The organism is Marinobacter excellens LAMA 842, assembly GCF_001574445.1.
GTDB classification, from domain to species: domain Bacteria; phylum Pseudomonadota; class Gammaproteobacteria; order Pseudomonadales; family Oleiphilaceae; genus Marinobacter; species Marinobacter shengliensis.
In genome coordinates this window covers 115,343-168,814 of the sequence record NZ_LOCO01000008.1, presented here as the reverse complement: position 1 = coordinate 168,814, position 53,472 = coordinate 115,343, and the positions used below count along the sequence as shown (strand labels likewise).

Sequence of the window (53,472 nt, the reverse complement as noted above, 5' to 3'; positions counted from 1 at the left end):
AAACACCCTCAGCAGGCGTACCGCTCCTGTCTGGGCATTCTCCGGTTGGGGCAGAGCTACGGCGAGTCGCGGCTGGAGGCCGCCTGCCAGCGAGCCCTGATGCTGGGAAGCTGCCGCTACAAGAGCATTGAATCCATCCTCAAACACCGTCTGGATCAGCAGCCTCTGGAAGAGCAACAGGAACTGGCCTTGCCCGATACCCACGACAACATCCGTGGCCCCGCCTACTACCACTGAAGGATCTCTGACATGCTGAAACATCCCACACTGGACAAGCTCCACGCCCTCAAACTGACCGGCATGGCCGCCGCCCTGGCGGATCAGTCGGCCACCCCCGACATCACCGATCTGAGCTTCGAGGAACGCCTCGGGCTGCTGGTCGACCGGGAAATGACCGAGCGAGATAACCGGCGCATGACCAGCCGGTTGCGCCGGGCTAAGCTGCGGCACAATGCCATCCTCGAAGACCTGGATTACCGCTATTCACGCGGCCTAGATAAAGGACTGGTCCAGTCGCTGGCCGGTTGCCAATGGGTGAAGGAACACCTGAATGTGCTCATCACCGGTCCCACCGGGGTCGGGAAAACCTGGCTGGCCTGTGCTCTGGCACATAAGGCCTGCCGGGAGGGTTACACCGCCCAGTACGTCCGCCTGACCCGACTGCTACGGGAGCTGACCATTGCCAAAGGCGATGGCCAATACTCAAAACTCCTGACGAATCTGGCCAAGGTCGACGTGCTGATCCTGGATGACTGGGGGCTGATGAAACTGAGCGCCGAGAATCGGCGAGACTTGCTGGAGGTGCTGGAAGACCGGCATGGCAGGCGCTCCACCATTGCCACTAGCCAATTACCCATCGAGGAATGGCATGGCGTAATCGGTGACGCCACTCTGGCAGACGCCATTCTGGATCGGCTCGTACACAACGCCTACAAGATCAACCTGCGGGGCGAATCCATGCGAAAACAACAGGCAAAGTTGACGGCCACCGAGACTTCGGAGTAAGAAGAGAAACCCCGCGTCGCTACGCTCCGATGGGTGGCAGCCTTGCTCCGGTCCGGGTGGCAGGCTTCACATGGAATGGGTGGCAACCTTCAGCGGTTTACGCACGTAGCTTGATGAGCAGGCGTCGGGAGCGCGGTCATCGTTGTGTTTGATGGCTCTTCGATCCCTTGCGGTTAAGAAACTACGATCAACTTAGGGATTAGAGCGATGAATAACAAACTCATGACCGTATCGGTTTTATCCGCCGCTGTGGCGCTGGCGGGTTGTAACAGCAGCTCCGGTGGCGGTGCTGCAAACACGCCATTCCAGTGCAACGCCGAAGCGGATTTATCTGCGCTGACAGCCAACGATGTGCTGGCAGTGACGGCAGACAACGCCTGCCTGGTGCGTTTCTCACTGTCTGATCCATCCACGGTTGTGGCCGTGGGCTCCCTGGATGTGGCGGGCTCGGTTGTGGGGCTGGATTTCCGGCCGGCCTCCGGTGAACTCTATGCGCTGACCGATATGGGGCAGTTGGTGCTGGTTGACCCCATGACGGCAGAAACCACCCTTGTCACTGCCAGTATTGGTGAACTGGCGGGTGCCCGCTACGACATTGATTTCAATCCCGCCGCCAATGCCCTGCGCCTGATCAGTGATGCCCGGCAGAATTTCCGCATGGGGTCTCCGGCCCTGGTTGAGAACGCCCAGCAGCAAGCCCTGGTAGACGGTACTTTCGGCTACCTCCAGGGTGTGGTGGCTACGGCCTACACCAATGTGAATCCCGGGCAGGAAGGCACGCAGATGTTTGTGATTAGCGCAGACTCCCGCACCTTCTTTCAGCAGAACCCGAATGTTGGCCTGCTAACGCGCATTGGCGCCCTGTTCCCGAACGCCGAATCGGTGGATGTTAAAGGCTATAACGTGTTTACCACCGAAGGCGGTATGAACGAGCACTACGCCGTGTTCGAGGTGGACGGTAATGTTGGCCTGTACGGTATTAACCTGGAGACCGCAGCCACCACCCTGATCAAGCCATTGCCGGCCCCTGAGGCTGGTGGTAACTACATGGATCTGGTGGTGAATGATGTTACCGATGAGCCTGCCTTGCGTGAGTTCATTGTGTTCGAACAGTCCGCAGTTGATGAATTTGTGCTTCGGATAGTTGAGCTGAATCCGGCTGACTCGATGCCGGGCATGGCGCTGGCGGAATATGATGAAACCTTGCCAGTCACCGGTTTGGTTGAGGGCGACGTGATTGTTGGCTTCGATCTTCGCACCACCAGTCCTGAGGGCGCAGAGGATGGTCTGTATGCTGTTGCTCAAAGTGGCCGAATCTACCTCCTGGAAGAAAGCGATCCGCTCATTGTGCCGCCAGAGGCACAGGCAACGGAGATCGCGACGCTTGCCACTGCTCTGTCCGGTACCCGCTTCGACATAGACTTCAACCCCCGTGCAGATTTGCTGCGAATCATCGGCGATGCCGGCCAGAACCTCCGGGTGAACCTGGATGAAGGCCGTGTGCTGGCGGATGAAGCGCGCGCCGCCGGTTTTGCCTTTGCCGATGGCACCGTTCGCCTGGGTGACACCATGGTGCCGGTACCCGTGGCGGTGGCTTACCGTGCAGCGCCCCTGCAGCTTGAGGGTGCAACCCCCAGCCTGGATTTCCAGTACGTGATTGATGCCAGAAACAGTGGCCTGGCGCGGGTTGCGGTGCCTAACGATGGCGCCCTGGTGGCGGTGGGCGACGGCTTGCTGGAAGGTTTGGCATTGCCGATGGATGGCACCATTCAGCAAGCCATGGACATTGCCCAGAGCGGCACCGCCTACGCGGCCCTTAGAACGGAAACCGGCGCAGGCTCCACGCTGTATACCCTCAACCTTCTGGCTGGAACCGCTGAGCAGGTTGGTCCGATTGGTGGAACCGCCAACCCCGTGGCGGTTAACGCCATGTCGGTTGTGATTCCCGAGCCGGTGGTTATGGAAGCCGGGCGCTGATCATACCTGTATAATCTCGCCCCGGCCTTGTGCCGGGGTTATTTTATAACGAGATCTATACCTGCATTTCGAAGACACATCATCGGAAAAGCGCCGTTTTCCAGTATGATCGAGAGGTAGATAGTCAGCCCGGGAGCAGATGATGTGGTGTTTATGATCATCAATCTTGATCGTCTGGAACGGGAAGTAGCGTGGCTGATGAGTGAGATTGGGTTGGTGACCACCATCGCCGACCAGCTGGATGACACAGAGAATGCCCTGTAGATAGAGGTATTGATGCGACAGCGCTGCTCAGGGCATGAAATTGACGCAGCGAGAGCGTTCGGTCAACTTGAGCAATAGCCTATGCGGAGCCTGACAATCGACCGTAAGAATCCGCCTGATTCAACATTGGGGGCTCTGGCCACCAGAGCGCTGGCGCGCCCGGGTGCGCCGATTCCCCCATCTTTGTCCATTCGCTTTGCGGACTATGTTGATACTAAAACCCGCCCGTATATTCATGCGGTCATTGTTATTGGCGCTATCGGGTACTTCCTGTTTGCGCTCGGTGATCTTGTGGTCGCCCGGGATGTTTTCTGGAGCTCGCTGCTGTTGCGAGCTGTGTTTTTGGCAGCCGTGCTGGGTCTGACCCAGTGGATGGTTGTGAAGGCGCAGAATATCTATTTGCTGGAAGCCGTTGGTGCTTTGTACGTGCATGTGGCGGCCGTTATCTGGTATTCGGTGCTGTTTCGGAGCTCAGGCCCAGAGGTGGGCGTTTATGCCTTTGCCAGTGTCATTTTTGTGCTTTGGCTCAACATTGGTTCGAGTGCGCGCTTCAGTACGGCGGTTATAAGCTCCTGCACACTTACTGCGCTGGTTCTGGGAGGCGTGTGGTGGCTTAACCAGGGCGAATGGATGCGGGTGTTCATCTATGCGAGTTTGCACGCGTCTGTTCTTGTATTTGGTTTGGTGATCAGCTGGTACAACAGTTTCAATCAGCGCCGTCTGTTTCTGTATGGCGTTATCGATGAAGTGAAGAATTTGGAGCTGAAGGAAGCCAACCGCCTGCTCTGGTCTCAGGCCCATACTGACCCGCTGACCGGCCTGCCTAATCGCTCGCTGTTGTTTGACAGGCTGACGCAGGCACTGGCCTCAGCGCACCGGGAGCAAAAAAGGGTAGGGTTGCTGTATGTGGATCTGGATCAGTTCAAACCAGTAAATGATACCTATGGCCACGCGGCAGGTGATCAGGTGTTGCAGGCGGCGGCCAGTCGCATGAGTGCCATTGTGCGGGCCTCTGACACCGTTGCCCGGGTGGGCGGGGATGAGTTTGTGGTGGTGCTTCCTGGCCTTCGAGACGATTCCAATGCCATGAGCAAAGCCGCTGAAATCATCAAGACTCTCGCCGAACCTTTTCGGGTTGATTCTGCCGATATCACCATTGGGTGCAGTGTTGGCATTGCTATGTTCCCAGAGCATGGCGAGGACGCGGACCAATTGCAGCAGGTGGCTGATAGGGCGGTGTATGAAGCCAAGGCTGCTGGCCGTAATTGCGCTCGAATGGGAATAGGTAGTAGCGATCTGCCCTGATGCCTTGCTAGTATTAAGTGCATAAAACAACAAAAAGGCGTGTAGCCACTTTCGGGGAGTTTGCTGTTGGTGATCCCTTGCAAGGCATGGCGGATACTGGGTTTGGTGCTGTTCCTGATCGTTTGGCCGATCAGCACTGCAGCTATGGAGCCGGTAACCATCATGCCCGGCGCCGCCATCGGCCATCAGTTTCAATACTGGGAAGACACCAGCACATGCGCCACGCTGGATGAAATCCGGGCGCTGCCAGATGCCGCATGGCAGGTTCAGGCCAACGGCCGGGCAACCCTCGGCATTACCGACTCGGCCTACTGGTTGCGGGTTCCGGTTGTTAACCATACCCCGGACAGCCTCAGCCTCATTGCCGAACTCGCATACTCTCAACTCGATGACGTAACCTTCCATGTAATCGCTGAAGGTGAGTTGGTTCGAACATTCCAGACCGGGGATCGCCGGCCGTTTTACCCCCGTGACGTCGACCACCCCAACAGCCTGCTGCGTTTCCAGCTTGCCCCGCAAGAGGCAAAGACCCTCTACATTCGGGTGGTCACCGAAGGCACCATGGTGTTGCCGTTCAGTCTCTGGCGTGAGAATCAGTTCTACGAATCCGCCGGGGCCGAGCAAAAGCTGCAGTTTTTCTACTTTGGCAGCCTTACCGTGATCATTCTGATCAACCTCGCGGTGTTTCTTACTCTGAGGGAAAAGCTCTACCTGTATTACTGCCTCGCGATCTTCGGTTACCTGGTGTTTTTCGCGTCGATCCGAGGTTTCAGCTTACAGCATATCTACCCGGCGTTTCCGGCTGTTCATGCCCAGGTGCTGATGCTGTCCATCCCGTTCCTGGCGATGTTCTCAATCTTGTTCTGTATGGAATTTTTGCGGGTGCGTTCCCACAGCCCTCGGCTCCGGGCGGCTTTGATCGGGATGTTGATTTTCGAGGTTCTGTACTTTCTGGCGGTACCGTTTCTGGACTACAAAACGGGGATACTGCTGGCGGCTGTCTCGGCGTTTGTGTTCTTTTCTCTGTTGATGATTGCCGGGCCCGTGAGCTGGGCCGCCGGGGTTCGGGCCGGGATCTTTTTTACCGTGGCGTGGTCTCCACTGACCGTGGGTGTCATGGCCACGGCAGGTCGGGCTTTGGGGGTGTTTCCCGAGAACTTCTTTACCAATTACGCCATGCAGATTGGTTCGGGGCTGGAGGCGTTTATTCTTACCCTGGCCCTGGCGGACCGCTTGTACCGGGAAAGGGAGCAGAAGATTCAGGCCCAGGCCGATATTCTGCGCCAGGAAAAGGCGCGCCGTGATGCCCAGGATCGCCTGACTTACGCCATGACCCATGACCCGGCCACCGGCCTGCCGAACCGAAATCGCTTTGAATGGATGGTAGACGAACAGCTGAAACTGAACCCGGGTGGTTCCTATATGGTGGGAGTGGCTCGGGTAACCGGCCTGGAGGAGATTAACCGGACCCTGGGCCTTGAGCGCAGTGAGCGGCTGCTTAAGCGGCTGGCAGAACAGATGACCATGCTGGCGGGGCAGTTGCCGATGGTGCATGCCACTCAGGATAGCCTGGGCAGGACTGAGCGCGTGTATCAGATTTCCGGAGACAGCTTTGGCCTGCTTGTGGATGCCCGCAAGGCGGGTGATGATTTCGGGGCATTGGACAGTGCCCTCAAGCAACTGGCGCAACCGATAGCACTGGATCATCTGGCGATTGATCCGCACTTGAAATACGGCGCTGCCAGCTTCCCCGATCATGGTAAAAAGGCCAGTGTGCTGATTCGCAATGCCCACGTGGCGATGGAGATGACTCCCCGGGGCTCATTCGAGACGGGGTTCTATTCCGGCAAATACGACATCTATGATGAAAGCCGGCTGACCTTGATCTCGCACCTGCGAGAGGCGATACAGAACCGGCAAACCGAACTGTACTACCAGCCGAAGATCCGTCTTTCCACGGGTGAGGTGGTCGGCGTCGAGGCATTGATGCGCTGGTTTCACCCTGAGCGTGGCTGGGTGCCGCCGGATGAGTTTATACCGCTGGCGGAGAAAACCGGGGTCATCAAACACCTCACCCGGTGGGTTGTTGACCAGGCCCTGGCAGACCTCAAATCTCTTCAGAGCGTGTCTCCCGGGCTGACCATGTCGGTCAATATTTCGGCCCGGGATCTTCTGTCTCCTGGCCTGGATGAACTGTTTGCGACGGCCCTGGAGACCTATGGCTTGCAGGCCGGCGATGTCATTGTGGAGCTTACGGAAACGGCAGCGATGGACGACCCCGACAAAGGTTTGCAGGCGCTGGAGCGGCTCGCCAGCTCCGGCCTGAAGGTGTCCATTGATGATTTCGGGGCCGGCTATTCGTCGTTATCGTACCTCAAGCGTCTGCCTGCTGATGAAATCAAGCTGGACCGGTCGCTACTGCAGGATATCTGTTCCAGTGACAGCTCAAGAACCATCGCTGAAACCGCCATCACCATGGGCCGCAGCCTGGGCTTTCTGGTGGTGGCGGAAGGCGTGGAGGATGAGGCATCTGCCAGGCTGCTGGCAACCATGGGGGCCGATATGTTGCAGGGCTTCTGGTTATGCCGGCCAGCCCCACTGGAGTCGATAAAAGACTGGCTGCTTACATCCAGTTCCGTCGTTTGAAGAACCAGATCAGGCCGGCGGTAACGGCAATGATCAGCCCCCACACCATCGGGTAGCCGTAATACCAGCCCAGCTCCGGCATGGCCCAGGGGCTGTCCGGGTGCTCAAAGTTCATCCCGTACACGCCCACAATAAACGTCAGCGGGATGAAAATGGTGGCGATGATGGTTAATACCCGCATGGTGTCGTTGGTTTTCTGGCTGATGCTGGAGAGGTAGATATCCAGCATGCTGGTGGCCATGTCCCGGAAGCTTTCCAGCAGTTCGATAATCTGGATGCTGTGATCCTGGCAATCCCGGAAGTAAATCAGGGTGTCCTGGTGTATCAATGAATTTTCCATGCGCATCAGGGTGGTGAGCGCTTCCCGTTGGGGCCAGAGAACCCGCCTGAGCATCAGCAGCTCCCGCTTCAGGTGGTGCAGGGCCGTGAGGGTTTGCTTGCGGGGGTGCTCCAGCAGTTCGATTTCCATTTCCTCCAGCTTATCGCCAAAGGTTTCCAGCACCGGGAACGCGGAGTCGGTAATCAGGTCCAGCATGGCGTAAAGCAGGTAGTCGATGCCCCGAGAGGTAAACCGGCGGTTGTTGGGCTGGCGAATGCGCTTGCGGACTGGCTCGAACGGGTCCTCTTCCAGCGGGCACAGGCAGATCAGGTAATCGGCACCGGCGAACAGGCTGACCTGAACCACTTCCAGGCGCTCGCCATCGAACATGGGCATGGCGGCGATGAGAAACACCTGGTCGTCATACAGTTCCATTTTGGGGCGTTGGCCACTATTAAGAACGTCTTCCAGTGCCAGGTCGTGCAGGTCGAACATATCGCCCAGGGCGCGCAGGGTGTTGGCGTCGACGGGGCCGTTGATCTGAATCCAGGTTTTGGAGTCTCGCTCCAGGTAGTCCTGGCACTCCTCCGCCGTGGCCAGCCGTTGTTCTTCGACATGGTCACCCGAGTAGTCGATCAGGTGAATGGACATCTTATGGTCGGAGTCAGAGGATACCAGGGTGCCAGGGGCGGTGCCGGGCGCATGGTAGTGCTTGCTGAAATAGGCCATTCAAACAGTGTCCTGCGGTAACGATTCAAATTCAAACGTAGCACAAAACCCGGAAAAACAACGTAAAAACCGTTGGTTACTCAATGTTAATGCATTAATGGTGAATTTTTTCGGAATACATTGGCTGCCCACCCGTCTTCCTGATGAAAGCAACCCGAAAGGGCAAAACACAGGAGGATGTTTCCATGAAAAAGCATGTACTGACACTCGCAATCTGTTCTTTGGTTTCCACCGGCGTGTTCGCCCAGCAAGGTGCCGCCAATGCGAACGTGGAGGCTGAGGCCAACATGAGCGCCCAGGCCAGTGCCCGCGATGGTGCGTCGGCTCAGGGCAGCGGCTCAGCCAATGCGCAGGCGCAGGTTGATGGCGATGCGGCCCGTGACGAAGCCGCCGACCACGGTGAGACGGTGAGCGCGGAGGCTCGTGAAAGTGCCAGCCAGGCGGCCACCATGGGCGTTGAAGTTGGTGAACGGGTCAGCGGCACGGCCCGGGCTCAGGGCGAAGCCGCCGTAGACAGCGCGGCCCAGCGCCGTGAGCAGGCCCGCGAACGGGTGAATGAGGCCCGAAATGCCGAGATTCGCGCTGAAACCAACAAGCAGATTGGAACGTCTGTTTCTGACACGGTCCGTGGCGAGGTACAGAGCACTGTGCGTGGTGCTGTGCAAGGCTCTGTCCGCAACGGTGGTCAGTAATCACTCAACCGACCATGGCCGGGCCCTGCGCCCGGCCTTTGTTTGTGAGCGAACAAGGAGCAGACATGCGTAACATTCAACGAATGTCGATCTGGTTTGTAACGCTGGGGCTTGTGGTGCCGGCAGTACAAGCGGATTCCGAAGTGAACGGCTACTTGGCCGGCGGCCTGGAACACGACAGCAACGTGACGGTAGATGAGCTTAACGCCTCGTCGGATCAGAGCGACGAAGCCTGGGTGTTTGAGGCCGGGCTGGAAGGCATTCTGAAACCCACCGAAGCGCTGAACCTGACGCTGGGATACGACCTGTCCGGGCGCCGGTATCATAATCTGGACCGGTTTGATCAGGACATTCACCTGCTTTCTGCGGACCTGAGCTATGATTTTGATCCGGTTACGGTGGGCGCCAGCTATCACTATTCCTACGCCACCCTGGATTCTGACCGGTTCCTGGATTTCCGGCGCACCAGCCTGTATCTGGGCAGTCTGATTGGCGAGAACGTGTACCTGCTGGCCAGTGTTCAGGACAAATCGAAGGATTTTAACGAGGGCACGGCCCGGGATTCCGATATCCGGGGTGGCAGTTTTGATGCGTTCTTCTTTTTCAATCAGGCCCGCAGCAACCTGGTGTTCGGGGTTGACCTGGACGACGAAGACGCCCGCTCGGATGCCTACGATAACCAGTTGCTCCGGTTGCGGGTGGCGTTGGTGCACCGGTTTACCGTCGGTGGCCAGGACAGCCGCTTCCGGTTGGGCTGGCGTTATGAAGATCAGGAATACGATGAGGTGGTGATCACGGAAGAGGATAACCGCCCGCTGAACGATTTTCTCACCCGGGATCTGGCCGAGCGAACCAGCCAGCGGGTGGACAAGGCGCGCGTGGTGGAAGCCAGCTGGCGGCTGGGCCTGAACGAAGTGTTCAGTCTGGAACCGACGCTGTCTTACGGCCACTACACCTCCACCATCGATTCCGCGGATTACGACCGGTTTGTGGCAGGTGTGTCGCTGCGAGCGGGTTTCTAGTAATCCAGCAAACCATGGCCGAACCGGGTATCGCGGCCCGGTTCGCCGAGGTCTTTGGCATTGCTCGTCAATGCTTCTATGGCACCGGGCAAATCAAACTGGCTGAGCTCGCAGGCCAGTGCAGAGGCCACCACCGGGGCCGCCAGAGAGGTGCCGCTGTCCAGAGCCATGCCACCCTCGGGTATGGCTACCGGCACCGCAACACCGGGGGCGGCGAATTGCACCTGCTCGCCCTGGTTGGCCCAGCGGTACAGTTCACCAGAGCCATTCACGGCCGTGACACCGATCACCGGCCCATAGGCGGCCGGGTAAAGTGGGGCGGCTGCTGGCCCCTCGTTGCCGACAGCGGCGATCAAACCGATTCCCCGTTCATCCAGCCGTTCGATGGCTGTTTTCAACAGCCGGTTGTCTGGCCCGGTCAGGCTGATATTGATCACTGCAACTTCCTGGGTTGCCAGCCAGCTCAGGCCATCCAGCAAGTGCCCCAGCGTCGCCCCGGACAGCGCCTGATCCCGCCCATAGAACACCGAGGCATTAAACAGCGTGGCCCCCGGTAAGCGGGCCGGCCACTGCGGCGCCTGGCGGCCGATCATCAGGCTGGCGACTGCCGTACCGTGGGCAGTGGGAGCGGCAAGTTCGCCTTTTGCCTCTGCCAGTTCCAGAAAGCTTTCCTGAACAATCTGTGCGCCTCCAAACACCGGGTGATCCAGCGCAATGGCGGTATCCACCATGCCTACCCGCACTGGCGCGGAGCACAGGCTTTGCCACTGGGGCCGGGCCACGTCGCTGCTTTCGGGGGCGTTGTCACTTTGTGGCGCATAAATGTGGTTCCGGTCCAGTTGATCTGCCAGCCCCGGCAGTTCCGCTTGCAGGGCGTCCAGCGAATCCAGTGCCGGGGCTACCCGAAACCGTACCAGAATCATGCCCAGGCCGGTCAGTTCACGGCGCTCCAGAATGGTGATGCCAGGGCGGTCCAGTTCGGCGACTTCAGCGGCGGTGCCGGTGGCCAGCCACTGGCGCTCCACGGCCCGGAAGCCGTCATCCAGCATCACATCATTGAACGCTTTGCCGCCTTGCTGCGTGTGAATAGGGAGAGAGCGCGGTAACCGGGGCAACTGGCCCCTGGCCTGTTCAACGCGGGCTTCAATGCGCTGTTCCACGGCGTCCAGCCGGCGGTCCACGGAGCGTTCGATGGCTCGCTCGGTTTTCTGCTCAACCTGGCGGGACACAGAGTCCAGTTGCCTGTCCAGTGCCTGGCTGCCAATGGCCAGCGCCATGGTAGACACGGAACACAGGGTAAGCACGCTGATCAGGCCACGGGTGGTATCGAATTTCATAAAACGCCTTCCGGTTGAGCCAAGGGTGTAGGGCTTTCTTGTTATTTAACGGCCGGGGGCGAAAAAAATTCCCTTTGGCCGGGAATAACGTTCGGCCTGAGCCGTTCTACTGATAACACTCACGAAAAGACAATGCCATGCAACAGGAATTGACTGAACTGTTACCTGGGCTGCGGCGATTTGCCTATTCGCTGACCGGCTCAATGCCGGATGCCGACGACCTGCTTCAGAGCACGGTGGAGCGGTTGCTGGCACGGGACCGGCCGGATGACGCAGACCTGACCAAATGGGCGTTCCGGGTGTGCCGTAATGTGTGGATAGACGAATGCCGGGCCAGAAAGGTTCGCCGGGAAGCGGCCGAAAAGCCGGAGTTGTCGGATGGCCAGGTCATCAACGGCGAGCACCACACCACCCAGCAGATCGAATGGAGCAGGGTGGATGCGGCCATGGCGGAGCTGCCCCAGGACCAGCGCCAGATTATCTCACTGGTGGCCATTCAGGGCCTGCCCTACAAAGTAGTGGCCGATATTCTGGAAGTCCCCACGGGCACCGTAATGAGCCGCCTGGCTCGAGCAAGAGCCGCGTTAAGTGAGGCATTGGCGCCGGCGGCGGGTATGAGGACTGAATCATGAACATCACAGACGAAGTACTGTCCGCGTTTCTCGATAATGAACTGAGCGAGCCGGAAATGAACGCGGTGCGCGATCAGATCGCCCTGGACCCGGCCCTGGCGGACCGGCTGGCGGAACTGGCCTCGGTGGATGCCGAGTTGCAGCGGCATTACGGGGCCATTGATCAACAGCCCATGCCGGATGGGGTAACGCAATTGCTGGCGCAGGCCGCCCCCGAGAACCGCCCGGACAACGTGGTGGCCTTTCCCTGGTGGCGCCGGCTGAAGGAACATTCCGGTAAAGCGGTGGCTGCCGCCGTGGTGGCCGGCTTCGCCATGACCCAGTGGCTGGGTTCACCGGCGGTGGACGATCCCGCTTGGCCGTCCATCGCCCAGGCCCTGGAACAGAAGCCCAGCGGCCAGGCCTATGAGGTTGGTTCCGATGCTACCGTCATGCCGCGACTGACCTTCCGAAGCCAGGCTGGCGACTGGTGCCGTCAGTTCCGAGTTGATCAACCGGCGTCCTCTTCTGAAAACGTTGCTTGCCGGGATGCCAGCGGCACGTGGCAGGCCGTGGCCCACGCCGAGGTTGAACCGCACCAGCCCGGCCAAACCTACCAGACAGCCAGTGGTGGTCAGGCCATGGACGATACCCTGGATCAACTGATGGCTGGGCCTGCACTGAGCCCGCAAGACGAGCAACAGCTGCTGCAAGATGGGTGGGACAGCCCCTGAGTCCTGGCAATGGGCCAAGTGTTGGGTCGACCCGGACTACCGCCTGAAACGGTAGCCGGGTTCGGAATATTTGAATCCTTCCTCACATTTCTGTAACCTTTTTATTAATTGAACGTTCAATTAACGAAAAAATACGGAAAAGCGCTCGCCTGCCATGCCAAAAGTCGGAATCAAAGACACCCGTCGCCAACAGTTGATCGACGCCACCATGGAGTCCATCGCCGAGCTGGGGATGCAGAACACCACCATTGTCAGTATCAGCAAGCGGGCAGGCATGTCGTCCGGGATTATCAGCCATTACTTCGGGGGCAAGCAGGGGCTGATCGAAGCGGCCTTGCGGTATTTGCTGGACCAGCTCGGCAAGGAGCTGCGGGAGCGCATGGCGAAAACCGATCGCTCCCCGGCCCAGCGGCTGGATTGCATCATTGAGTCCAACTTTTCCGAGTTCCAGCGCTCGGCGCTGGCGGCGAAAACCTGGCTCAGCTTCTGGGCCCGTTCCATGCACGAGCCGGGGCTGAAGCGGCTGCAGCAGATCAACAACGCCCGGCTGTATAGCAACCTGCGCTACTCGTTTGCCCAGGTGTTGCCACCAGAGCAGGCCACGGAAGCGGCCCGACAAACCGCAGCGATGATTGACGGCTTCTGGTTGCGCAGCGCCCTGAGCCTGGACCCGGCCGAAAGCTTTGAAGCCGGTGAGCGGCTTTGCAAGCAGTTTGTTCACGAGACACTGGCCCGGGCAAGCGCCTGAGCCAACACGAATGCCATGGCCCACAAGGCCTGAAGACACCGAATCGAGGTTACCAACCGCTTATGTCTGCATCTGTTCCTGTTGTTCAGAACTTTGTCCACGGCCGGTTTCTGGCCAACCGTTCCGGTGAGACCTTCCCGGTGGTGAATCCGGCCACCGGCCAGGTGATCTACCAGGTGGAAGTAGCGGATGAGGCGGTGCAGCAGGCCGCCCTTGAAAGTGCCCGCGCCGGCTTTGCCCAGTGGGCGGTCACCCCGGCTATCGAGCGCAGTCGGATTCTGCTGAAAGCGGTAGCGCTGCTGCGCGAGCGCAATGACGAACTGGCAGCGGTGGAAGTACGCGACACCGGCAAACCCTGGCAGGAAGCGGAAGCGGTGGATGTGGTGACCGGTGCCGATGCCATCGAGTTCTTTGCCGGCCTGGCGCCGTCCATCGAGGGCAATCAGCAAGACCTGGGCGGTGATTTTTACTACACCCGTCGGGAGCCGCTGGGGATCTGTGCCGGTATTGGCGCCTGGAACTACCCGATCCAGATTGCCTGCTGGAAGTCCGCGCCGGCCCTGGCCTGTGGCAACGCCATGATCTTCAAGCCGTCGGAAGAAACACCCATGGGCGCAGTGAAGCTGGCGGAAATCTTCATCGAGGCCGGCGTGCCAGCGGGCGTGTTCAACGTGGTGCAGGGCGCGGCCGAGGTGGGCCAGTGGCTGACCCATCATCCGGAGATCGCCAAGGTATCGTTCACCGGCGAAGTGGCCACCGGCAAGAAGGTGATGGCGGCGTCTGCTTCGTCCCTGAAAGACGTGACCATGGAGCTGGGTGGCAAATCCCCGCTGATCATCTTTGACGATGCGGATCTGGAGAACGCCATCTCTGCAGCCATGGTGGGCAACTTCTACACCCAGGGCGAAATCTGCACCAACGGCACCCGGGTGTTTGTGCACGAAGACATCTACCCGCGCTTTATTGAGCGGCTGTTGGAACGCACCCGCAAGAACATCAAAGCCGGTGACCCGATGAACCCGGCCACCAACTTCGGTGCCCTGATCTCCAAAAAGCATCAGGATCTGGTTATGGGCTACATCGGTAAAGGCATCGCAGAAGGTGCCACACTCAGCCACGGGGGCCGGGCGTTCGAGCCGGAAGACTCGAAAGGGGGTTATTTTGTCGAGCCCACCATTTTCACCGACTGCACCGACGACATGACCATCGTGAAGGAGGAGATTTTCGGGCCGGTGATGTCCGTGCTCACCTTCCGCGATGAGGACGAGGTGATTGCCCGGGCCAACGGTACCGATACCGGTCTGGCCGCTGGGGTGTTCACCAATGACATCCGCCGCGCGCACCGGGTGATTCACCAGATCCAGGCGGGCATCTGCTGGATCAACAGCTACGGCGCGTCACCGGCGGAAATGCCGGTGGGCGGTTACAAACTCTCCGGTATTGGCCGGGAAAACGGGCGCGAGACCATTGCGCACTATACCCAGATCAAATCCGTTTATATCGGAATGCAGGATCTGGACGCCCCGTTTTAATCCCGCCGGCCACAGAGGAGAACGCGTATGACAGAAAACCGATACGACTACATCATTGTGGGCGCGGGCTCGGCCGGCTGTGTGCTGGCCAACCGCCTCACCGAAGACGCCCGCCACAAGGTGCTGCTGCTGGAAACCGGCGGCAGCGACAAAAGCATCTTCATCCAGATGCCCACAGCCCTGTCCATTCCTATGAACACCAGGAAGTACGCCTGGCAGTTCGAGACCGAGCCGGAGCTGTATCTGGATAACCGCCGCATGCACTGCCCCCGGGGCAAGGTGCTCGGTGGCTCCTCGTCCATCAACGGCATGGTCTATGTTCGTGGCCACGCCCGGGATTTCGACGAGTGGGATTCCGAGGGCGCCACGGGCTGGCATTACCAGAACGTACTGCCGTATTTCAAAAAGGCGGAGACCTGGGCCTTTGGTGGTGATGACTACCGGGGCGACACCGGCCCGCTGGGCGTCAACAACGGCAACAACATGCGTAACCCGCTGTACAAGGCGTTCATCAAGGCGGGTGTGGATGCCGGCTACCTGGAAACGGCCGATTACAACGGCGCCCAGCAGGAAGGCTTCGGTGCCATGCACATGACCGTGAAGAACGGTCGTCGCTGGTCCACGGCCAACGCCTACCTGCGCCCGGCCATGGCGCGAACGAACCTGACGGTGGTGACCCACGCCCTTGTGCACAAGGTGCTGCTTGGTGGCGCGGATGGCAAAACCGCCACCGGTGTGCGTTATGAGCAGGGCGGCAAGATGCACGAGGCCAATGCCGCCGAGGAAGTGATTCTGTCTGCCGGTTCCATTGGCTCACCCCATTTGCTGCAGTTGTCCGGCATCGGCCAACGAGAGGTGCTGGAACAGGCCGGTATTGAGGTCAAGCACGAGCTGCCCGGCGTGGGTGAGAACCTGCAGGACCACCTGGAATTCTACTTCCAGTTCCGCTGCAAACAGCCGGTGTCGCTCAACGGCAAGCTGGACTGGTGGAACAAGCTCAAGATCGGCGTGCGCTGGATTCTGCGCAAAGACGGGCTGGGCGCCACCAACCACTTCGAGTCCTGCGGTTTTATCCGCTCCAAGGCGGGTGTTGAGTGGCCAGACCTGCAATACCACTTCCTGCCGGCGGCCATGCGCTATGACGGCAAAGAAGCCTTTGACGGCGACGGCTTCCAGCTGCACATCGGCCACAACAAGCCGAAAAGCCGGGGCTATGTGCGGGTTCAATCCGCCGATCCAAGACAGGCACCGACCATTCGCTTTAATTATCTGGAGCACGAAGCCGACCGGGAAGGTTTCCGGGATTGCGTGCGCCTGACCCGCGAGATCATCAACCAGCCCGCCATGGACCAGTACCGCGGTGCGGAAATTCAGCCCGGCGTGGCTGTGCAGAGTGATGACGAAATCGATGCCTTTGTGCGCCAGGCGGTGGAGAGTGCCTACCATCCGTCCTGTTCCTGCAAGATGGGTACCGACGCAATGGCGGTAGTCGGGCCAGACACCCGGGTACACGGCATCAAGAACCTGCGGGTGGTGGATTCGTCCATCTTCCCGACCATACCCAACGGCAACCTGAACGCCCCCACCATCATGGTGGCCGAGCGGGCAGCCGACCTGATCCGGGGCAGGGAGCCCCTGCAACCTGAGGATGTGCCGGTCCAAATGGATGACCAGTGGCAGGCACACCAACGACCGGGGCAAGCAAAACGGGTGCTGATTTAGCGCCCGAAGCCCCGGCCCCGGGGGCGCAAGGCCTCCGGGGTTAGCAAACCATCAGGATTTCCCTATCAACGCGACGGCTGTGCTGGCCGTTTCCTGGGCGTCAGATAGGCAAGTCCTGGCCCGTAACGAGAAGAAAACGCGGGGGTTTGTGTCCGATTCGAATTAAGCAGCGCTTAAAAAGTAGAGGAGGAACACCCATGCTGTGCATTAAACTGAAAACAACCAACCGGAGGCTCTGCGCATGACACTCTGGTTATCCACAGGCCTGATCTTCACCTTCGCCACCATTGCCCTGATTCTGTACAAATGGTGGGACGTACAGTGCATCGGTGTCACACCGGTTCGCACCCTGACGTTCATTGCCATTCTGTTCACCTCGGGCCTGGATGTGGGGCTGATCATGTTCCCGTTGACCGAGTTCGGCAGCTATGCCGATCTTTCTGCCAGCCCGGAATACGGGTTCGCCAACCCCCTGGCCATTGAATTTGGCTTCTGGGCCTTTCTGATCTGGGGGTTCTACTTCCTGACGTGTTTTTACTTTGCCATCATCGAGCCGAGGGTGAAGTTTTTTGAAATCCCGGTGGTGAAAATCATCAATAACGTGGTGATCATCGGTACCTGCGCCTTCACGGCGTACCTGTTGCTGGTGAACCTGCCCTGGTATCTGCCCCAGTTGGGCGACGGTGAAACCGTGATGCCGGCGTTCTATGTGATCGTGTTTGCGGCCATTGCTCTGGCGGTGTACTCCAGCTCCAAGATCAAATACGTGCGTATCCTGAGCATCGGCTCCAGCGTGTTGTTTATTGCCCTGATTGCCGGTATGTGGCTGCGGGCCTTTGCCCTGGGCAAGGGCTCACCGGCGGATTTCTTCGGTACCGCAGGCATGCTTGGGGAATACTTTACCAACATTCACCGATTTGCCCTGCCGATCAACGACTACCATGAGTTCTACCTGTTCTGGTGGTTCTCCTGGAGCATCATGATCGGCCAGTTCACCGCCCGTTTTGTCAGTGGCATCAAAACCTGGCAGTTGCTGATCGCCATGCTGGTGGTGCCGTCCATCGCCATCGGTGTGTGGTTCTCGGTGCTGTTCCATTACCACGCTGAGGGTCTGAAGATTGCGGCGATGACCAACCTGGCCATGATTTCGGTGGGGGTTCTGATGGTGGTGAACTCACTGGATTCGCTGATTCGACTGTACACCGATAACCTGAACCTGACTGCCCGGCGTATGGGCCGAATGAACTACGTGATCGTGAATTTTGGCGCCATGGTGATGCTGACCATGCTGTTCCAGCTCGATTTTCTGCGTATTCAGTGGGTTGGAGCGTTGGTGATTGGCCTGTATTTCGCCTGTTTCGCCTACATTCTGGCAAACAAGCGGGCCGAGGTGGCGGCCATCAAATCGTCACCAAAAGAAAATATTCTGGATTTCCGAAAGATTGAACTTGCGGGATAAGGCCCCATACATAGGTTGAGCCTATCCTGGGTGTGGAAATAATCAATTTTCACTCAATAGGCCAAAGCCGTATCTTACGCACCGTTTTCAAGCCTAAACCCAAATGAACCAACAGGAGTTATTCTGAGATGGGTATCATTAACAGCGAAATCAAACCGTTCAACGCCACCGCATTCAAGCAGGGCGAGTTTGTTGAAATCTCTGAAGCAGACGTGAAAGGCAAGTGGGCCATTTTCTTCTTCTACCCGGCCGACTTCACCTTCGTTTGCCCGACCGAACTGGGCGATGTCGCTGACAAGTACGAAGAGCTGCAGAAGCTGGGCGTTGAAGTGTTCTCTGTGTCTACCGACACCCACTTTACCCACAAAGCGTGGCACGACACTTCCGAGACCATCGGCAAGATCAACTACTACATGGTAGGCGACCAGACTGGCACCATCACCAACAACTTTGGTGTTATGCGTGAAGGCCAGGGCCTGGCAGATCGTGCTACTTTCCTGATCGATCCGGATGGCGTTATCCAGGCGATGGAAATCACTGCTGAAGGCATCGGCCGTGACGCAGACGACCTGCTGCGCAAGGTTAAAGCTGCCCAGTACGTTCGCAACCATCCTGGCGAAGTATGCCCGGCCAAGTGGAAAGAAGGCGAAGAAACCCTGGCTCCGTCTCTGGACCTGGTTGGCAAGATCTAAGTTTCCCTGCACGGGTGAAACTTGCAAGAAGGCCCGCACAGCGGGCCTTTTTTGTATCTATCAATCGACTTTATGGAATCGTATAGATCTGAGCTATCAGATGGGTTGGGTCAATCAATTTGAGAAGGCCCCGGCTTGCCCTTATCTTACCTGCAACTTCAGACAACGATTCATTTTTGAATTCAGACAGTTAGTTTCACGACATAAAGGGGAATACCGAACATGTTGGACGCCAATATCAAAGGACAGTTGAAGGCCTACATGGAAAAGCTGCAACAGCCGATCGAGCTGGTAGCAGCCTACGACGACAGCAAGAAATCCCAGGAGCTTAAGCAGCTGCTGGAAGAAATCGAGCCGATGTCCGAGAAAATCAGCCTGCGGACTGAAGATTCGGCCGATGTGCGTCGTCCATCGTTTGCCATCAACCGTGTGGGCACCGACATTGGCGTGCGTTTCGCTGGTATTCCCATGGGCCACGAGTTTACCTCCCTGGTACTGGCGCTGCTGCAGGTGGGCGGTCACCCGTCCAAGGCTTCTCAGGAAGTGATTCAGCAAATCCAGGAACTGGACGGTGAGTTCGAGTTTGAAACCTATTTCTCCCTGTCCTGCCAGAACTGCCCGGACGTGGTGCAGGCTTTTAACCTGATGAGTGTGCTGAACCCGAACATCAAGCACACCTCCATCGACGGCGCCCTGTTCCAGGACGAAGTCGAGCAGCGTGAGGTAATGGCGGTGCCGAGCGTGTACCTGAATGGCCAGCCCTGGGGCCAGGGCCGGATGACGCTGGAAGAAGTTGTGGCCAAGCTGGACACCAACTCGGCGGAGAAAGAAGCCAAGAAGATCAACCAGAAAGACGCCTTTGAGGTGCTGGTGATCGGCGGTGGCCCGGCGGGTTCTGCAGCGGCCATCTACGCCGCCCGTAAGGGGATTTCAACCGGTATTGCGGCCGAGCGCTTTGGTGGCCAGGTAGCAGACACCATGGGTATCGAAAACCTGATCTCCGTGCCTTACACCGAAGGCCCGAAGCTGGTGGCGGCCATGGAACAGCACGTTAACGAATACGAAGTCGACATCATGAACATGCAGCGCGCGGAGAAGCTGATTCCCGCGGCGCAAACCGGTGGCCTGCATGAAGTGAAGCTGGCGAACGGCGGTTCCCTGAAAGCCCGCACGGTGATTCTGTCTACCGGTGCCCGCTGGCGCCAGATGGGTGTGCCGGGTGAGGAAGAGTACCGCAACAAGGGCGTGGCCTACTGCCCGCACTGCGACGGCCCGCTGTTCAAAGGCAAGCGCGTGGCGGTGATTGGTGGTGGTAACTCCGGCGTGGAAGCGGCGATCGACCTGGCCGGTATCGTTGGCCACGTAACCCTGATTGAGTTCGGTGAGCAAATGCGTGCCGACGAAGTGCTGCAGAAGAAACTGCGTAGCTTGAACAACGTGAAGATCATTACCTCCGGCCAGACCACCGAGGTGGTTGGCAAAGACGGTAAGGTCAGTGGCCTGAACTACACCGACCGTACCACCGGTGAAGCGCACCACGTTGAGCTGGAAGGCGTGTTTGTTCAGATCGGCCTGGTGCCGAACACCGAGTGGCTGAAAGGTGATATTGAGCTGAGCCAGCACGGTGAGATCATCGTAAATGATCGTAACGAGACGTCGATTCCGGGTGTGTTCGCCGCCGGCGATGCCACCACGGTTCCGTACAAGCAGATCGTGATTTCGATGGGCGAAGGTTCCAAAGCCGCCTTGAGTGCCTTCGATTTCCTGATCCGGAATTCGGCAGAGTAAGTTGTTCACGCAAGCCTGATCTATTCGGGCTGACCCCTGAAACCGATACTTGTAGGACGCAGGTATCGGTTTTTTTATGGCTGTTGGTCGGCTAGATAAGTTGCGTGTATTAGGCCAGACTGATCGTGAGTTGTTCGCCACATTCACCATCAGGGCATCGGCATGGCCAGTGTTATACAAAGAAACCGGGTGACGGTTCGGGGGGCGGGGGACCATACCCTGGTGTTTGCCCATGGCTTCGGATGTGACCAGATGGTGTGGGAAGATGTCACGCCCGCGTTCGAGAAGGATTTTCGCGTTGTCACGTTTGATCATGTGGGTTGTGGCCGATCGGACCGTCGATCCTACCGGTCCGAGCGCCACGGTTCGCTGCGGGGTTACGCCCTTGATCTGCTCGATGTGGTGGATGCGGTGGCAGACCAGCCGGTTACCCTTGTCGGGCATTCGGTCAGCGGCATGATTGGCTTGCTGGCAACCATCATGTTGCCGGACAGGTTTCGGCACATCGTCGCCATCAACCCCTCACCTCGCTATACCAACGATGATGATTATGTGGGCGGGTTCCAGCGACCGGATGTTTTGGCGATGCTGGACATGATCGAGCGGGATCAGGAAGGTTGGGCCCATTCACTGGCGCCGCTGGTAATGGAAAACAGCCACCGCCCGCAACTGACGGAACGCCTGATCCGCAGTTTTATGTCGACCGACCCGGTGCTGCTCCGGAAATTTGCCGAGGTCACCTTTCTGTGCGATTTCCGTGACGAGTTGCCGAAGGTTCCCGTGCCGGTCGACATTTTGTACGGGCTCTCCGACATTGTTGTACCGGTGTCGGTGGTCAGTTACATGGCCAAGCGTATCCCCGATGCCCGTTGCACGTCGCTGGATGCGGAGGGGCATTACCCCCAGCTCAGCGCGCCAGAGGAGCTGTCCCGCAAGATTCGCCAGGTCATGACGCATCGCGTTGAGGGCTGAGGTCTAGCGGCCAGACAGATCCTGTTCCAGGCTGCTCTTTACCTGAGCCGGTTGTCCTTCCCCGGTAAACAGATGGCCATAGGCAGCGCGCACGCCATCAACGATAAAATCAAAGGGCACGTCGTCAAATACGCCGTGGTCGTTGATGTATTCCATGTGGGCCTGGCCGTCTTCTGTGAATTCCTGGAACACCGAATCGGTCACGCCATCAAACTCCAGGGGCTCGACCTTCATCATGTCACACAGCTGCCGGTTGAAGGCGGGGGTGGCTTTCACCCATCGACCATTCAGGTACAGCTCAATAAAACCATGCATGCGGAAGATGTCGGATTGCAGCCATTCAATCAGCTTGGGGCTGGACAGGTGATTGCGCACGTCTGCCAGGCCCAGACGGCTGGGAATGCCGATGGCACGAGCGGCGGCGCCTAACAATACGGCTTTCGGGATGCAGTAGCTTTCACGACTCTCCAGCGCATAGCTGGCGGACAGGGTGCGCGGATCGGTCTGGAACACGTAGGGGTTGTAATGCACGCTGTCTCTGACTGCCAGATAGAGCGCCTTGGCCTGTTCCACCGGATCGTTCTGCACACCTTCCAACTGCTGGTTAATCCAGTCTTTGACTTCGGGCTTGTCATAGTCAAAGAACGCAGTGGCTTTAAGATAGTTGTCCATTTTAGTGGTCCGGCATTGGCGCATGGTGACTGGATGATCTCTCGGTTAGCAAGCTATGGGCAATGACTTTTTCCACCAATTCCAATGGCCGCTGTTATCGGCGGTTACCAATTGCTGCTTGTCTGGGTGTGGTACCACCGGTAATTTAGTGACACTGACGACCAACCGCGGCCAACGTCGCCCAGGGTGAGATAATAGATGATGTTCCGTACAGCCCTGTTGGCACTACTTGTTTTATGCGCCCTGCTGAGAGTGGCAGAGGCGGGCACTCGGCCCAACGTGGTTTTCCTGTCGCCAGACGATTCCCGGTTCTGGCACATGGTGGCGGATTTTATGGGGGAAGTGGCGAGCGATCTGAACCTGGAGCTTGAGGTTCAGTTTGATCAGGATCGCCACAGATTCAGTTACCTCCAGATGGCGGAACAGGTGCTCAGCCGCGACGACCGCCCGGATTATCTGGTGATCATGTGTAAAGAACACGTTACGACTCAGATCCTGATGCACGCCAACGAGCTGGATGTGAAGGTGTTTACCTTCAATACCGACGTACCGGAGGCAACCCGCGCTGCCGTGGGCATGCCCCGGGAGACACTGCCTAACTGGATTGGCCACATGGCCCCTGACAACGTTGAGGGCGGCGCCAACCTGATCGCGATTCTTGAGCAACACGCCCAAAGCCTGACCTTAACCGAGCCGAGCCAGCCGCTGCCCGTGGTGGCGTTGACCGGCACTCGGGATTCTTCGGCGGGTACTGATCGCGACCGGGGCTTGAAGGCCGCTACAGACGCCGAGAACAGTGAGCTTCTACAACTGGTCCACGCGGATTGGAGCCAACAGCAGGCCAAGGACAAGATGCTGGTGCTGTTAAGACGCTACCCGCAGGCCGTCGCTATCTGGAGTGCCAGTGACGGCATGGCGCTAGGGGCTATTGAGGCGGTAAAAAGGACTGGCAGGCAGCCGGGTAAAGACTTGGTGATCGGCGGTTTCGACTGGGAGCCCCATGCCCTTGAGGCGATCCGTGAGGGCGAGCTGGTGGTCAGTCTTGGCCGCCATTTCATGGGGGGTGGCTTGGCCCTGCTGCTTCTGCACGACTATCACCAGGGCGTGGACTTTGCTGATGGACCGTCGTCTGCGGCGTTGAGTTACCGGTTTGAACCGGCAACTCGGGACAATGTGGATACGGTGGAGCGCATTCTGACACCCGCAAGCTGGCAGGCTGTGAACTTCCAGCAATTCAGCCGGGCGTTGAATGCCGGGCTGCAGGATAAACCCTTTAGCGCCGATCACTTGATGGATCAATTTTCAGAGGCTCTTGCACAACACAGAGAGTCAGGTGAGGTGGCAGGCCATCGGTGAATCATGACGGAACTTATGTCGGAACTCACCATCGCTGAAATTCTTGGTCAGGTCTTTGGCCTGGTTGCGTTGGCGTTTTGCATCGTCGGTTTTGCCAACAAAAACGACGACCGGCTGATGGTGCTGCTCATCTCCGCCAACATTGCTTTTGCGTTGATGTTTGCGTTTTTCCAGAGCTGGACGGCGGCGGCCTTGACCGTGCTGGTAATCGTGCGTATTGCCCTGGCCCGCCGGTTCAAAGGCAGCTGGTCGATCATGGCCGGGCTGTTAGCGATCAATCTATTGGTGGCCTGGCTCACCTGGGCCACGGCGACAGATATCTTCCCGCTTATGGCCGCGGTGCTTGGCACCGTCGGTATGTTCCTGCTTAAGGGCATTGCCTTGCGAATTGTGCTTGGCCTTGCTGCGCTGTCCTGGATGCTCAACAACATTGTGATCGGCTCGGTGGGCGGCATTCTGGCAGAAGCCATGGTGTTGGTCACCAATGTGATTACCATTTACCGGCTGCACCGGGCGCGGTTGAAATATCCCGGTGTGGACCTGTAGGCCGCTGGCGGTCAAACAAGCACAAAAAAGCCCCGTTGCCGGGGCTTTGTCACATCTGAAGGGCCAGGATTACTTGTTCCGGTCCTCGTAGCGCTGGTGCTTGAAGAACACGCCGGAGTCACCGAACTGTGAGGCAATCATCGGTGAGGTCAGGGTTACTTCACCCACTTTAACTGCGCTGTTGCGACGCTCATTGGCGTAACGACGGTTCAGCGACGGGAAGATCGAGGTACGGATGCTCCGGTCGGTGGCGTACACGTCATACACCTTGGTGCCTTCTGGCAGGGTCATCAGGCTGTCCCGGAAGTCGTGCGCTTCTGTCGGGAAGTCCTGGGTCAACTGCGGATTGGGCACAAAGTACACCTGGGTTGGCACCTTCGGATTGCTGACCCTGTCGCCGTTCTGGCTTACTTTTGCCATCGCATCCGCCATCACCAGTGTGGGTTTGGTGGAGACTGTCGAGAACAGGATAGTGCTGCCCAGGGAGTCGTTCAGCTCTGGTGACACATAGTTGGACAGTTCGTTGGCAAAGAAGTTGTAGTTATCATCCTGGCCAGACAGGGTGTACAGCGCCGAGATGTTCTCTGACGGCTGACCGTCCACGAACAGCTTCAGTGCCAGTCCAGGGGCAAAGCCGCGGGCTTCCGGGTCACCGGTGATCGACAGGCGCATCAGGCCGTGGTCTGCGCCCTGAAACAGGCCGGTATAGCCGTGGTTGCCAGTGGCGTTGAATTCGACTCGTCCCATGACGGCTTGAGGATGAATGGGCTTCTCATAACCTGGGGGCGCCACATCGGAATCCCTGCGCACCTTGTCCCACAGGATGGAGCCAATCAGCCCGCCAATGTTCACATCCTGTTGTGCTGGCAGTTCTCCGTCTTTGTATTCGGTTCGAGTTGCGCCGTTCACCCACAGGTGCATCTGCTTCTGCTCTGCGGTCCAGCTCTCATACTCGGCAGGCATGTTCAGGCCCCAGGGCTTGAACGCGTTGTCCATACCGGCCAACGAGGTGCTCAGTGCCGGGTGGTGGCGCTTGAGCACATCCACCATGGTGTTGTTCTCGACCCAGTCGATACCTTCCTGGGTGTACACCTCGGCGGTGTAATCGGTGGTAAAGAAGCGGTCGGTCATGAGCCGGCGGGAAGCGTTCAGGATGAAGATCTGGAACGAGGTTTCACCGAAGCCGAAGCCGTCCGGACGGGTTTCTTCCGCCAGCGAGCCCACCAGGGTGTCGATCATCTCGATGTCGTTGTTATACAGGCGCTTGAGTTCAGACAGAATCTCCGGATCAGAGGTCAGATCTTCAAACCTGGTGATCGGCTTGAGGCCAATGGCCCGGCGGAATTCGTTGTAGCGGGGCACACCACGCTCACGGTCACGCACGATGTCGATGGTGGCCAGGTCAATATCACCCACAATGGGCAGCGACAGGTTACGCAGGAAGTCCGGGTAGTTTTTCAGAACCAGAGCGCCCGGATGGGTGATACCGAAGGAGTACCACAGGCGATCCGCACCAACGCTGTCCAGCACGTTCTCAGCATCGCCATCCCGGGTGTCTGGAATGGGGATGCGCTGGCTGATTACGTTACTGCCAAGGTCATAGACTTCGATGTCATCCCGCATCAGGGGGTGCATACGGTAAACTGACACGAATTCTTCGGTCAGGGTGTAGGGCACGTCGTAGTTGTTCGGTGCGCGGGAGCCTACCAGGCCGCCGAGGGCATGATCAATTACGCCGGGTTCCATGTTGGCCAGGTCGCTGTCGATGCCCAGCAGGCGGAACAGATTGGCAATACCCTGAACGTTGTTGCTCAGGTCATCCAGCGCTTTCTGGAAGAACTCGCGGTTTTCCCGGTCACCGCCAATGCCCCACCAGTTGGCGTACATGGCGCGCTCAAGAATGGGGTTGTCGAGGATGGCGGGGGTCCACTCCACGGTGTGAATCTTGGCCATCAAGGCGGCGTTGACCAGTCGTGCCCGATCGTACAACCACTGATCGCTGGCGTTCGGGTATTGTTGTTTCAGGCGCTCAGCGATGGCGTTGTGTTCAAGGGTAAACAGCCGGTGCAGCATGCTCAGGCCTACCCACCAGTTTTCGCTGAAGCCGGTAACCGGCTTGCCACTGAAGAATTCGGTCGGCAGCGAGCCATCCGCATTCACTTTCAGTTTGCCGTCGACAAAGGCGCGGATCTCGTCGTTGGTGGCTTTGTCGCTGCCGTAAATCTGGGAGCCGTCCCACCAGTGGGTGTTGATGTTCTGGTAGGTTTGTGGCGTGCCGGCGTCCGCAGCGGTGCGGCTGGCATCCGGCTGGGTGCGTTGCACGCTCATGGTGCCAGAGCCAAGCGGATCGCCCGAGGGCAGCGGGAACAGAATCGGATTGTCAGTGGCACGGGGGCCGTGGTCAAACCAGTCGTGCACCATGAACTGAATCCACGACGCCGCGATGAAGTTGACGATGGTGGCGGGTTGCATGTCGCCGTCACGGGCCATCAGCGAGTTACTGACATCCCGCGGGTTGGGTGTGAGCAGCGTGTCGTTCTCGGTTTCGGCGTAGGTCAGTGCAAGATCGACGTTGCGACCAAACCGGGTGTGGGCCGAGCCTTCGGCGGGGTTGGACAGAATGTTACAGGTGCCGTCTTCGGTACGGGCGGTGAGGCTGCGTTCGTCACAGGTGATCTCGGCGTTGTAACGGTCCCAGTCTTCGACATCAAACATGTTGTTGTTGAGCAGCTCGGTACGTTCAATACCCAGCGTTAGCAGTCCGGCAACTATGCCGAGGCTGCCGAATTTGGTCAGTGCGGGCCAGGTGACCCACGGAGTGATGGCCATGATCGCTCTCCTTGTTTCAGATTATTGTGGTTGTTGGAGCAGGCCTAGGTTTACTGACTCCGGGTGACATTACCCCCTACTCAGGTAGGGGGAGGGGGGAGTTAAAAGCAGAGCTTTGGAAAAATGTGAACAGATGGTCGTTTTTGCTGTCGTGTCAGGCGTCAGTGTTTGCGGGGTCGTGGCTGGCGGCGAGCAGGACCGCCTCAGTGCGGTTACGAACACCCAGTTTGCTGTAGATATTCTTCAGGTGCCATTTGATGGTCGATACCGTGGTGCCCGTTTGCTGGCTGATGGCGCTGTTGCTGAGCCCGCCCAGCAGGCATCGGTAGATGTCTTGTTCTCTGTGGGTCAGCAGGGTTAAGGGGTCTGGTCTGACTGCCGCAGCGGAGCGGGCCGATTCCGGGACCAGATTGCCATACAGCGCGAGGTAGTTGTCGGGCAAAACCAGGCCGTGGTCACTGGCTCCGGCCAGTAACTTGCCGAAGCCGGGCGCTTCATCAAACAGGTTTCGGGTCATGTTGTGTAGCCCGTAGTGCTGGATCAGTGCGTCCAGGGCCTCTTTACTGTTGCGGGAGCTGTCGTCCCGGCTTAACCATTCGTTGGCACTGACCACCAAGGCTCGACTGACAAGACCGGTATCGGCAAGTTCCCGGGCCAGCAAGCGCAGGATTCGGCCGGCCTGGGCTTTGCGTCCGGTAGCGCGCAGCCAGTACACGGTGGCAAGCCCCAGGCGCTCGCGGTATTCACTGTACGTGCCGGGCGTATCCCAGTCCCCCTTTTGGAGCATGGTGGGCAAGCCGGCGCGAACGGCGGCTTGTTCTACCCGTTCCCGGGCGCCGTTAAGCCAGCATTGGCGAATGCGCTCAGCGATCAGGTGGCTGATAAAACGTCGGTTTTTTTCCGGCTCGAGAATGTGTTCCAGTTTACCCAGGATGTAGGTCGCTTTGTCTCGGTCGCCCAGGGCGAACAGGCATCGCGCGTGGGTAAGGTAGACCGTGGCAATAACTTCGATGGCGGATGTTTTGTTGAGTTTTGGCAACAGCTCACGGCACAGCGTGTTGGCCTCGGCAAGCCGGTTCTGATCATACAGCGCGACCACCATGGCGGTGCTTCTTAGTATGCGGGCCGCGCCGTCTATGGGCATATTCAGATAGGCACCTTGAATATCCCTCATGGCCTGGCCCGGCCGGCCCAGGCTGCGATGGCACAGGGCGATGATCAGGCTGGCGTAATCCATCATGAAGTGATGGCCACTTTGCTTCAGCACTTCGAGGGCCTGGCTGGCATATTCCAGTGCCTGCTCGGGGCGGGCATGCTGCAGGTGGTGGTAAGCCGCCATGCACAGGCTCAGGGGGAAAATGTCGTACAGCCGGCTTTGTTGAACGAGATCCTGATAGTCCTGTCGACCAATGAAGCGATTGTCGTTCTGGAACAGCTCCAGATACAACTGAAGAAATCGCAGCAAGACACGGTGATGATCCGGGGACACATCCCTTGGCCCGGCATCGCGAAAGCGTTCCAACATGGTGCTGGCCTGATGAAAGCGCCGCGACAGAATCAACGTGCAAAGCAAAGGCACAGCCACGCCTGTTCGTAGTAACAGTGGGCTGTTTTGCAGCCGATATTCCCAGAACAGGATGCGTGAAAAGTGCCCTTCCCGTGACCAGATACCGAAGGCGGTTTCCAGAATGTCGCCAAGCAAGACGGCATCGTCGCTGCTCTGTGCATGTTTCAGAGCCTGATGATAGTCACCGCTGCTCAGGAACCAGTGGACGGCTCGGCGATGCAGTGCCGGTATCAGTGCGGGAGACTCCATGGCCAAACGCGTCTGCAGAAAATCCCGCAACAAAGGGTGGAACCGGTACCAGCCGGGGTCATGATCCATCGGCATCAGGAACAGTTCCTGCCGGGCCAGGTGTTCCAGTATCAACGAACTACCTGTGTGTTTCAGGACCTGGTCGCACAGAGAGCCGGTAATTCGGTCGAACAAGGCACTTTGCAGACACAGGCTGCGCAACGAGCTGGGCAGGGCTTGCAGAACCATGTCGCCAAAATAGGCCATGACTTCCGGCTGATTGCCGGAAAAGGAATCGAGGGCTTCAATGCCTTGCTCCCGGGCGGCCAGGAGTGCCAGGCGCAACCCGGTAATCCAGCCTTCGGTGATGCGCAACAGGTGATCCAGAGTGTTTGTTGCCACCGCCGCGTTGCCAAGGCTCTGGCAAAGTTGTTTTGCCTCGGTGCTGCTGAACTGCAGGTCTCGAGCGCTGAGTTCCAGCATGTCCTGATTCAGCTTGAGCTGGCTCAGCTTCAAAGCGGGCCTGGCCCGACTGGCGATGATAAGGTGCAGGCATGCCGGTGGGTGGTCGAGCAACCGGTTGAAGGTGTCGGTGATGACCGGTGTGTGGGACAGGTGCTGAAAATCATCCAGGATGAGAACAACCGGATGGTCAATTGGGGCCAGACTGTGCACGAGCGCCTCGGCAATGGTCGACGGAGTGCAGTGGCTGCCAGCGTCAAAAGGTGTAAAGGCCGAGCTGTCGAAGTCAGGTGCTTTCGCCCGAATGGTCTGTGCCAACCGGGCAAAAAAACGCGCTGGGTCACGGTCCAGATCCTGCAGCGTCATCAGAGCGGCAGGGCGGTCAGGCTCCGTTGCCAGCCACTGGCGTATCAGGGTCGATTTGCCAGACCCGGCGGGCGCAGTGAGCAGGGTCAGTCGCTTGAGCGAGCCCTGGTCCAGTGCCTGTACCAGTGCAGGGCGGTCCAGTAATGGCGTCGGACCTTGGGTGATCATAGGTTCACGATGCATGGAGTGTCTTGTTGTTATGTCCCGTGGCACGTTGCCGCAAAGGCTTGCTTGATGGGTCTGAGCATAGTCCGAAGTTCGGCGGCCAACCCTTGCTCAATTCACATTGTGAAAAATTACATTTTGGCCGCGCCTACGGCGAGGTGTCGATAATGGGGCCAATTGCACAGGCCGAGGCCCGGCGTAACGTACAGGCATCTGATAACAACGATAAGCCCGGGAGTAACAGTCATGAGCCACCAACATTATGACGTTCTGATCATCGGCGCCGGCGTTTCCGGCATTGGCATGGCCTGCCATCTGAAACGGGAATGCCCCGGCAAGCGCTTCGCTATTCTCGAGCGCAGGCAGTCGTTAGGGGGCACCTGGGATCTGTTCCGTTACCCCGGCATTCGCTCCGATTCCGACATGTTCACCTTTGGCTACAACTTCCGGCCCTGGACCGGCGGCAAGGTGCTGGCGGATGGTGCTTCTATCAAGCAGTACGTGGCCGACACCGCCCGGGAAAACGATGTGGAAAGGAACATCCGCTACGGTGTGGCGGTAAAGACTGCTGACTGGTCCAGTGAGGAAAAATGCTGGAATCTGACGGCGGTGAACGAAAAAACCGGCGAAGCGGAGACCTACACGGCCAGCTTCCTGGTGGGCTGCACCGGTTACTACAACTACGATCAGGGCTACAAGCCTGATTTCCCCGGCGAGCAGGACTTCAAGGGCCAGGTGGTGCACCCACAGCACTGGCCGGAGAACCTGGATTACACCGGCAAGAAGGTGGTGGTGATTGGCAGTGGGGCGACCGCCATTACCCTGGTGCCCACCATGGCGGAAAAAGCGGCCCATGTAACCATGCTGCAGCGCTCGCCCACCTACCTGATGCCTTTGCCGTCGACTGATAAGGTTACCCTGGCGCTGCAGAAGGTACTGCCGGAGAAAGCCGCCTATCGGCTGACCCGTGCCCGGAATATCTCGATTTCGCGCCTGCTCTACGAGCGTTCCCGCAAGAGCCCGAAGGCCATGCGCCGGCTGTTCCTGTCGGTGATCAAACGCCAGTTGAAGGGCAAAGCGGATATGCGCCATTTCACCCCGGACTACAACCCCTGGGATCAGCGCCTGTGTGTGGTTAAAGACGGCGACCTGTTTGATGCCATCAAGGCGGGTACCGCCTCGATCAAAACCGACCATATTGAACGTTTCACCGACACCGGCATTCGCCTCAAATCCGGTGAAGAGCTCGAAGCAGATATCATCATTCCGGCCACCGGCCTGGATATTCAGATGCTGGGTGGTATCCAGCCCACGGTGGATGGCCAGGGCGTAGTCTTGAAGGAAAAGGTGATCTACAAGAACGTGATGGTGGAAGGCATGCCCAACGCCGCCATGATCTTCGGGTACACCAACATCTCCTGGACCCTCAAGGCCGATATTGCCAGCGAATACCTGTGCCGGCTGATCAACCATATGGATCGCAAGGGTTATCAGGTGGTGGTGCCGCGAGACACGGAAAACAGCCTGGGTAACGACACCATTCTGGGTTCGCTGGACGCCGGTTACATCAAGCGTGCCGAAGATCGCCTGCCGCGCCAGGGCACTCACGGGCCCTGGAAGGCGTCTCAGAATTATCTGAAGGATGTGAAAATCCTGCGCTTTGAGCCCATTGAAGACGGGTATCTGGAGTTTGATGGCCGGCGCAGCCAGCAGGCCAGCCCGGAGAAGTCGGGCTTCCTGAAGCCGCTGCGCTCGGCGTTGTTCGGGGCCTGAGCGGACAGCCATTGGCGCAGGGTATCCCCATAATTGCGGATAGCGCTGTGTAGATAGGTTCCTTAACATGGCAGGTCACCATGCTACTCGACTGACCTGCCGGGAACCTTGCTGTGTCCACACTCCGATCCGTACTGGCCTATGTGGCCCTGATTGCTGCAGTACTGGCGACCCTGCCGGGCATGGCATTTCTGGGCGCGGTGGCCGTAAGCATGGCGGTCAGTCTTGGCTGGCGGGATATGCGCCGGGTACCCCGAGGGGTCTTCGCCGTGGCGGTGCTGGCGATGGCCTTTGCGTTTGGCCGTGACCCCGGATTGGTGGAAGGGGCGGCCGGGAACATGACCCGTTTGGCCGGGCTGATTCTGTCGGTCATGTTGTTGTCTTCGGTATTGGCCGGTTCCCGGGATCTTCAACGAATCTCCAGCAGTCTGTTCAGTGGCAAGCCGGGTACCCGGTATGCGAGCCTGGCGTTCGGCACGGCGCTGGTGTCGGTACCACTCAACTTCGGCTCCGTGGCGGTGGTTGGCAGCCTGATCTCCGAGCGAATACGCCGTTCCGGCGATTCGGCGGCCACCCGCAACAGCACCCGGGCGGTGCTCCGAGGCTTTGGTGTATCACCAATCTGGTCTCCGTTATCCATCTCCGTAGCGCTGACATTGACGCTTCTGCCCACCCTTGGCGGTGCTCAGCTCATTGGTCTTTCACTGCCGTTCGCCATGCTGGTGCTTCTGGCGGGTTTTCTCTGGCGCGAGCCGGAGCCGCAGCTTGAAACGGGCGCAGCCGCAGACACCGCCGGGGCTGCAGCCTGGTTGCGGTTTGGCGGGATTATCCTGGGCATCTGTATCGGGGTATTCCTGTTCAGCCATGTTTATGAATTCAGTTACGCTCGTTCGGTTACCCTGAGCTGCCTGGCGGCGGTCATCATCGGCTGGGGGCTGTCCTTCGCTGGCGGCCACACGCCCCGCCCACCCACGATGGCCAATGTCAGTAATGAACTGGCCATTGTCGGTGGTTCCGCTTTTATTGGTTCGGTGATCAGTGCGGTGGTGCTTGGGCAGGTGAACGGCAATATGGGCTTGCCGGGCTGGGCGTGGCCGGTACTGGCGGCACTGGTGCCCTGGAGTTTCTTTATGGCCGGACTGGCCGGTGCCAACCCGATCCTAACCGGTACCTTGATTGGCGGTATCCTGGGGCCAGCGTGGCCACCTGGCGCCGTGCTGGGGTTGGGCTTTGCCATGGTCACCGGCTGGGGTATCACGGCGTTCGGCACCCCGTTTGCGGCCAATGCCCTGATCATGGAGCGGCTGACAGGTTATCGCGCCCGGGATGCGTCCTTGAGGTGGAGCCTGGCGTTGTCGTTAATCGCGTTGTCCGCCGCCAGTGCTATTGCCGCTGGCCTGACGGTCTGGCTGGCCTGATCCGTTTTCGCAATCCGTGGCTTTATTCTGCGTATCCGACCGCTTCGTCATATGCCACCAGGAATTGCGGATCGAAACGCTCCAGCGATCGAGCCAGGCTGGCGCGGGACAATTCACCCATGTGGCTGTCTACCAGGTTGCCTTCAGCGTTGTAGAACAGGGTGGTGGGCAGGCCGTGGCTGCCGGTCACCCGACCGAACTGGCCCTGGCGATCGCTCAGTACATGGTGCAGGTCCAGGTTCTGTTCAGACAGGAAGCGATGGATGGTTTCCGGGTGCTCGCCTTGATTGGCAAAAACGAAATTGATGCCCGGATAGCGCTTCTGGGCCTCTTCCAGCACCGGCATTTCCCGGATGCAGGGCGGGCACCAGGTGGCCCACAGGTTAACGACGGTAGGCTGGCCATTGGCGATCGCGCTCAAATCGACCGGTTGCTCGTTGAGGTCGGTCAGCGCGACTTCGGGCAGACCTTTCAGTTGCTGGTTGATCAGCTGAATGGCACCGCCGGTCAGGCCCCAGGTCAGCAGGCCGGCGACCATGGCAGTGCCCAGTGCCCGGCGGCTGCTGGCCCGGCGCCACATCAGGAAGCCGGCAAACACCAGGGCAGCGACCAGGCCTGTGACCATATCAAAGCCACCGTCCCGGATATCAATCATGCCCAGCCAGTCGCCCTGGTAGTGCTCGTAATAGCGAATCACGAACCCGATGCGGGCACTGAGCATGGCGACCACGAAAATATCCGCCAATGTGCCGGCAATGGGTGTTCCATGTTTGCGGCCGGTGATGCCCCCGACGATCAGAGCAACTATGAAAGCCAGGACCAGAAGCAGATGCCCGACAGAAAAACTGACAGGGCCAACGCCAACACTGAGCATGGTATCTCCGGGTTATGAAAGGATGTTTGGAACAGGTATGGCATCTAGTGACCGGCAGGGCGGGTCAGAGTTCCATTTATTCGACTGGAAATGAAAGCCTGCTAATCAAAACCACCTATAGCTATTTCTCCAGCCCTCTGTTACCGTGCCTGCATCCTGCCTCTAGGGATTCCGCAGTTTCTGGCCCAAAGCCGCTTTGCGAACCATCCATACGACCTGTCAGAGGACGTCACCCCGAATTCGGCGCGTGACCGTAGTCGTCTTTTATTCCATGAATGTTCATGGCATCTGCCCGCATTCGCCGCATCCGGTGTTCGTGGAGGCAGAATCAATCAAGAGTATATTTTATATGAGTTTTTCTTCCCTCGGTTTGTCCGAGCAGCTGGTCCGTGCCACTTCCGATCAGGGTTATGACACCCCTTCTCCCATTCAGCTGCAGGCGATTCCTGCCGTGTTGTCTGGTAGAGACGTGATGGCTGCGGCCCAGACGGGTACCGGCAAAACTGCCGGCTTTACCCTGCCTCTTTTGCAGCGCCTGGCTGATAACCCGCGCAATGGCAAAGGCCCCCGTGCGTTGATTCTGACGCCCACCCGGGAGCTGGCAGCACAGGTGCACGACAGTGTGAACCTTTACAGCAGATACGTTCCAACCAAGGCCGCTGTGGTTTTTGGTGGTGTGAAGATCAATCCGCAGATGATGAAGCTGCGCAAAGGCGTTGATGTACTGGTGGCGACACCGGGCCGCCTGATGGATCTTTATCAGCAGAACGCCGTGCGCTTCAACGAAGTGGAAATCCTGGTGCTGGACGAAGCCGACCGCATGCTCGACATGGGCTTTATCCGCGACATCCGCAAGATTCTTGCCCTGTTGCCGGCCAAGCGCCAGAACCTGTTGTTCTCCGCCACCTTCTCCAACGAGATTCGTGGTCTGGCTGAGGGCTTGCTGGATAACCCGGTGCAGGTAGAAGTGGCTGCCCGTAACACCTCGGCTGAAAGCATTGTTCAGTCGGTTTATCCGGTCGACCAGAGCCAGAAGACCGCCCTGCTGAGCAAGCTGGTGCGTGACAATGGCTGGGAGCAGGTACTGGTATTCACCCGTACCAAGCACGGCGCCAACCGCCTGACCCAGAAGCTGGAAAAAGACGGCATTACCGCCGCTGCCATCCACGGCAACAAGTCACAGGGTGCCCGCACCCGTGCGCTGGCGGATTTCAAGGCCGGCGAAGTGCGTGTGCTGGTTGCTACCGATATCGCCGCCCGTGGCCTGGATATCAAGCAGCTGCCCCAGGTGGTGAACTTCGAACTGCCGAATGTGCCGGAAGACTACGTGCACCGCATCGGTCGTACTGGCCGCGCCGGCGAAAGTGGCCATGCGTTGTCTCTGGTGAGCGCCGATGAAGGCAAGATGCTGGCAGGCATTGAGCGGTTGATCAAAAAGCAGCTGCCGCGCAAGGAAATCGAAGGCTTTGAACCGAAGAACAACCTGCCGCTGAAGCCCAAAGCAAAGGCCGACCCGAGCAAGGCTCGTAATCGTCGCCCTCAGGGTGGCGCTGGCAAGAGCTTTGGCCCGAAACCGGCCGGTCGCAGCGGCGGTCGTGGCCGTGGTGGTCAGGGCGAGGGCCAAGGCCGTGGCCAGGGGCAGGGCAGAACGGGTCGCCCGGCTCAGCGCCAGAGCGCCTGATTACCCCGGTTCTCCAGACATAAAAAAGCGGGGCTGCAAAACAGCCCCGCACAGGAGAACGCACCATTTGGCAACCCACAGACCAGGGGTTGCCAGGGGTACGTGGGATCAGAACTTGTAGGTGAAACCGACCATGTAGACCATGGGGTCGATTTCTACTTCGAACTTGGCGGTCTGTGCGGCGAAGTCACCGTTCGCATCGTAAACCTTCACACGGGCATCGGTATTGATGTCTGCCCACCAGATTGCCGCGTTAAGACCAAAATTCTCACTCAGCATGTAGTCCATACCCACTTCCACGGCCACGCCAACACTGTCGTCCAGGTCCAGTGATGTGCGGGCTCCGGGGATGCCGTATTCTGCAGCAACCACGCTATCCAGAGTTCCGGTGGTCTTCTCTTCAAAGAAAGTGGTGTAGTTGACGCCCACGCCCACGAACGGCTGGAAGGCTGAAGAGCTTGCCATCGGGAAGTACTGCAGTGTCAGAGTTGGCGGCAGGTGCTTGGTTTCGCCCAGCTTGATGTCACTCGGAATATCGCCGCCACCGTTGATGTTGTGCTTGAATGGGGTTGCACCCAGCAGGCCGACACCGAGGTTGTTGGTGAACATATAGGTGGCACGCAGGCCCAGCTGTGTATTGGAATCGACGGTGACTTTTGAATCCGCACCGGAAAGCAGCGGCGCGCCACCCACAGTGATAGAGTCACTGGAATCATCCGGCGCCACATGCACAACACCCGCACGCAGAATGAAATCACCCGCTTCGAAAGCCTGAACGGCCGGTGCAGTTGCCATCACAGCCGCTGCCAGAACACCCAATTTGAAACCACGAGACATAGCCATCTCCTTATCCATTAAAAGTCGATGGGCTCAATGTAATGGAGCGGGGCCGGGGAAACTTGATTTAGCGCAAGAAATGGCGGGCAGCGGATTTGGTTTGGTGTGGCTCTTGATTCAGCTCAAAAAAACCGAGGTGTTTCCGGAGAATGCGGTTTGCCCTTATGGTCAGGCCGTTTTGCTATCGCTTTCAGCATTGTCGGGAACAAACACATCACGGATTGACAGTGGTTGGCCTTCGGCATTTCGCACGGTAACCGGTTGCACCGGCTTACCGGTATCGCGATCGCGCAGGTCCAGCGGCTGCCCGTCAGGCGCCGGGTTCCATTTGTCGCCCCACTGGCGCAGGGCCACCACCACCGGGAACAGATCCCGGCCTTTATCGGTCAGGCGGTACTCAAAGCGGGAGCCGTGCTCGCCCACGTCTACTTTGCGAAGCACTTCGTTATCAACCAGGCGTGCCAGGCGGTCGCACAGAATGTTCTTGGCAATGCCCAACTGCTGCTGAAAATCCACAAACCGACGGGTACCGTACATGGCGTGCAGCACAATCAGCAGGGACCACCAGTCCCCCACTTCATTCAGGGCGCGGGCGACGGAGCAATTGGAGTCATCAAAACGTTTTCTGGCCATGTAAGGGAGTGTACCGAATAGGGTTGCATTTTGAAACCGAATTTAATAGGGTTGCTTAACGAAACCAAATTAATGAGGTTGCACATCACATGAGTATGAATCTTGGTCCTATGTTTGAGCCGTTTGAACTTCACAACCTCAAGCTGCGTAACCGCGTAGCCATGGCTCCGATGACCCGTAACTTCTCGCCCAAGGGCGTACCCGGCCAGAACGTGGTGGACTACTACCGCCGCCGCGCCGAAGCCGGTGTTGGCCTGATCATCACCGAGGGCACCATCGTGAACCACGCGGCCGCCAACGGTTACCCGAACGTACCAGCCTTCTATGGCGACGAAGCCCTGGCCGGTTGGAAGAAAGTGGTTGATGCCGTGCACGAAGCCGGCGGCGCCATTTTCCCGCAGCTTTGGCACGTGGGTGCCGTGCGTAAAGAAGGCACCGAGCCGGACCCGTCCGTCCCCGGTTACAGCCCGTCTGGCCTGTTCGCCCCGGGCAAGCCCAACGGCAAGGCCATGACCAAGGAAGACATCGATGACGTGATCAAAGCCTTCGGCGACGCCGCCCAAGACGCCAAAGCATTGGGTTTTGATGGTGTGGAAATCCACGGCGCCCACGGCTACCTGCTGGACCAGTTTCTGTGGGAAGGCACCAACCAGCGTGATGACGAATACGGCGGCAGCCTGGAAAACCGTCTGCGCTTTGTGGTGGAAATCGTCGAAGAAGTACGCCACCGCGTGGGCCCGGATTACCCGATCATGCTGCGTTTCTCACAGTGGAAGCAGCAGGCGTATGAAGCAAAACTGGTGAACAGTCCGGAAGAGCTCGAACGCTTCCTGAAGCCGCTGGTTGAGGCCGGCGTCGACATTTTCCACGCCTCCACCCGCCGCTTCTGGGAGCCGGAATTCGAAGGCTCGAACCTGAACCTGGCCGGCTGGACCCAGAAACTTTCCGGCAAGCCGACCATGTCTGTTGGCAGCGTGGGCCTGACCGAAGACTTCATCAGCGGTACCTTCGCCAGCAAGCAAGAAGCCGTGGAGCAGTCCGGCATCGACGAGTTGGTAGAGCGAATGAACAATGGCGAGTTCGACTTGATTGCGGTCGGCCGGGCGCTGCTGCAAGACCCGGAGTGGCTGGTGAAAGTGAAAGAAGGCCGGCTGAACGAAGTGGAAGCCTTCGCCAAGAAATCCCTGGCCAAGCTTTACTGATCGAAACATCCCTTCGATCCTGCTTGCCGCGGCGCCTGTTCAGGCCCCGCGGCTTTTTTGTGGGTGAAAGTTATCCGGTTGTTAATCGCACCGTTTTACAGAACCGCTATGCTGTGTTCAGTAATGACTCAATCATCGAAAAGGAGTTGTATATGGCAGTGGCTCGACATCTGAAACTGGCTGGCATGGCCTTGTTGTTGGCGACCCTGGTGGGCTGCGCGACGGTAGGCCGAGACTTTGCGACCCATAACGTGGACCAGATCCGCATTGGTGAAACTACCCGGGCGGACATTCAGGATATGTTCGGCGAGCCCTGGCGCACCGGGGTGGAAGACGGCAAGCGCACCTGGACTTACGGCAAGTATCGCTGGTCTGCCTTTGGGGATGCGGAAACGACGGACCTGGTGGTGCGGTTTAATAGCGATGGCACGGTGTCATCCTACGTGTTCAACACCACCGAGTAACCCGACTGAAGGGCCTGGAGAACAGGCCCTTCATCTTTATCAGCGTTGATACAGCGCCCGGACAACATAGCCCGGCAGCGCCGCGAGTAGCGGGCTTCCGGTTCTGGTAACACCCTGCCAGCGCTGATTGCCGTTGCCGTGGCAGCCGTACATCAACACGGTCTGGTTGTGCCAGGCGTAATCGATGCATTGCCCTGAGCCAAGGTTCTGCAAGGTGGTGTCTTCCCGATACCGCCATTGCTGGTTCTCCCGGGATGGATCGCACAGCGCCAGGCCGAGCCTCCCACTGGTGGGCGCCAGGCAGAGCCATGGCTTCTCAACCGGGTGCAGGCTACCGCGGGCCGACATCAGCCAACGGGCGGCGTCCGGGTGCTCATCTGCATCGTTAAACACTGGCAGATAACCGTTTTCATCAGGGATGAGGCCAATCTGCTGGTTGCCGTTGCGGAGCACGGTTCCTTCAAGCTCCATATCCTCTGCCGTCCTTATGTAGCCCTTTTGAATCAGGAAATCGGTCAATTTGCCTCGTATTTCCGTCTGGCTGGCATTGCTGTGTTCCAGCCTGGTGATCAGAGCCCGCGCTGAGGATACGTGCTTCTGGTGCTGTTGAAGCACTTGAAGCACCTGTTTGGCTTGATTACTCAGGGCGTTGATGAGTTCAGCGCTGTCATAGCTGGCAAGTAGCACCTGAGTGTTGGCATCGACAAGCGGGAAGGCGTCGTCTGCCAGATTGCCGAGCGTCTCGTTAAGCGTGGCGATTTCCCGCGCTGCCAGTTGTTTGAAACCGCGTTCCTGGCCCACGATCGCAGCCGGGGGCAGCTCAGGAATCTGGCCATCAAAGCTGGTGCGGGCAAGCTCAGCCACTGAGCCATTGCGGCGGCAGTTCAGTGTGGCTTCCGTTGGTCGGAAGTCGGCTTCCAGGTTCACATGGAACTGGTTGATGGTGGCGTTGGTATGCCGGCCCGCTGCCACGGCGATCTGTTTCTGCTGGTTTGCCCCGTTGCGGACGGTAAGCCAGCAGCTGTCGCCCGTTGGCGCGGGCTTTGGTAACTCGAACACGTTGCCGTAGTTTCCGTGGAACACCGGGTAGATCACCGCATTGCTGCCATCTGGATCATACCCACCTAATAACGTGGCTACTGGCACACCCACCTGCACGGGCACCCGGGGCTGTATTCCATCTGTAAACATATGGGGTTCATACTGGCCGGTTTCCGTGTTCCACATTTTATAACCGGTGGCGTAGCTGGTATCCGGAATCGGGAACTGCGCCAGATCGTTCTGGATGATTCTGGCGGTATAGCCGGTGTAATGGGTGTAGTGGGAGAAACGATTTCCACCGCCACCGCCAGACATGGAGTCGTAACGGTAGGGAATCCGTCCCAGGAAGTGGGAGCCGTCAGGCAGCTTATCCTCTGACCAGCTGTTGTGGGACAGGTTGTCGCGCATCCGGTTCCGGTGGGCAATAAAGCCCCAGCCGCTATCAGCATGATGCCGCTGCCATCGGCCGTCTTCGGTCAGGTTGGCGCCCGGATAATGGCCCAGGCCGTAGGCATGGCCCCACTCATGGCTTGCCTCATTACCCCAGCTGTCATAGAGCGTGCCAATGCCGTTACCACCGCTGAGGCCATGTCCCTGACGGCCATTCTGATAGTTGCCCCAGGCATGGTGATTGGTAATTTGCTTGAACACGTGGCCATAGCGCTGGCTCATGTTGCTGCTGGTTACGCCGTAATTGGCCTGATTGATGCCAACACTGACTTGTGATTTCGCCACGTTCTCACGCATATCACCGCTGTAGACGCCGCCCTCGCTGTCGCTGACAGAATCGTAGATCTTGCCGTTGGCGATGATCACGCGGTCAAGTTCCATATCGGCGTAACTGGCCATGATCATCTTGGAAACCGGCAGGGTCTGGAAGTAATCGGTGGCCGCCATTACCGGATCGCGCAGGGTGAAATGGCCGTTATTGTGATCAACATGGGTAAGCATGCCCAGCCGAATCGACTGAAATACGATCTGACTAGCTTCGCCGATATCGATATCCGCAGCGACAAGGGTACCGGAACGCTCATCGGGTGCACCCTTGTTGACGATAAAAGTTACGGACAAGCCGTTGCGGACCAGGTTCCACGGCACCGTGGTGCTCCAGGCCCGTGTTGAATACTCGATTCGATGCCTGCCTTCGTGGTCCGAGGCCGGCAGATCATTTGGATGAACAAGGGCCAACTCTCCTATGGGGTCTCCATTTTGGTGAAGTTGGGCATGCACCGTTACCGGTGTTTCTGACGCCTCCGGTGTAAACATCAGCAAGGCCTCGCGCAAGGCCACCAGCCGAGGCTTGTAGTGGCTGCGAGTTTCGTCACCGGCGTCCCGGTCATAATTACCATTGGGTTTGACGGTGTGAGACTGGGCGAACATGACTTCACCGGCCAGGTTTCCGTTGCTCAGATCGTTACGCAGAGGGCGCGGATTGCCATCGTAATCAGTTGCCCGGAAATCCACTGCCTGCCGAGGCTGGAATTCGGCTGTGTGGGCGACAGTCAACGCGGCATCAAACGGCCGGCTTTGGCCATCGGTTATGACCACCAGTTGGAATGGATGGTAAGCAGTAACATCGTCGGTACCCGGCGTGCCTGTGATAATACCGCTGTCGCGATCCACTGACGCCCAGTCCGGCAGGCCTTTGGCTGAGAACTGGATAGCGGAGGTATTGCCTGAAAGAGCCGGTTGAAACTGGAAAGGCAAGCCTGCGACAGCCATTTGCGGTACGTTGGTGATCGTTGGCAGATTGACGCCGGACTCATTAGAATCGGATCCACCGCATCCTGAAAGCAGTAAAGCGGCTGCGCAAAGCGCTGAGAATTTCCGAATCATAAGTAATATCTTCCGTGTTACGAACTATGGTGACGGAAGATAGATTCAGCCCATTCTGACAAAAAGCGATACTATGTTACTTATTGTACGATGTGCTTTGGTGCACGAAGGTGGGGTTGCCCAGGTCTCAAACCTCTTTAATTATCGAGACTTGGCGAAGTTGATAATGTCTTCTTCCGATTGGGACTCAACCAGCGCACCCCGGAACTGCCTGTTGATAAAACGTTCTGTTTCCCGCTGAATCTGCCCTCGTTGCTCCGGCTTTTCGATGTAGTCCATGGCCCGGAATAGGATGTAGCGAATGGTCATGTGGGAAATCTCATGCACCACATCGGCCCCCACGCCCGGCACCAACCCCCGCTCCAGAATATCCTCCGCCATCTCTCGGGCACTGGCATCCAACTGCGCCTCCAGCGCTCTGCGCAACACCGGCGAGGGCCCGTGCAGCTCGCGGACGGCGACGGTGGTGGCGGCCGGGTTAGCGAGGAAGTAGTGATACACAAAGGTGACCGTGTCGTGTGACGCCTGCTCGGATGAATCCGCCATCTGCCGCAGTTGTCGCACGCCGGTTTTCATGTCCTCTGCGATATACCCCAGAACCTGCAACCCGAACTCGTCCAGGCTTTTGAAGTGCCGGTAAAACGTATTCGGATTCAACCCCGCCTCACGGGCCAGCTCCCGCAGCCCCAACGACGTCAGGCTCCGTGTTTCGGTAATCAACCGCAATGCGGCCTGCACCAGTTTCAGTTTTCCGCCGGCCAGTGTGTTCATCTAAGCCTCGTGTTTTTGGAGTCAGGCTGGTTCGGTGTCCGCTTCCGTTTCTGGAGTTAGTCCACTCTGGTGGAGCTTTCGAAAACCGCTGTAAATACGTCCCTGTACGCTTGCTTTCCGCCATCCATGGCTCCAAGCATTTTCGAAAGCTCCACCAGAGCGGACTCTCGAACATTGGCGTATGGATTCCTTCCCAAAAGTTCAATTTGGGAGACGGCTATCACAATAGTTTAACGGTTGGTTTGGGGGTGGGCTTCCAAAACTGTGCGGAGCCATGGATGGCGGAGCCCAAGCGTCACACGGACGTGCCGAAGGAGCGTGTTTTGGAAGCCCACCCCCAAACCAACCAACCCCCGGAGCCAGAGGCTAGTTGGACGAGACTCCCAACCCCGAGGCCACACAGGCCAACAATCTGTCACCAAGGGCCAAACACCCGAACCAGAGTATACAAGTGTCTACCCCTGGCGGTATACATGTGTCTACCGGTCAATGATGACCACCCAGACAACAACAGGCAAGGCCAAACAGGCCACACAGGAGTGCAGCAATGACACAAACCGCACAGATCGCCATCATCGGCACCGGCTTCTCCGGCCTCGGCATGGCCATCAAACTCAAAGAAGCCGGCTTCAACAACTTCGTCATCCTCGAACAGAGCGACGACATCGGCGGCACCTGGCACGAAAACCACTACCCCGGTTGCGCATGTGACGTGCAATCTGCGCTGTACTCCTTCTCATTCGAACAGAACCCCAACTGGACACGCATGTTCGCGCCCCAGCCGGAAATCAAAGCCTACCTGCGACACTGCGCGGAGAAGTACGGCCTGATTGAACACATCCAGCTCAACACCCACGTGACCGGTGCCCGTTGGAATGAAAGAACCGGCGCCTGGACCATCGAAACCTGCGACAGTCCCAAACTTTGGGCCTACATGGAAGCCAACAACCTGAAGCCCGGAGATGTCCTGGATCGCAGCGACAAAACCCTGCCCAGGTTCCGCAAGCTGCACGCCGAGGTTCTGGTATCCGGCATGGGCGGCCTGAGCACGCCCGCCTACCCGGATATCAAGGGCATGGACACCTTCACCGGTACCAGCTTCCACTCCCAGAACTGGGACCACGATTACGACTTCCGCGGTAAGCGAGTGGCGGTGATCGGCACCGGTGCCTCGGCCATCCAGTTTGTGCCGGAGATCGCCAAGGATGCGGCCCACCTGGACCTCTACCAGCGCACACCGCCGTGGATCATGCCCAAGCCGGACCGGGAAATCCGTCCGCTGGAGCGAATGATGTTCAAAAAGGTTCCGCAAACCCTGAATGCGTTTCGCCAGAGTATCTACTGGATGCTGGAAGCCCGGGTGCTGGGCTTTGTTGGCAACCCGCGCATCCTGAAAATCGGTGAGCTGCAGGCGCGTCGTCATATTCGCAGTCAGATCAAGGACAAGGAACTGCGTAAAAAAGTGACGCCGGATTTCCACTTTGGCTGCAAGCGGGTGCTGATCTCCAACAACTACTATCCGGCGCTGGATCAAGATCATGTGGACGTACTGACCGATGGCATCCGTGAGGTGAAAGGCAATACCATCGTGGATACAAACGGCACCGAGCGCCAGGTGGACTGCATCGTATACGGCACCGGCTTCAAGGCCCAGGAACCGATTCCCCGGGGCATGATCTACGGCCGCGGCGGCCAGGACCTGCTCGATGCCTGGCGCGAAGGCGCGGAAGCCTACAAGGGCACCACCGTGGCCGGCTTCCCCAACTTCTTCATGCTGATGGGCCCGAACACCGGCCTTGGGCACAGCTCCATGGTGTACATGATCGAATCCCAGGTGCAGTACGTGCTGGATGCCCTGAAGAAAATGCAGCACCGGGGCTGGAAGACGGTGGAAGTGAAGGAAGATGCCTTCAGCCAATACAACGCCTCAATTCATGCCAAACTCGGCGACTCCGTGTGGCAGACCGGCTGCAAGAGCTGGTACGTGAACGAGAACGGCAAGAACACCACCCTGTGGCCGGGCTTCACCTGGCAGTTCCGGCAGCAGACCAAGCGTTTTGATGCCGAGCAGTATGTGTGTGAAGCTACGGAGGTGATGGAGCAGGGTGGCGAGCCGGCGTTGGTTGGCTAGGGTCGGAGAAACGGCAGAGTCCGAGCCTGGGTGGGCCGGGCTCTGCGGCTTTTTCTGGTTTGATCTTGGATAGGCGCCAGCTTTCCGGTACATTTGTCCACACTACAGGCATGGATTGTGCCGATTAATACTTTGTGGAAACACGGACGTGACCAGAATAGCAGACCCGCACTCGCTTGCGCTTCACGAAGCGTTGATGATCGAGGGTGGCTGGGACCAATACTCCGATAGGGAATTGGCCAGCTATCTTTCGAGCTCCAGTTTTACCCCTGCCCGATTACGAGACCAGCTTGCCAGTGGCGAGTTGGTGTTGCTCAGAGAGATCCCTGCGGCTCCCGTTTTCAGGTTGGTATCCGGGCGCATTGTTCCCACGGAAAGCACCTCTGCAGCCATTGCAGAGAATGCCGTCACGGCCTTCGAAAAACGCTTCGGTGACCGGCAAGCGTTTCCTTCCAGAGGCACCGCCTACGCTCATTCCGATAGCCTGCCACCACCGCCCAAGCTCGACTACACGCCGGAACCCCCGGTGATTGAGCCACCCCCCGAGCCTCTACCCCCGCCGGTGGTGATCTCGGAAAACTTTGGGCTTCCGCCCCTGGGGCCCAAAGTCTTCGCGAAATCCTGCACCCGGCCCTCCGGGGATACCGACAGTAATGAGGGCGAGGAAAAGGCCAGCAATTTCGGCACCCTTGCGATGCTTGCCCCCGCCACGGTCACCAGCCCCGGTGCAAACGGCTTGCGGCCGCTGGGCTTGATCTCAGGTTCGGCAATGAGACTGGCAAAAGGCTGGGCTATGGCGGCGCGTATTGGTGCCGGAGTACTCAGCACCGCCGGCAGTGCAGTGCTGTTGGCACTCTGGCCATCCAAATTGGGCGACAGCACCCTGTACACCGAGGAAGAACTGCTTGAGATGGCTGAGGCGGCCATTCGGGTGCGTTTTCATCTGCACGTGGATGCCACCGGAAACCTCCGGGTGGCCGGCTATCACGTCAACGACAGCACCGGATACAAAGACCGGGTTCCGGTTGCTCACGCAGAGCTCAAGGGCGAGAATTTTGAAGTGGTGGTTGATGACGACTTCACCCTCGTCTGGTACCCGGATGACAGCGGCCACCGCCCGGTAGTGAGCACCGAATACCCGGCGGATTCCGGTATTGATCCCTACAGCATTCTGGTGACACCCATCCAGGAGGATGGCCAGGAACACTCGCCACCCGGCTACCAGCGGCCGTTTGAGGATCAGGTTGAGCTGATCGTAAGTTTTCCGAAGGATAGTGGGATTGAGCCGTTGTATCTGGTTTTTCAGAAGCGGGCTGATAGTGCCGGAGATAGTGGCTTAGTCAAATATGTTCAGCAATCACCAATTGATTTTGAGCATGTACTGAAGGCTGACTACACGAGTAGAGGAAAACCGACCGGCGGCCATACGTTGCTTTATGGCGATGTCAGGATAGTTCCTGGCACCGAAACGATGCCTGATGTTGCGGGTGTATACATGGCTACTGTTGAAGTCCAAGATCCGGCGAATCCAGGGCAGTGGATAACCAAGACGAGTAACAACTCTAGCAACACGATGTTCCCTAAGGATTGGGACGAAACCCGTATTAAAAGTGAAGTTGATGCAGCTTGGAATGATCCAAATAAAATTGTTCAGGGTGACAGGTGGATTTCTGTAACTCCCTCCGGTGTTAGAGTTGAGGGTTGGATTTCACCAAGAACGACAGTTTATCCAGTGTACCAGGCCCCAAGAACACTTAGAGGTGAGAAATGAAATTAAAATTGTACTATTCCGATGGCGGAAAACATCCTGTTCTAGGGCAAATCTATCATCAGCGCCAAGAGTTTTCTGGTGAACTTGAAGTGGCCCGGTATCAGCGATATCTAGCCAATACCTTAACCAGCATTGCTCAGAATATTGAGGACTGTGACAGGATACTATCCAAAATAAAAATGTTTGAAGAAGGAAAAATAAAAACTCTAGAGGTGGAAGGTAACGACGTTGACGTTTTTATCTCAAATAGTTTTGTTCAGATTAACATAAATGTTAATGATGATTGGGTTGACCAAGAAGAAGGTAGATTCTCTCTTGAGGAATTCAAGGCAGTTCTGAGTGCATGGAGAAAGTTTCTCAATCTCCCCGAGTCATTAAGTTCAGAAATCACTGCAGAGTTATAATTCATAGCAGTTGTCCGGTGAAAATTACTTCTATTGTAAAATAGGGTCAAAGCAAAGCCATCGCTTGGAACGATAAGAAAAATTTTCTCAAACGAGTGCGGAACAGAACATTTGCAGGGAACGCATGAACACGGAACACGATACCGATTACCAGTACCGCGAGCGGGTGGTAGTGCCCCGCCCGGACAAAGAGCTTCGCTTTCGGAACGGACGAATCCCCGGATATTTTTCGATATTTCTCGGCGGCTTGAGCCTGGCGGCGGTGCTCGCCTACCTGTTCCCCTCCTACCTGACGACCACCGATCTTCGTGCTGCGTATGATGCCGAGGCGCTTCAGGATGTCTTGAAGTACGGCATGTGGTTCTCCCTGTTTTTTGGCATCACCACCTTTGTGCTTGATCGGCGCAAACGGCTTGGCGCTGCGGGCATTGCCATGACGCTGATCGCGTTTGCCCTGGGGGGGTACAATGTTCCTGTTGGGCCGGTGGAGCCGAAACCGCTGTCGCTCGGTGTAGACTGGCTGATTCTGGCCTTTCTGGGTTCCACTATTGTCTTCACCAGCCTGGAGAAGCTCTTTCCGAAGTATCGGGAGCAGGTCATCTTGCGGGATGAATGGGGGCTGGATTTCTTTTACTTCTGCCTGAATCACCTGCTGATCTCAGCGGTTCTGCTGTTTGGCAACTTCCTGGTAACGCACTTTGAATGGGTGGCCAGCGACAGCCTGCAGGCGGCGATCCAGAGCACGCCGTTATGGCTGCAGGTCGTACTGCTGATTCTGGTTGCCGATTTCGTTCTGTATTGGGAGCACCGGGTATTCCATGAAGTCCGGCGGCTGTGGCCGTTTCATGCGGTCCATCATTCGGTGGAAACCATGGACTGGCTGGCAGGCTCCCGTGCCCATGTGGTTCAGATCTTCATTGAACGTGGATTGGTTATGCTGGCTCTGTATCTGCTTGGTGCCAGCAAGGAAGCACTGGATATCTACGTGACGTTCGCCGCGCTGCAGGCCATCATTATCCACAGCAATCTTAACGTGCCCTGGGGGCCGATTAAGTACCTGTTGGTAACGCCGCAGTTTCACCACTGGCACCACAGTTCGGAGAAGCCGGCCATCGATACCAATTACTCGGCACACACGGTGCTCTTTGACCGGCTGTTTGGCACGTACCATTTCCCGAAGGCGCACTGGCCGGCGGAGTATGGTACCACCCAGAAACTGCCGGGTTCCTACCTGGGGCAGCTGTTCTATCCGTTCCGCAGGCGCTGACCGGCAGTTGCCGTCAGGGTGATGCAATGGGATGATGCGCGGGTTGTGTGCTGCCCGCGCATTTACCCATCATTTGAAACCGGCAGGATGTCATGGCCAACCGAACCTCCACCCGTTTGAACAAATACATCAGCGAGAGCGGCATGTGTTCGCGCCGGGATGCTGACCGGTACATCGAGCAGGGCAACGTGCACATCAACGGTCGGCGGGCCCAGGTGGGAGACCAGGTGTTGCCGGGCGATGTGGTGAAAGTGAACGGCCAGGTGGTTGAGCCCCGGGACGAGGAAGATCTGGTCTTTATCGCCCTGAACAAACCGGTGGGCATTGTCAGCACCACCGACAGCGCGGAGAAAGACAATATCCAGCGCTTTGTCGGCCACAGCGAGCGCATTTTCCCCATTGGCCGCCTCGATAAGGATTCCCAGGGGCTGATTTTCCTCACCAGCAATGGTGATCTGGTGAACAAGATCCTGCGGGCCGGCAATAACCACGAGAAAGAATACCTGGTGACCGTCGACAAGCCGGTGACCCGGGAGTTTGTGGAAGGCATGAGCAACGGCGTGCCGATTCTGGGAACGATGACCAAGCGCTGCAAGGTGGAGAAAGTCTCCCGGTTTGTCTTCCGGATCATATTGGTGCAGGGCCTGAACCGCCAGATCCGCCGGATGGCGGAATACTTTGGCTATGAGGTGACGAAGCTGGAGCGGGTGCGGATTATGAACGTCAGCCTGCAAGGTTTGCCGGTGGGCGCCTGGCGGGATCTGACGGAGAAGGAACTGGCGGTGCTGTTTGATGCCATCCGGGATTCGTCCTCGGAAGCGACGCAGCCGGCGGCCAGCAAGCCCCGCAAGAAACCCGCCGGGGCCAAAGGTGCCCGCCCCGGTGCCGGTGGTAAACCGGCCAGGGCCGGCGCAAAGCCGTCAGGTAAACCTTCCCCCGGCCGAGGTGGAAAGGGAGCCGGTAAAGGCACCGGCAAACCGCCTGCAGGCAAGCCTGGCCGTGGCCCGAAGGCCGGTGGGCGCACGACCGGCCCGAAAGGCAAACCCGGCAAGCCGCGCAAGCCCTCCATCAAGAAGCGTTGATCCGCTCCGCCGGCTAATAGGTTCTCTTCCTTACGGCAGAATCTGCCCACAGGCGCTATGCTTACCGGCTTTAACCCCTGGCCGGATTTGCTTGAATGTTTGAATCGTTTTTCGCCACTTACCTCAGCAGCACCATCCGCTTTTTGTTCCTGCTGGCACCGTTCTTTGTGGTCACCATGTTTCTGGCACTGACCCGCGGCCTGCCGGCGGCCGAGAAGGCGTCGATCATTCGTCGGGCTTGTGTGTCCGCCTTTATTCTCGGCGTGGTGCTGTTCTTTGCCGGGCCGCTGTTGTTCAGCGCCATCGGTATTACCCTGAACTCGTTCCGTATTGGCGCCGGCAGCCTGCTGTTCCTCACCGCCATCAGCCTGGTCACCAGCGGCACCCGCAACCATGCCACCGGCCTGCCGGAAGAAGACCGCGACGACATCGCCGTGGTACCCCTGGCCATTCCGGTGATGATCGGCCCGGCCACCATCGGTGCCATCATGGTCTACGGTGCCGAGCTGAAAGCTGTTCACGAAGTGGCTGGCGGTTTGCTGGGTCTGGTCTCCGGCTTGCTGATTCTGGCGGTGTTGTTGCGGTTGTCCGGCTACCTGGAAAAAGTGCTGGGTAAAACCGGCCTGAACATCATGTCGAAAATCAGTGGCCTGATTCTCTCTGCCATGGCGGCGGAAATCGTGCTGACCGGTATCGCCGGCTTTATTGCAAGCACTCAAGGCGCCTGACAGAATCAGGCCTTCGTATCGTCTGCAGGTTTGTTATGCCCGCCAACACCATTGATCACAATCGTACCCGCTACAACTTTGACGGCATCGACTCGGTCTGGTTGTTCGGTTACGGGTCTTTGATTTACAAGGTGGATTTCCCGTTCCTGGAACAGCGGCCGGCCTCCATTCGCGGTTGGGCTCGCCAGTTCTGGCAGGGTTCCCACGACCACCGTGGCACGCCTGAGGCTCCTGGCCGGGTGGTCACGCTGATCGAGCAACCCGGAGCGGTCTGCCGGGGCATGGCATTCCGGGTATCGCCGAATGTCTTTGAGTATCTGGATGTGCGGGAGAAAAACGGTTACCTGCGCTTCAGCACCACCATGACCTTTGACGATGGCAGCCATGCCGAGGGCTTGGTGTATATCGCCACGGAAGACAACGAAGCGTTTCTGGGCGAGGCCCCTGAAGCCGATATTGCTGCCCAGATTGCCGCGGCGGTTGGCCCCAGTGGGCCCAATTCCGAATACCTGCTCCGGCTGGCGGAGTCCCTGCGGGCGTTGGGGGATGACTGCCGCCATACCTTTTCGATTGAATCTCACCTCACCCGTTCCGGGCCTGTCGAGGCTTCGGACAGTTAAACGTCAACCCATGTAAAGCTTGTGCAAAACCGGCCCTTGGGCGCTGACATCTCCCTTCTGATCATTAATCTGGTGGCAAGGCTTCACGGAATGTTTCCGTTTAGCATGGTTCCAGTCGATAGGGACGGGAGAGTCATGATGAAACGATTACTGATCAGCAGTACCCTGATTGTCGCCCTGGGCTTTGCCGGTATGGCCCAGGCAGACGGCTACCGTGGCCACGGCCATCCGCCGGGTATCCAGAAGCAGTTGGACCGGGGCAAGGCGCTGCCACCGGGCCATCAGAAGAAAATGCTGCGTGCCGAGCATCGCCGGTCTTACCATGATCGCCACCGCGACAACCGCTATCGGGATAATCGCCACAAGCATCGGTACGACCGCCGGGACTATGGTAAAAAGCATTCCCATTACCGATACAAACCGAAGTACCACAACCATCGCAGTGGTTACCGGTCATCCCTGGGGTACAACGACCGGATACCACCGGAGTATCGGGCAGCCCGGATCATTCGTGATACCCAGATTCTTATTGACCAGACCCGCCGGTAGGTTCGGCAACCCGCCTTTCCGGGCGCTCTTCCCGGGCTGCGGGGTTAAACCCCCGCGCCGGGGTGCGGCGCCGGTGCCGCAAGCCAATCAGCACCAGCGGCACCACAATCATCAGACTGCCGGCCAGGAACCACAGGTCCGGCACTTCACCAAACCAGATCCAGCCAATGGCGACGGCCCAGATCAGCCCGGTGTATTCGGCGCTGGTAACCTGGTTGGCATCCACCTGCCGGTAGGCCAGCAGCACGGTGATGTTGTAGCCGAGGATGAACAGGGCTGAGCCGGCGGCGCTGATCAGGATCTGCGGGTTCCAGGCCGCGCCTTCCCAGAGCGCCAGGGCAGCGGCAGCCGGCACAATCAACAGGTAGTTCAGGAACAGCTTGTGGACGGTGGTCTGCTCTTTGGGCAATTGGCGCACCATTACAGCGTTGATGGCCAGGGCGAAGGCAGAGCCCAGGGCCGCAATCACTGCCCAGTTGAATTCCACCGGGCGCAGGATGACGATGATGCCGGCAAAGCCACTGAAGACGGCGGTGACGCTCAGGGGGGTGAGTTGTTCCCGGAAGAAAAAGGCGGAGAGCACCATCACCAGTATCGGGGCAGCGTAGAACAGGGCGTTGGCGGTGGCCAGCGGCAAGTTGGTGAGGGCGATCACCATGCAGACGATGCCGACCAGGTGGATGTGGGCGCGGATGGCGTGGATTTTCAGGCCGCCGAAGAGGTTCTGGCGGTCGAGTTTGCGGGCCAGGGGAATCAGGAAGGCCAGGGTCAGGAGGCAGCGCAGGAAGGCGAACTGGAAGACGGGGGCGCCGGGTTCCAGCATTTTGATAAATACATCGGAGAGGATGGCCATGGCGTTGCCGATGACCAGCAGCAGAATGGCGCTGTTGACGGTTTTGCCTGACACGTTGGTTCTCTCCTCTTTATCTTGGCCTTCGTGGTTTGGTGGAAGGATCAGGTCGGGCTGCCCCTCCGAAAACCGCTGCAAGTACATCCCTGTACGCTTGCTTTCCGCCATCCATGGCTACAAGCATTTTCGGAGGGACAGCCCGACCTGATCCCCGAATCTCGTTGGAGAGTCTAATGAAATGCTAATATCCGATAAAATGATGATTATTAGCCATCCATTAGAAAATTAGATACTAAACCGATGAAACTACCTCCACTGAAAGCTCTTCCCGTATTCGAAGCCGCTGCACGGCTTAACAGCTTTTCGGCGGCTGCCGAGGAACTGTCGATCACGCAAAGTGCAGTCAGTCACCAGATCAAACAGCTGGAAACCTATTTGGGTGAGCGGCTGTTCTGGCGCTCGGGCCGGAAGGTGACGTTGACGGATGAGGGGCGGCAGTATCTGGATGCCGTTGGTTCGGCACTGTTGCAGATTGAACGGGCCAGTGAGCAATTGTTGGGGCATGAGGAGTCGCGGCTGAGGTTGTCGGTGTTCAGTTCGTTTGCGGTGCGCTGGCTGGCGCCGAGGTTGCCGGATTTGCAGCGTTTGCATCCGCAGATTGATCTGGCTTTGGAGATGAGCAGTGAGAATCCGGTGTTGTCGGATAGGGTGGCGGATTGTTTTATTACCATTCACCGGGATTCGCGGGCCTACAGTTACGATCTGCTGTATGAGGAGCGGTTGTTTCCGGTGTGCAGTCAGGATTATTGGCAGCGTATACGGCGGGAGTTGGGGCGGGATGCGGAGCCCGAGCGGCGGGATGAGCCGCCGGTAGCGCCGGCAGAGATGGCCCGGTTTCCGTTGCTGTCGACTCACAGTATCTATGACAGGCAGGGCGGCGACTGGGAGGCCTGGTATCAGGAGGCCGGTATGAAGCTGCCTGCGTCCAGTCGGCTGCTGCATTCCAGCCATATGCTGTTGTCGCTGGAGGCGGCGCGTTTTCATCAGGGCATTGCGTTGACCAATGACTACATGCTCAGTACCCGCAAGGATTCGGCGGATTTTGTTCGGTTGCCCGCCCATTCGGTGGTGACAGGTGACAAGTTCTACTTTGCCTGGAAGACCAGCCGCCGGCGGGAGCGTGGGATTCAGACGCTGCGCCGCTGGCTGGTGGATGAGGCTATTCGGGGTGGGCTTCGTGGGGAGTAACCTTCTAGCAGCCTGCGGGTTCTGGTGTTTTGAGCAGGGCGGGGGTGTCTGTCCGGAAAACGCTCGAGCCATCCATGGGCGCTTCTGCTCCGCCATCCATGGCTCCGCAAATTTCCGGACAGACACCCCCGCCCCGCTCAGCCTTACCTCACGGAGCTCGCTGTGCTAAAGCTGAATCTGTGGGGCGACCCACCTACATAGTCGGGGGCAGTCCTTGGCAGGAGGCCTCCCAAAAATGTGCGGAGCCATGGATGGCGGAGCAGAAGCGCCACAAGGATGTGCCGAAGGAGCGGTTTTTGGGAGGCCTCCTGCCAAGGACTGACCTCCACCGAACTAAAAGGCTAGGAACCTGAGCCAGGCCGCTCTACAACCTTGCGCTTGCCCTTGGCACCCTTGGCCAGGGCTTTCAGGCCGTCGGCGTCGAAGGCATCCACCCGGATGACGTCATACAGGGCTGTCAGCGCTTCTTCCATTTTCGGGCATTCGTCCGCCTTGATGATGCCCTGGGCGCAGGCCCAGTCCACCAGCTCTTTACGTTGATGGCCCA

At 58.2% G+C, this 53,472-nt stretch carries 43 protein-coding genes and 1 pseudogene (1 of these 44 running past the window's edge); 32 read left to right on the top strand and 12 right to left on the bottom strand.

Annotated elements, in window-relative coordinates; genetic code table 11:
• From J122_RS09620 to J122_RS09600, 5 genes and pseudogenes are all read left to right on the top strand, one after another.
• A pseudogene (locus J122_RS09620) lies at positions 1–237 on the top strand (IS21 family transposase); the annotation flags it as partial.
• A gap of 12 nt (positions 238–249) precedes the next feature.
• A complete protein-coding gene (gene istB, locus J122_RS09615) occupies positions 250–1,005 on the top strand; it encodes an IS21-like element ISSpu5 family helper ATPase IstB (RefSeq protein WP_061332066.1) in 756 nt (251 codons plus the stop codon).
• A gap of 207 nt (positions 1,006–1,212) precedes the next feature.
• The gene (locus tag J122_RS09610; RefSeq protein WP_061332064.1) at positions 1,213–2,982 is read left to right on the top strand and encodes a DUF4394 domain-containing protein; all 1,770 of its coding nucleotides are present in this window, start codon (positions 1,213–1,215) and stop codon (positions 2,980–2,982) included.
• 345 nt (positions 2,983–3,327) lie between these two features.
• Positions 3,328–4,551 carry a GGDEF domain-containing protein gene (locus tag J122_RS09605; protein ID WP_061332062.1) on the top strand — a complete coding sequence of 408 codons (1,224 nt, stop codon included), beginning with the start codon at positions 3,328–3,330 and terminating at the stop codon, positions 4,549–4,551.
• A 69-nt stretch (positions 4,552–4,620) separates the two neighbouring features.
• A complete protein-coding gene (locus J122_RS09600) occupies positions 4,621–7,197 on the top strand; it encodes an EAL domain-containing protein (protein WP_227510157.1) in 2,577 nt (858 codons plus the stop codon).
• On the opposite strand, the gene corA is transcribed toward J122_RS09600, so the two are convergent.
• Positions 7,175–8,245, bottom strand: coding sequence for a magnesium/cobalt transporter CorA (corA, locus tag J122_RS09595; protein WP_061332060.1), 1,071 nt, complete (start codon positions 8,243–8,245; stop codon positions 7,175–7,177). The two genes, J122_RS09600 and corA, sit on opposite strands and share 23 nt — an antisense overlap.
• Before the next feature lie 185 nt (positions 8,246–8,430).
• On the opposite strand from corA, the gene J122_RS09590 reads away from it, so the two are divergent.
• Both J122_RS09590 and J122_RS09585 read left to right on the top strand, forming a co-directional pair.
• Positions 8,431–8,937 (top strand): hypothetical protein, encoded by a 507-nt coding sequence (locus tag J122_RS09590; protein ID WP_061332058.1) that lies wholly within the window; start codon positions 8,431–8,433, stop codon positions 8,935–8,937.
• A 65-nt stretch (positions 8,938–9,002) separates the two neighbouring features.
• Positions 9,003–9,959 (top strand): hypothetical protein, encoded by a 957-nt coding sequence (locus J122_RS09585; protein WP_061332056.1) that lies wholly within the window; start codon positions 9,003–9,005, stop codon positions 9,957–9,959.
• On the opposite strand, the gene J122_RS09580 is transcribed toward J122_RS09585, so the two are convergent.
• Positions 9,956–11,296 (bottom strand): S8 family serine peptidase, encoded by a 1,341-nt coding sequence (locus tag J122_RS09580; RefSeq protein WP_061332054.1) that lies wholly within the window; start codon positions 11,294–11,296, stop codon positions 9,956–9,958. The two genes, J122_RS09585 and J122_RS09580, sit on opposite strands and share 4 nt — an antisense overlap.
• A 137-nt stretch (positions 11,297–11,433) precedes the next feature.
• Here J122_RS09580 and J122_RS09575 point away from each other — a divergent pair, with 137 nt between their 5' ends.
• From J122_RS09575 to J122_RS09535, 9 genes are all read left to right on the top strand, one after another.
• On the top strand, positions 11,434–11,928 hold the full coding sequence (locus J122_RS09575; RefSeq protein ID WP_061332052.1) for an RNA polymerase sigma factor: 495 nt from the start codon (positions 11,434–11,436) through the stop codon (positions 11,926–11,928).
• The gene (locus J122_RS09570) at positions 11,925–12,641 is read left to right on the top strand and encodes a hypothetical protein (protein ID WP_061332050.1); all 717 of its coding nucleotides are present in this window, start codon (positions 11,925–11,927) and stop codon (positions 12,639–12,641) included. The genes J122_RS09575 and J122_RS09570 overlap by 4 nt, the downstream gene beginning before the upstream one ends.
• 154 nt (positions 12,642–12,795) lie before the next feature.
• Positions 12,796–13,389 carry a transcriptional regulator BetI gene (gene betI, locus J122_RS09565; protein WP_061332048.1) on the top strand — a complete coding sequence of 198 codons (594 nt, stop codon included), beginning with the start codon at positions 12,796–12,798 and terminating at the stop codon, positions 13,387–13,389.
• A 62-nt stretch (positions 13,390–13,451) separates the two neighbouring features.
• Complete coding sequence (betB, locus tag J122_RS09560; RefSeq protein ID WP_061332046.1) at positions 13,452–14,921, top strand: betaine-aldehyde dehydrogenase; 1,470 nt, start codon at positions 13,452–13,454, stop codon at positions 14,919–14,921.
• Positions 14,922–14,948: 27 nt separating this feature from the next.
• Positions 14,949–16,643 (top strand): choline dehydrogenase, encoded by a 1,695-nt coding sequence (betA, locus tag J122_RS09555; RefSeq protein WP_061332044.1) that lies wholly within the window; start codon positions 14,949–14,951, stop codon positions 16,641–16,643.
• A 241-nt stretch (positions 16,644–16,884) separates the two neighbouring features.
• Positions 16,885–18,102: a choline transporter gene (locus J122_RS09550; RefSeq protein ID WP_061332042.1), complete on the top strand. Its 1,218-nt coding sequence runs from the start codon at positions 16,885–16,887 to the stop codon at positions 18,100–18,102.
• Positions 18,103–18,230: 128 nt separating this feature from the next.
• Positions 18,231–18,794: an alkyl hydroperoxide reductase subunit C gene (ahpC, locus tag J122_RS09545; RefSeq protein ID WP_082780548.1), complete on the top strand. Its 564-nt coding sequence runs from the start codon at positions 18,231–18,233 to the stop codon at positions 18,792–18,794.
• A gap of 222 nt (positions 18,795–19,016) precedes the next feature.
• Entirely contained in the window at positions 19,017–20,582 is a 1,566-nt protein-coding gene (gene ahpF / locus J122_RS09540) for an alkyl hydroperoxide reductase subunit F (protein WP_061332040.1), read from the top strand.
• Between the two features lie 162 nt (positions 20,583–20,744).
• The gene (locus J122_RS09535) at positions 20,745–21,554 is read left to right on the top strand and encodes an alpha/beta fold hydrolase (protein WP_061332038.1); all 810 of its coding nucleotides are present in this window, start codon (positions 20,745–20,747) and stop codon (positions 21,552–21,554) included.
• A gap of 3 nt (positions 21,555–21,557) precedes the next feature.
• Here J122_RS09535 and J122_RS09530 read toward each other — a convergent pair whose 3' ends face one another.
• Positions 21,558–22,226 carry a transglutaminase-like domain-containing protein gene (locus J122_RS09530; protein WP_061332036.1) on the bottom strand — a complete coding sequence of 223 codons (669 nt, stop codon included), beginning with the start codon at positions 22,224–22,226 and terminating at the stop codon, positions 21,558–21,560.
• 198 nt (positions 22,227–22,424) lie between these two features.
• Between J122_RS09530 and J122_RS09525 the strand changes: the two genes are divergently transcribed.
• Complete coding sequence (locus J122_RS09525) at positions 22,425–23,582, top strand: ABC transporter substrate-binding protein (protein WP_061332034.1); 1,158 nt, start codon at positions 22,425–22,427, stop codon at positions 23,580–23,582.
• Between the two features lie 3 nt (positions 23,583–23,585).
• On the top strand, positions 23,586–24,128 hold the full coding sequence (locus J122_RS09520; RefSeq protein WP_061332032.1) for a YgjV family protein: 543 nt from the start codon (positions 23,586–23,588) through the stop codon (positions 24,126–24,128).
• Positions 24,129–24,197: 69 nt separating this feature from the next.
• On the opposite strand, the gene J122_RS09515 is transcribed toward J122_RS09520, so the two are convergent.
• Together J122_RS09515 and J122_RS09510 are read right to left on the bottom strand one after the other, a co-directional pair.
• On the bottom strand, positions 24,198–26,957 hold the full coding sequence (locus tag J122_RS09515; protein ID WP_061332030.1) for a peroxidase family protein: 2,760 nt from the start codon (positions 26,955–26,957) through the stop codon (positions 24,198–24,200).
• A 154-nt stretch (positions 26,958–27,111) separates the two neighbouring features.
• Complete coding sequence (locus J122_RS09510; protein WP_061332028.1) at positions 27,112–29,763, bottom strand: LuxR C-terminal-related transcriptional regulator; 2,652 nt, start codon at positions 29,761–29,763, stop codon at positions 27,112–27,114.
• 228 nt (positions 29,764–29,991) lie between these two features.
• Here J122_RS09510 and J122_RS09505 point away from each other — a divergent pair, with 228 nt between their 5' ends.
• Positions 29,992–31,518: a flavin-containing monooxygenase gene (locus J122_RS09505; RefSeq protein ID WP_061332026.1), complete on the top strand. Its 1,527-nt coding sequence runs from the start codon at positions 29,992–29,994 to the stop codon at positions 31,516–31,518.
• 113 nt (positions 31,519–31,631) lie between these two features.
• Entirely contained in the window at positions 31,632–32,936 is a 1,305-nt protein-coding gene (locus tag J122_RS09500; RefSeq protein ID WP_061332024.1) for a hypothetical protein, read from the top strand.
• 22 nt (positions 32,937–32,958) lie between these two features.
• On the opposite strand, the gene J122_RS09495 is transcribed toward J122_RS09500, so the two are convergent.
• Positions 32,959–33,810: a TlpA disulfide reductase family protein gene (locus tag J122_RS09495; RefSeq protein ID WP_061332022.1), complete on the bottom strand. Its 852-nt coding sequence runs from the start codon at positions 33,808–33,810 to the stop codon at positions 32,959–32,961.
• A gap of 349 nt (positions 33,811–34,159) precedes the next feature.
• Between J122_RS09495 and J122_RS09490 the strand changes: the two genes are divergently transcribed.
• A complete protein-coding gene (locus J122_RS09490; protein WP_061332020.1) occupies positions 34,160–35,491 on the top strand; it encodes a DEAD/DEAH box helicase in 1,332 nt (443 codons plus the stop codon).
• Between the two features lie 108 nt (positions 35,492–35,599).
• Here J122_RS09490 and J122_RS09485 read toward each other — a convergent pair whose 3' ends face one another.
• Both J122_RS09485 and J122_RS09480 read right to left on the bottom strand, forming a co-directional pair.
• Positions 35,600–36,328 (bottom strand): OmpW/AlkL family protein, encoded by a 729-nt coding sequence (locus J122_RS09485; RefSeq protein ID WP_061332018.1) that lies wholly within the window; start codon positions 36,326–36,328, stop codon positions 35,600–35,602.
• Positions 36,329–36,496: 168 nt separating this feature from the next.
• Positions 36,497–36,961 (bottom strand): winged helix-turn-helix transcriptional regulator, encoded by a 465-nt coding sequence (locus J122_RS09480; RefSeq protein ID WP_061332016.1) that lies wholly within the window; start codon positions 36,959–36,961, stop codon positions 36,497–36,499.
• Between the two features lie 89 nt (positions 36,962–37,050).
• Here J122_RS09480 and J122_RS09475 point away from each other — a divergent pair, with 89 nt between their 5' ends.
• Together J122_RS09475 and bamE are read left to right on the top strand one after the other, a co-directional pair.
• On the top strand, positions 37,051–38,163 hold the full coding sequence (locus J122_RS09475) for an NADH:flavin oxidoreductase (protein ID WP_061332014.1): 1,113 nt from the start codon (positions 37,051–37,053) through the stop codon (positions 38,161–38,163).
• A 152-nt stretch (positions 38,164–38,315) separates the two neighbouring features.
• Positions 38,316–38,627: an outer membrane protein assembly factor BamE gene (gene bamE, locus J122_RS09470; protein ID WP_052009733.1), complete on the top strand. Its 312-nt coding sequence runs from the start codon at positions 38,316–38,318 to the stop codon at positions 38,625–38,627.
• Positions 38,628–38,666: 39 nt separating this feature from the next.
• Here the strand turns inward: bamE and J122_RS09465 are convergent, their stop codons facing one another.
• Together J122_RS09465 and J122_RS09460 are read right to left on the bottom strand one after the other, a co-directional pair.
• Positions 38,667–41,504 (bottom strand): M66 family metalloprotease, encoded by a 2,838-nt coding sequence (locus tag J122_RS09465; protein WP_082780547.1) that lies wholly within the window; start codon positions 41,502–41,504, stop codon positions 38,667–38,669.
• Between the two features lie 141 nt (positions 41,505–41,645).
• A complete protein-coding gene (locus tag J122_RS09460; RefSeq protein ID WP_061332010.1) occupies positions 41,646–42,275 on the bottom strand; it encodes a TetR family transcriptional regulator in 630 nt (209 codons plus the stop codon).
• 547 nt (positions 42,276–42,822) lie between these two features.
• On the opposite strand from J122_RS09460, the gene J122_RS09455 reads away from it, so the two are divergent.
• The 8 genes from J122_RS09455 (at position 42,823) to J122_RS09420 (ending at position 50,827) form a co-directional block, all read left to right on the top strand.
• Positions 42,823–44,406 carry a flavin-containing monooxygenase gene (locus J122_RS09455; protein ID WP_061332009.1) on the top strand — a complete coding sequence of 528 codons (1,584 nt, stop codon included), beginning with the start codon at positions 42,823–42,825 and terminating at the stop codon, positions 44,404–44,406.
• Between the two features lie 307 nt (positions 44,407–44,713).
• Positions 44,714–46,177: an S-type pyocin domain-containing protein gene (locus J122_RS09450; protein ID WP_227510160.1), complete on the top strand. Its 1,464-nt coding sequence runs from the start codon at positions 44,714–44,716 to the stop codon at positions 46,175–46,177.
• A complete protein-coding gene (locus tag J122_RS09445; protein WP_061332007.1) occupies positions 46,174–46,581 on the top strand; it encodes a hypothetical protein in 408 nt (135 codons plus the stop codon). The genes J122_RS09450 and J122_RS09445 overlap by 4 nt, the downstream gene beginning before the upstream one ends.
• Before the next feature lie 124 nt (positions 46,582–46,705).
• A complete protein-coding gene (locus tag J122_RS09440; RefSeq protein WP_061332006.1) occupies positions 46,706–47,848 on the top strand; it encodes a sterol desaturase family protein in 1,143 nt (380 codons plus the stop codon).
• A gap of 92 nt (positions 47,849–47,940) precedes the next feature.
• Positions 47,941–48,930, top strand: a complete 990-nt coding sequence (gene rluF, locus J122_RS09435) for a 23S rRNA pseudouridine(2604) synthase RluF (protein ID WP_061332005.1) — start codon at positions 47,941–47,943, stop codon at positions 48,928–48,930.
• Positions 48,931–49,025: 95 nt separating this feature from the next.
• Complete coding sequence (locus tag J122_RS09430; protein ID WP_061332004.1) at positions 49,026–49,658, top strand: MarC family protein; 633 nt, start codon at positions 49,026–49,028, stop codon at positions 49,656–49,658.
• Between the two features lie 35 nt (positions 49,659–49,693).
• The gene (locus J122_RS09425) at positions 49,694–50,278 is read left to right on the top strand and encodes a gamma-glutamylcyclotransferase (RefSeq protein ID WP_061332003.1); all 585 of its coding nucleotides are present in this window, start codon (positions 49,694–49,696) and stop codon (positions 50,276–50,278) included.
• 135 nt (positions 50,279–50,413) lie between these two features.
• The gene (locus tag J122_RS09420; RefSeq protein ID WP_146136838.1) at positions 50,414–50,827 is read left to right on the top strand and encodes a hypothetical protein; all 414 of its coding nucleotides are present in this window, start codon (positions 50,414–50,416) and stop codon (positions 50,825–50,827) included.
• Here J122_RS09420 and J122_RS09415 read toward each other — a convergent pair.
• Positions 50,805–51,734 carry a DMT family transporter gene (locus J122_RS09415; protein WP_061332086.1) on the bottom strand — a complete coding sequence of 310 codons (930 nt, stop codon included), beginning with the start codon at positions 51,732–51,734 and terminating at the stop codon, positions 50,805–50,807. The genes J122_RS09420 and J122_RS09415 overlap by 23 nt on opposite strands.
• A gap of 243 nt (positions 51,735–51,977) precedes the next feature.
• On the opposite strand from J122_RS09415, the gene J122_RS09410 reads away from it, so the two are divergent.
• A complete protein-coding gene (locus J122_RS09410; RefSeq protein ID WP_061332001.1) occupies positions 51,978–52,925 on the top strand; it encodes a LysR family transcriptional regulator in 948 nt (315 codons plus the stop codon).
• Positions 52,926–53,266: 341 nt separating this feature from the next.
• Here the strand turns inward: J122_RS09410 and J122_RS09405 are convergent, their stop codons facing one another.
• Positions 53,267–53,472, bottom strand: partial view of an acyl-CoA dehydrogenase gene (locus J122_RS09405; protein WP_061332000.1) — the 3' end only. The gene runs 2,299 nt beyond the window's last position; only the last 206 of its 2,505 coding nucleotides appear in the window; its start codon lies beyond the right edge, outside the window; its stop codon occupies positions 53,267–53,269.

Excerpts from the sequence above, each read along its gene's own strand:
- istB (WP_061332066.1), top strand. The coding sequence starts at position 250 with ATGCTGAAACATCCCACACTGGACAAGCTCCACGCCCTCAAACTGACC.
- J122_RS09610 (WP_061332064.1), top strand. The coding sequence starts at position 1,213 with ATGAATAACAAACTCATGACCGTATCGGTTTTATCCGCCGCTGTGGCG.
- J122_RS09605 (WP_061332062.1), top strand. The coding sequence starts at position 3,328 with ATGCGGAGCCTGACAATCGACCGTAAGAATCCGCCTGATTCAACATTG.
- corA (WP_061332060.1), bottom strand. The coding sequence starts at position 8,245 with ATGGCCTATTTCAGCAAGCACTACCATGCGCCCGGCACCGCCCCTGGC.
- J122_RS09590 (WP_061332058.1), top strand. The coding sequence starts at position 8,431 with ATGAAAAAGCATGTACTGACACTCGCAATCTGTTCTTTGGTTTCCACC.
- J122_RS09585 (WP_061332056.1), top strand. The coding sequence starts at position 9,003 with ATGCGTAACATTCAACGAATGTCGATCTGGTTTGTAACGCTGGGGCTT.
- J122_RS09580 (WP_061332054.1), bottom strand. The coding sequence starts at position 11,296 with ATGAAATTCGATACCACCCGTGGCCTGATCAGCGTGCTTACCCTGTGT.
- J122_RS09575 (WP_061332052.1), top strand. The coding sequence starts at position 11,434 with ATGCAACAGGAATTGACTGAACTGTTACCTGGGCTGCGGCGATTTGCC.
- J122_RS09570 (WP_061332050.1), top strand. The coding sequence starts at position 11,925 with ATGAACATCACAGACGAAGTACTGTCCGCGTTTCTCGATAATGAACTG.
- betI (WP_061332048.1), top strand. The coding sequence starts at position 12,796 with ATGCCAAAAGTCGGAATCAAAGACACCCGTCGCCAACAGTTGATCGAC.
- betB (WP_061332046.1), top strand. The coding sequence starts at position 13,452 with ATGTCTGCATCTGTTCCTGTTGTTCAGAACTTTGTCCACGGCCGGTTT.
- betA (WP_061332044.1), top strand. The coding sequence starts at position 14,949 with ATGACAGAAAACCGATACGACTACATCATTGTGGGCGCGGGCTCGGCC.
- J122_RS09550 (WP_061332042.1), top strand. The coding sequence starts at position 16,885 with ATGACACTCTGGTTATCCACAGGCCTGATCTTCACCTTCGCCACCATT.
- ahpC (WP_082780548.1), top strand. The coding sequence starts at position 18,231 with ATGGGTATCATTAACAGCGAAATCAAACCGTTCAACGCCACCGCATTC.
- ahpF (WP_061332040.1), top strand. The coding sequence starts at position 19,017 with ATGTTGGACGCCAATATCAAAGGACAGTTGAAGGCCTACATGGAAAAG.
- J122_RS09535 (WP_061332038.1), top strand. The coding sequence starts at position 20,745 with ATGGCCAGTGTTATACAAAGAAACCGGGTGACGGTTCGGGGGGCGGGG.
- J122_RS09530 (WP_061332036.1), bottom strand. The coding sequence starts at position 22,226 with ATGGACAACTATCTTAAAGCCACTGCGTTCTTTGACTATGACAAGCCC.
- J122_RS09525 (WP_061332034.1), top strand. The coding sequence starts at position 22,425 with ATGATGTTCCGTACAGCCCTGTTGGCACTACTTGTTTTATGCGCCCTG.
- J122_RS09520 (WP_061332032.1), top strand. The coding sequence starts at position 23,586 with ATGACGGAACTTATGTCGGAACTCACCATCGCTGAAATTCTTGGTCAG.
- J122_RS09515 (WP_061332030.1), bottom strand. The coding sequence starts at position 26,957 with ATGGCCATCACTCCGTGGGTCACCTGGCCCGCACTGACCAAATTCGGC.
- J122_RS09510 (WP_061332028.1), bottom strand. The coding sequence starts at position 29,763 with ATGCATCGTGAACCTATGATCACCCAAGGTCCGACGCCATTACTGGAC.
- J122_RS09505 (WP_061332026.1), top strand. The coding sequence starts at position 29,992 with ATGAGCCACCAACATTATGACGTTCTGATCATCGGCGCCGGCGTTTCC.
- J122_RS09495 (WP_061332022.1), bottom strand. The coding sequence starts at position 33,810 with ATGCTCAGTGTTGGCGTTGGCCCTGTCAGTTTTTCTGTCGGGCATCTG.
- J122_RS09490 (WP_061332020.1), top strand. The coding sequence starts at position 34,160 with ATGAGTTTTTCTTCCCTCGGTTTGTCCGAGCAGCTGGTCCGTGCCACT.
- J122_RS09485 (WP_061332018.1), bottom strand. The coding sequence starts at position 36,328 with ATGTCTCGTGGTTTCAAATTGGGTGTTCTGGCAGCGGCTGTGATGGCA.
- J122_RS09480 (WP_061332016.1), bottom strand. The coding sequence starts at position 36,961 with ATGGCCAGAAAACGTTTTGATGACTCCAATTGCTCCGTCGCCCGCGCC.
- J122_RS09475 (WP_061332014.1), top strand. The coding sequence starts at position 37,051 with ATGAGTATGAATCTTGGTCCTATGTTTGAGCCGTTTGAACTTCACAAC.
- bamE (WP_052009733.1), top strand. The coding sequence starts at position 38,316 with ATGGCAGTGGCTCGACATCTGAAACTGGCTGGCATGGCCTTGTTGTTG.
- J122_RS09465 (WP_082780547.1), bottom strand. The coding sequence starts at position 41,504 with ATGATTCGGAAATTCTCAGCGCTTTGCGCAGCCGCTTTACTGCTTTCA.
- J122_RS09460 (WP_061332010.1), bottom strand. The coding sequence starts at position 42,275 with ATGAACACACTGGCCGGCGGAAAACTGAAACTGGTGCAGGCCGCATTG.
- J122_RS09455 (WP_061332009.1), top strand. The coding sequence starts at position 42,823 with ATGACACAAACCGCACAGATCGCCATCATCGGCACCGGCTTCTCCGGC.
- J122_RS09445 (WP_061332007.1), top strand. The coding sequence starts at position 46,174 with ATGAAATTAAAATTGTACTATTCCGATGGCGGAAAACATCCTGTTCTA.
- J122_RS09440 (WP_061332006.1), top strand. The coding sequence starts at position 46,706 with ATGAACACGGAACACGATACCGATTACCAGTACCGCGAGCGGGTGGTA.
- rluF (WP_061332005.1), top strand. The coding sequence starts at position 47,941 with ATGGCCAACCGAACCTCCACCCGTTTGAACAAATACATCAGCGAGAGC.
- J122_RS09430 (WP_061332004.1), top strand. The coding sequence starts at position 49,026 with ATGTTTGAATCGTTTTTCGCCACTTACCTCAGCAGCACCATCCGCTTT.
- J122_RS09425 (WP_061332003.1), top strand. The coding sequence starts at position 49,694 with ATGCCCGCCAACACCATTGATCACAATCGTACCCGCTACAACTTTGAC.
- J122_RS09420 (WP_146136838.1), top strand. The coding sequence starts at position 50,414 with ATGATGAAACGATTACTGATCAGCAGTACCCTGATTGTCGCCCTGGGC.
- J122_RS09410 (WP_061332001.1), top strand. The coding sequence starts at position 51,978 with ATGAAACTACCTCCACTGAAAGCTCTTCCCGTATTCGAAGCCGCTGCA.